Source organism: Cysteiniphilum marinum (assembly GCF_014857925.1).
GTDB lineage: Bacteria > Pseudomonadota > Gammaproteobacteria > Francisellales > Francisellaceae > Caedibacter > Caedibacter marinus.
This window is the reverse complement of sequence record NZ_JACYVZ010000005.1, coordinates 57672-114736: the sequence shown is the minus strand read 5'-3', so window position 1 is coordinate 114736 and position 57065 is coordinate 57672. Positions and strand designations below refer to the sequence as shown.

General features: G+C 38.3%; 64 protein-coding genes and 5 tRNA genes (2 of these 69 cut by a window edge). 20 read left to right on the top strand and 49 right to left on the bottom strand.

What is annotated here, in order from left to right; genetic code table 11:
• Positions 1-913: the 5' portion of a type VI secretion system contractile sheath large subunit gene (tssC, locus tag IE867_RS04690; RefSeq protein ID WP_192483616.1), read on the bottom strand. Its footprint begins 635 nt before the window's first position; only the first 913 of its 1548 coding nucleotides appear in the window; the start codon lies at positions 911-913; the stop codon falls past the left edge of the window.
• Positions 914-1092: 179 nt separating this feature from the next.
• On the opposite strand from tssC, the gene tssK reads away from it, so the two are divergent.
• From tssK to IE867_RS04675, 3 genes are read left to right on the top strand one after another with little or no spacing between them, the layout of a single operon-like run.
• Entirely contained in the window at positions 1093-2361 is a 1269-nt protein-coding gene (gene tssK / locus IE867_RS04685; RefSeq protein ID WP_192483615.1) for a type VI secretion system baseplate subunit TssK, read from the top strand.
• A gap of 9 nt (positions 2362-2370) precedes the next feature.
• A complete protein-coding gene (iglH, locus tag IE867_RS04680; protein ID WP_192483614.1) occupies positions 2371-3774 on the top strand; it encodes a type VI secretion system baseplate subunit TssF/IglH in 1404 nt (467 codons plus the stop codon).
• Positions 3771-4553 carry a hypothetical protein gene (locus IE867_RS04675; protein WP_192483613.1) on the top strand — a complete coding sequence of 261 codons (783 nt, stop codon included), beginning with the start codon at positions 3771-3773 and terminating at the stop codon, positions 4551-4553. Before iglH ends, IE867_RS04675 begins: the two co-directional genes overlap by 4 nt.
• On the opposite strand, the gene IE867_RS04670 is transcribed toward IE867_RS04675, so the two are convergent.
• Entirely contained in the window at positions 4525-5265 is a 741-nt protein-coding gene (locus IE867_RS04670; RefSeq protein WP_192483612.1) for a helix-turn-helix transcriptional regulator, read from the bottom strand. The genes IE867_RS04675 and IE867_RS04670 overlap by 29 nt on opposite strands.
• A gap of 280 nt (positions 5266-5545) precedes the next feature.
• Here IE867_RS04670 and glpX point away from each other — a divergent pair, with 280 nt between their 5' ends.
• The 4 genes from glpX (at position 5546) to IE867_RS04650 (ending at position 10130) form a co-directional block, all read left to right on the top strand.
• Positions 5546-6511 (top strand): class II fructose-bisphosphatase, encoded by a 966-nt coding sequence (gene glpX / locus IE867_RS04665; RefSeq protein WP_192483611.1) that lies wholly within the window; start codon positions 5546-5548, stop codon positions 6509-6511.
• A 13-nt stretch (positions 6512-6524) separates the two neighbouring features.
• Positions 6525-7397, top strand: coding sequence for a LysR substrate-binding domain-containing protein (locus tag IE867_RS04660; protein ID WP_192483610.1), 873 nt, complete (start codon positions 6525-6527; stop codon positions 7395-7397).
• Positions 7398-7487: 90 nt separating this feature from the next.
• Positions 7488-8471: a TDT family transporter gene (locus IE867_RS04655; protein ID WP_192483609.1), complete on the top strand. Its 984-nt coding sequence runs from the start codon at positions 7488-7490 to the stop codon at positions 8469-8471.
• A gap of 255 nt (positions 8472-8726) precedes the next feature.
• On the top strand, positions 8727-10130 hold the full coding sequence (locus IE867_RS04650) for an MFS transporter (protein WP_192483608.1): 1404 nt from the start codon (positions 8727-8729) through the stop codon (positions 10128-10130).
• A gap of 200 nt (positions 10131-10330) precedes the next feature.
• Here IE867_RS04650 and IE867_RS04645 read toward each other — a convergent pair whose 3' ends face one another.
• The 13 genes from IE867_RS04645 to IE867_RS04585 all read right to left on the bottom strand — a co-directional run bounded on the left by IE867_RS04645 (position 10331) and on the right by IE867_RS04585 (position 20616).
• A complete protein-coding gene (locus tag IE867_RS04645) occupies positions 10331-10783 on the bottom strand; it encodes a F0F1 ATP synthase subunit epsilon (protein ID WP_192483607.1) in 453 nt (150 codons plus the stop codon).
• A 12-nt stretch (positions 10784-10795) separates the two neighbouring features.
• Entirely contained in the window at positions 10796-12172 is a 1377-nt protein-coding gene (gene atpD, locus IE867_RS04640; RefSeq protein WP_192483606.1) for a F0F1 ATP synthase subunit beta, read from the bottom strand.
• 18 nt (positions 12173-12190) lie between these two features.
• Positions 12191-13069, bottom strand: a complete 879-nt coding sequence (gene atpG, locus IE867_RS04635) for a F0F1 ATP synthase subunit gamma (RefSeq protein ID WP_192483605.1) — start codon at positions 13067-13069, stop codon at positions 12191-12193.
• A 12-nt stretch (positions 13070-13081) separates the two neighbouring features.
• Positions 13082-14623 carry a F0F1 ATP synthase subunit alpha gene (atpA, locus tag IE867_RS04630; RefSeq protein WP_192483604.1) on the bottom strand — a complete coding sequence of 514 codons (1542 nt, stop codon included), beginning with the start codon at positions 14621-14623 and terminating at the stop codon, positions 13082-13084.
• 24 nt (positions 14624-14647) lie between these two features.
• Positions 14648-15184 (bottom strand): F0F1 ATP synthase subunit delta, encoded by a 537-nt coding sequence (locus IE867_RS04625; RefSeq protein WP_192483603.1) that lies wholly within the window; start codon positions 15182-15184, stop codon positions 14648-14650.
• A gap of 11 nt (positions 15185-15195) precedes the next feature.
• Entirely contained in the window at positions 15196-15666 is a 471-nt protein-coding gene (locus tag IE867_RS04620) for a F0F1 ATP synthase subunit B (protein ID WP_192483602.1), read from the bottom strand.
• A 38-nt stretch (positions 15667-15704) separates the two neighbouring features.
• Positions 15705-16010 carry a F0F1 ATP synthase subunit B gene (locus IE867_RS04615; protein WP_117002281.1) on the bottom strand — a complete coding sequence of 102 codons (306 nt, stop codon included), beginning with the start codon at positions 16008-16010 and terminating at the stop codon, positions 15705-15707.
• A gap of 91 nt (positions 16011-16101) precedes the next feature.
• On the bottom strand, positions 16102-16887 hold the full coding sequence (gene atpB / locus IE867_RS04610) for a F0F1 ATP synthase subunit A (protein ID WP_192483601.1): 786 nt from the start codon (positions 16885-16887) through the stop codon (positions 16102-16104).
• 27 nt (positions 16888-16914) lie between these two features.
• Positions 16915-17292: an ATP synthase subunit I gene (locus IE867_RS04605; protein WP_192483600.1), complete on the bottom strand. Its 378-nt coding sequence runs from the start codon at positions 17290-17292 to the stop codon at positions 16915-16917.
• A 116-nt stretch (positions 17293-17408) separates the two neighbouring features.
• The gene (locus IE867_RS04600) at positions 17409-17618 is read right to left on the bottom strand and encodes a hypothetical protein (RefSeq protein ID WP_192483599.1); all 210 of its coding nucleotides are present in this window, start codon (positions 17616-17618) and stop codon (positions 17409-17411) included.
• A 78-nt stretch (positions 17619-17696) separates the two neighbouring features.
• Positions 17697-19112: a glutamate--tRNA ligase gene (gltX, locus tag IE867_RS04595; protein WP_192483598.1), complete on the bottom strand. Its 1416-nt coding sequence runs from the start codon at positions 19110-19112 to the stop codon at positions 17697-17699.
• 92 nt (positions 19113-19204) lie between these two features.
• Positions 19205-19645, bottom strand: coding sequence for an NfeD family protein (locus IE867_RS04590; RefSeq protein ID WP_192483597.1), 441 nt, complete (start codon positions 19643-19645; stop codon positions 19205-19207).
• A gap of 20 nt (positions 19646-19665) precedes the next feature.
• Positions 19666-20616, bottom strand: coding sequence for an SPFH domain-containing protein (locus IE867_RS04585; RefSeq protein WP_192483596.1), 951 nt, complete (start codon positions 20614-20616; stop codon positions 19666-19668).
• Positions 20617-20752: 136 nt separating this feature from the next.
• Here IE867_RS04585 and IE867_RS04580 point away from each other — a divergent pair, with 136 nt between their 5' ends.
• The 3 genes from IE867_RS04580 to IE867_RS04570 are packed head-to-tail and all read left to right on the top strand — an operon-like array spanning position 20753 to position 23835.
• Positions 20753-21466, top strand: a complete 714-nt coding sequence (locus IE867_RS04580) for a response regulator transcription factor (protein ID WP_192483595.1) — start codon at positions 20753-20755, stop codon at positions 21464-21466.
• Between the two features lie 4 nt (positions 21467-21470).
• Positions 21471-22724 (top strand): HAMP domain-containing sensor histidine kinase, encoded by a 1254-nt coding sequence (locus IE867_RS04575; protein ID WP_192483594.1) that lies wholly within the window; start codon positions 21471-21473, stop codon positions 22722-22724.
• Positions 22705-23835 carry a hypothetical protein gene (locus IE867_RS04570; protein WP_192483593.1) on the top strand — a complete coding sequence of 377 codons (1131 nt, stop codon included), beginning with the start codon at positions 22705-22707 and terminating at the stop codon, positions 23833-23835. The genes IE867_RS04575 and IE867_RS04570 overlap by 20 nt, the downstream gene beginning before the upstream one ends.
• Before the next feature lie 26 nt (positions 23836-23861).
• On the opposite strand, the gene ybgF is transcribed toward IE867_RS04570, so the two are convergent.
• The 15 genes from ybgF to IE867_RS04495 all read right to left on the bottom strand — a co-directional run bounded on the left by ybgF (position 23862) and on the right by IE867_RS04495 (position 36842).
• Positions 23862-24581, bottom strand: a complete 720-nt coding sequence (ybgF, locus tag IE867_RS04565; RefSeq protein WP_192483592.1) for a tol-pal system protein YbgF — start codon at positions 24579-24581, stop codon at positions 23862-23864.
• A gap of 5 nt (positions 24582-24586) precedes the next feature.
• Positions 24587-25243, bottom strand: a complete 657-nt coding sequence (locus IE867_RS04560; protein WP_192483591.1) for an OmpA family protein — start codon at positions 25241-25243, stop codon at positions 24587-24589.
• Positions 25244-25303: 60 nt separating this feature from the next.
• Positions 25304-26626: a Tol-Pal system beta propeller repeat protein TolB gene (gene tolB, locus IE867_RS04555; protein WP_192483590.1), complete on the bottom strand. Its 1323-nt coding sequence runs from the start codon at positions 26624-26626 to the stop codon at positions 25304-25306.
• Between the two features lie 5 nt (positions 26627-26631).
• Positions 26632-27696: a cell envelope integrity protein TolA gene (gene tolA / locus IE867_RS04550; RefSeq protein WP_192483589.1), complete on the bottom strand. Its 1065-nt coding sequence runs from the start codon at positions 27694-27696 to the stop codon at positions 26632-26634.
• An 11-nt stretch (positions 27697-27707) separates the two neighbouring features.
• Positions 27708-28139 (bottom strand): protein TolR, encoded by a 432-nt coding sequence (gene tolR / locus IE867_RS04545; RefSeq protein WP_192483588.1) that lies wholly within the window; start codon positions 28137-28139, stop codon positions 27708-27710.
• Positions 28139-28834 (bottom strand): protein TolQ, encoded by a 696-nt coding sequence (tolQ, locus tag IE867_RS04540; protein ID WP_192483587.1) that lies wholly within the window; start codon positions 28832-28834, stop codon positions 28139-28141. The genes tolR and tolQ overlap by 1 nt, the downstream gene beginning before the upstream one ends.
• A 144-nt stretch (positions 28835-28978) precedes the next feature.
• Entirely contained in the window at positions 28979-29767 is a 789-nt protein-coding gene (mazG, locus tag IE867_RS04535; RefSeq protein WP_192483586.1) for a nucleoside triphosphate pyrophosphohydrolase, read from the bottom strand.
• Complete coding sequence (gene gloB, locus IE867_RS04530) at positions 29757-30533, bottom strand: hydroxyacylglutathione hydrolase (protein WP_192483585.1); 777 nt, start codon at positions 30531-30533, stop codon at positions 29757-29759. Before gloB ends, mazG begins: the two co-directional genes overlap by 11 nt.
• A complete protein-coding gene (locus IE867_RS04525) occupies positions 30530-31702 on the bottom strand; it encodes a hypothetical protein (protein ID WP_192483584.1) in 1173 nt (390 codons plus the stop codon). The genes gloB and IE867_RS04525 overlap by 4 nt, the downstream gene beginning before the upstream one ends.
• Positions 31699-32949: a hypothetical protein gene (locus IE867_RS04520; protein ID WP_192483583.1), complete on the bottom strand. Its 1251-nt coding sequence runs from the start codon at positions 32947-32949 to the stop codon at positions 31699-31701. Before IE867_RS04520 ends, IE867_RS04525 begins: the two co-directional genes overlap by 4 nt.
• A 14-nt stretch (positions 32950-32963) precedes the next feature.
• Entirely contained in the window at positions 32964-33704 is a 741-nt protein-coding gene (locus tag IE867_RS04515; RefSeq protein ID WP_192483582.1) for a uroporphyrinogen-III synthase, read from the bottom strand.
• On the bottom strand, positions 33685-34113 hold the full coding sequence (locus IE867_RS04510; RefSeq protein ID WP_192483581.1) for a SufE family protein: 429 nt from the start codon (positions 34111-34113) through the stop codon (positions 33685-33687). The genes IE867_RS04515 and IE867_RS04510 overlap by 20 nt, the downstream gene beginning before the upstream one ends.
• 55 nt (positions 34114-34168) lie before the next feature.
• Positions 34169-34702 carry a TIGR00645 family protein gene (locus tag IE867_RS04505; protein WP_192483580.1) on the bottom strand — a complete coding sequence of 178 codons (534 nt, stop codon included), beginning with the start codon at positions 34700-34702 and terminating at the stop codon, positions 34169-34171.
• Positions 34703-34725: 23 nt separating this feature from the next.
• Positions 34726-36135, bottom strand: coding sequence for a TolC family outer membrane protein (locus IE867_RS04500; RefSeq protein ID WP_192483579.1), 1410 nt, complete (start codon positions 36133-36135; stop codon positions 34726-34728).
• A 29-nt stretch (positions 36136-36164) separates the two neighbouring features.
• A complete protein-coding gene (locus IE867_RS04495) occupies positions 36165-36842 on the bottom strand; it encodes a protein-L-isoaspartate O-methyltransferase family protein (RefSeq protein WP_192483578.1) in 678 nt (225 codons plus the stop codon).
• A gap of 270 nt (positions 36843-37112) precedes the next feature.
• Between IE867_RS04495 and trpR the strand changes: the two genes are divergently transcribed.
• Both trpR and IE867_RS04485 read left to right on the top strand, forming a co-directional pair.
• Positions 37113-37403, top strand: coding sequence for a trp operon repressor (gene trpR, locus IE867_RS04490; protein ID WP_192483577.1), 291 nt, complete (start codon positions 37113-37115; stop codon positions 37401-37403).
• Between the two features lie 10 nt (positions 37404-37413).
• Positions 37414-37914 (top strand): GNAT family N-acetyltransferase, encoded by a 501-nt coding sequence (locus IE867_RS04485; RefSeq protein ID WP_192483576.1) that lies wholly within the window; start codon positions 37414-37416, stop codon positions 37912-37914.
• A 78-nt stretch (positions 37915-37992) separates the two neighbouring features.
• Here the strand turns inward: IE867_RS04485 and murG are convergent, their stop codons facing one another.
• Positions 37993-39096, bottom strand: a complete 1104-nt coding sequence (murG, locus tag IE867_RS04480) for an undecaprenyldiphospho-muramoylpentapeptide beta-N-acetylglucosaminyltransferase (protein ID WP_192483575.1) — start codon at positions 39094-39096, stop codon at positions 37993-37995.
• Between the two features lie 183 nt (positions 39097-39279).
• Here murG and purD point away from each other — a divergent pair, with 183 nt between their 5' ends.
• The 7 genes from purD to IE867_RS04445 all read left to right on the top strand — a co-directional run bounded on the left by purD (position 39280) and on the right by IE867_RS04445 (position 45399).
• Positions 39280-40557 (top strand): phosphoribosylamine--glycine ligase, encoded by a 1278-nt coding sequence (purD, locus tag IE867_RS04475; RefSeq protein ID WP_192483574.1) that lies wholly within the window; start codon positions 39280-39282, stop codon positions 40555-40557.
• 965 nt (positions 40558-41522) lie between these two features.
• Positions 41523-41834 carry a type II toxin-antitoxin system HigB family toxin gene (locus IE867_RS14960; RefSeq protein ID WP_192483573.1) on the top strand — a complete coding sequence of 104 codons (312 nt, stop codon included), beginning with the start codon at positions 41523-41525 and terminating at the stop codon, positions 41832-41834.
• 2 nt (positions 41835-41836) lie between these two features.
• Entirely contained in the window at positions 41837-42280 is a 444-nt protein-coding gene (locus IE867_RS04465) for a helix-turn-helix domain-containing protein (RefSeq protein ID WP_192483572.1), read from the top strand.
• A 117-nt stretch (positions 42281-42397) separates the two neighbouring features.
• A complete protein-coding gene (locus IE867_RS04460; protein WP_192483571.1) occupies positions 42398-43147 on the top strand; it encodes a hypothetical protein in 750 nt (249 codons plus the stop codon).
• A gap of 181 nt (positions 43148-43328) precedes the next feature.
• A complete protein-coding gene (locus tag IE867_RS04455; RefSeq protein ID WP_192483570.1) occupies positions 43329-44204 on the top strand; it encodes a hypothetical protein in 876 nt (291 codons plus the stop codon).
• Positions 44205-44216: 12 nt separating this feature from the next.
• On the top strand, positions 44217-44582 hold the full coding sequence (locus IE867_RS04450) for a hypothetical protein (protein ID WP_192483569.1): 366 nt from the start codon (positions 44217-44219) through the stop codon (positions 44580-44582).
• 103 nt (positions 44583-44685) lie between these two features.
• Positions 44686-45399 (top strand): hypothetical protein, encoded by a 714-nt coding sequence (locus tag IE867_RS04445; RefSeq protein ID WP_192483568.1) that lies wholly within the window; start codon positions 44686-44688, stop codon positions 45397-45399.
• 344 nt (positions 45400-45743) lie between these two features.
• On the opposite strand, the gene IE867_RS04440 is transcribed toward IE867_RS04445, so the two are convergent.
• The 15 genes from IE867_RS04440 to IE867_RS04370 form a co-directional block, all read right to left on the bottom strand.
• On the bottom strand, positions 45744-46106 hold the full coding sequence (locus IE867_RS04440; protein WP_192483567.1) for a hypothetical protein: 363 nt from the start codon (positions 46104-46106) through the stop codon (positions 45744-45746).
• A gap of 52 nt (positions 46107-46158) precedes the next feature.
• On the bottom strand, positions 46159-46458 hold the full coding sequence (locus IE867_RS04435; RefSeq protein WP_192483566.1) for a hypothetical protein: 300 nt from the start codon (positions 46456-46458) through the stop codon (positions 46159-46161).
• 334 nt (positions 46459-46792) lie between these two features.
• Positions 46793-47731, bottom strand: a complete 939-nt coding sequence (locus IE867_RS04430; RefSeq protein ID WP_192483565.1) for an AAA family ATPase — start codon at positions 47729-47731, stop codon at positions 46793-46795.
• A gap of 14 nt (positions 47732-47745) precedes the next feature.
• The gene (locus IE867_RS04425) at positions 47746-48642 is read right to left on the bottom strand and encodes a toprim domain-containing protein (protein ID WP_192483564.1); all 897 of its coding nucleotides are present in this window, start codon (positions 48640-48642) and stop codon (positions 47746-47748) included.
• On the bottom strand, positions 48629-49186 hold the full coding sequence (locus tag IE867_RS04420; protein WP_192483563.1) for a hypothetical protein: 558 nt from the start codon (positions 49184-49186) through the stop codon (positions 48629-48631). Before IE867_RS04420 ends, IE867_RS04425 begins: the two co-directional genes overlap by 14 nt.
• Positions 49183-49473 (bottom strand): hypothetical protein, encoded by a 291-nt coding sequence (locus IE867_RS04415; protein ID WP_192483562.1) that lies wholly within the window; start codon positions 49471-49473, stop codon positions 49183-49185. Before IE867_RS04415 ends, IE867_RS04420 begins: the two co-directional genes overlap by 4 nt.
• A gap of 4 nt (positions 49474-49477) precedes the next feature.
• Positions 49478-49990 carry an antA/AntB antirepressor family protein gene (locus tag IE867_RS04410; protein ID WP_192483561.1) on the bottom strand — a complete coding sequence of 171 codons (513 nt, stop codon included), beginning with the start codon at positions 49988-49990 and terminating at the stop codon, positions 49478-49480.
• Complete coding sequence (locus tag IE867_RS04405) at positions 49987-50199, bottom strand: helix-turn-helix transcriptional regulator (protein WP_192483560.1); 213 nt, start codon at positions 50197-50199, stop codon at positions 49987-49989. The genes IE867_RS04410 and IE867_RS04405 overlap by 4 nt, the downstream gene beginning before the upstream one ends.
• Before the next feature lie 202 nt (positions 50200-50401).
• Positions 50402-51394 (bottom strand): hypothetical protein, encoded by a 993-nt coding sequence (locus IE867_RS04400; protein WP_192483559.1) that lies wholly within the window; start codon positions 51392-51394, stop codon positions 50402-50404.
• A 268-nt stretch (positions 51395-51662) separates the two neighbouring features.
• Positions 51663-52922 carry a tyrosine-type recombinase/integrase gene (locus IE867_RS04395; protein ID WP_192483558.1) on the bottom strand — a complete coding sequence of 420 codons (1260 nt, stop codon included), beginning with the start codon at positions 52920-52922 and terminating at the stop codon, positions 51663-51665.
• A 198-nt stretch (positions 52923-53120) separates the two neighbouring features.
• A tRNA-Leu gene (locus IE867_RS04390) sits at positions 53121-53203 on the bottom strand.
• Between the two features lie 6 nt (positions 53204-53209).
• Positions 53210-53285, bottom strand: a tRNA-His gene (locus IE867_RS04385).
• Between the two features lie 178 nt (positions 53286-53463).
• Positions 53464-53540 (bottom strand) — tRNA-Arg (locus IE867_RS04380).
• 30 nt (positions 53541-53570) lie between these two features.
• Positions 53571-53647: transfer RNA gene (locus IE867_RS04375), tRNA-Pro, on the bottom strand.
• Between the two features lie 12 nt (positions 53648-53659).
• Positions 53660-53735 (bottom strand) — tRNA-Phe (locus IE867_RS04370).
• A 200-nt stretch (positions 53736-53935) separates the two neighbouring features.
• Between IE867_RS04370 and IE867_RS04365 the strand changes: the two genes are divergently transcribed.
• Positions 53936-54424, top strand: coding sequence for a dihydrofolate reductase (locus IE867_RS04365; protein WP_192483557.1), 489 nt, complete (start codon positions 53936-53938; stop codon positions 54422-54424).
• 24 nt (positions 54425-54448) lie between these two features.
• Here the strand turns inward: IE867_RS04365 and lolD are convergent, their stop codons facing one another.
• The 3 genes from lolD to IE867_RS04350 form a co-directional block, all read right to left on the bottom strand.
• Positions 54449-55126: a lipoprotein-releasing ABC transporter ATP-binding protein LolD gene (gene lolD / locus IE867_RS04360; RefSeq protein WP_192483643.1), complete on the bottom strand. Its 678-nt coding sequence runs from the start codon at positions 55124-55126 to the stop codon at positions 54449-54451.
• Positions 55127-55133: 7 nt separating this feature from the next.
• A complete protein-coding gene (locus IE867_RS04355; protein WP_192483556.1) occupies positions 55134-56384 on the bottom strand; it encodes a lipoprotein-releasing ABC transporter permease subunit in 1251 nt (416 codons plus the stop codon).
• Positions 56385-56605: 221 nt separating this feature from the next.
• Positions 56606-57065, bottom strand: partial view of an ABC-F family ATP-binding cassette domain-containing protein gene (locus IE867_RS04350; RefSeq protein WP_192483555.1) — the end only. It continues 1496 nt past the right edge of the window; only the last 460 of its 1956 coding nucleotides appear in the window; the start codon falls outside the window, past its right edge — the gene reads right to left on this strand; the stop codon is at positions 56606-56608.

Below are 57065 nucleotides of genomic sequence, written 5' to 3'. Positions count from 1 at the left end.
TGAATGAAGTAATAATATTTCGTGCCAACAACCCAGATGAAAAACCCCATACATAAGACTTTTGATCAAATGGGTTATTAAGCTTTTCACGGAAAAAGCTAACCGAATATTGATTCCTTGATCCATATAGCTCAGTTGAGCTATCATCATAAGGACGTCTAATTAAATATCGTGGAAAAGTCATGCCGACATAGGCAGATTCTTCTGTTTTTCTAAATTGATTCCACATTTTAAATTTAGAACCTTCTAATAATCCTTCTAAATCCTTAACCTCATCAAACTCTTCAAAACTACTATAACCAAAAAACTCAGGTCCAATATTGCTAATAAAAGGCGTATGTGCAGATCCTGCAATCTTGCCTAAATTAGATAGCACAAAGAAGTCATCATACGTATTTTGAATATCAAACATGCCAACACTAAGCGCATAAGGCTCTCCACCATATTGATCATATTCATCCCGATAAATACGTTTGAATAAATTTGAACCAGTAAAATCAGCACTGTTTAACTCAAAATCATCTAGCAACTCTTCTTTGGTTAATTCCAAAAGGCAAATTTCAATATCTTTTTCATCAGCTGCTTCATGGAATATGTCACGTAATGATAACCAAATAGACTCAAGATATTTGAAGTCTTTATTTTGAATAATCTCATTAATTTGCGCATCCACTAACTCATCAATTTTTAGCTTAATCCGAGACGTAACATCCTTGGAGAAAAAACTGCTTTTATCATCTGACATTACTAAGGTTAAAGCCGTTAGAAATTCTTGTAGCTCAGACTCTTCTGTGACATTTTTCTTATCAACGGGAACAACATCATTAAATTTTGTCGACGAAATTAGTTCAGAAATGTCACCAGTTACATTTAAATTAGCTGACTCTACTAATTGGATAATTTGATCACTCATATATTACTCCTATCATTGGACTTGAGTGCATTATGTTTGTTTTTCATTCCCATCGTTACCGCATAAATACGGGCATATTTTGATTTATAGCTAATCACATGCCCTACCGTACTCAAACGGTAAATAATCTTTAAGTAGTTGACTATTATTTATCTTATTAAACACTACAGGGCGACATTATGAATATTCACTGGCATAACGGAATGGTGCTTTCAGCACAAGCATTTACGATTGATGATCAGATCAAAACAGCAAATAGTAATTGCAATACTTTATTGGCAACTGATTTGATCGAAAAAGATATCTTTATCTCTTTGGAGTATGATGAAAGCGCACTTACTTATAATCGTTTTGTTCTTAATAACTTAACGCTTTTATCTAAAACCGGTGAGGTGATTACTCACGAGAATTTGAAACGATGTAATCCAGTTGATTGTTTTAGCTATAACTTAAGTTTACTCGGTACCAAAGAAGAAAATATTAGTTTATATTTACATCTAACAAAACAACAAAGTCTATTGCATGATACTGAACAGTTAGAAATCAACGGCTATCAGCTACTGCTTGATATAAAACCGACACATAATGAATGTCTGGGTATCAAACTAGCTCATTTCAGGTACAACCCCAATAGTTTAAAATGGGAAATTCAACAAAATTATATTCCTCCCGTTTTTTATTTAGATAATCTATTCATGAGCCCAACACGTTACGCCATGCAAAAGCTTTTAGAGAGTGTTCAAAACTTTATTAGCAAAGAGTTATCTGCTCTTGCAATCACTGAAAGCACGACAATTACAATGCTTAACTTTATTAAGCAGACCTGTTTTTATTTAAGTTATGAGCTCCAAAAATTACAGTTGGGACAAATGAGAATACGTATCTGTGATATTTACGAGCAGTTTTATCGTCTCTATGTACAAATTTCTTTTATTAAAGGCATCGAGAAACCCAAAAAACTGTATTTAGATTTTAATGACTATTATATGAGCTTCCAAAATCTATTTGATGCCATTGCTGAAATTTTCTCACTCAAGCTAAATCATAAATCATTTATCAACAGTGAATTAACAAATTTAGCTAACACATATCAATTCGCACTTGATGAACGTGCTCAGCTTGCACGTGATGTCTTTTTAATTATCAAACGAAAAGATCTATCAAAAACGCTCGTACAAGATGACCTTTATCTTGCAAGCAAATCTCGACTTATTCACATGAAAAACCTTGCTGTTTCGGGCATTACACTAACTCATTACAAGGGTTCACTTAATGAACAACAAATTGATTTGAGTGTCTGTCAGGTATTCAAACTTGAACTTGATCATAATGAATGGCAACACTCCATTAATGAGAAAAGCTTATGGGTCGAAATCAACCCAACATTTGATGATTGTATTTTGTACCTTTATCTTGATCTGGCTCAAGCTTATGTAGAGATATCTTAGGAGACACCGATGAAGCATAGCGAAAAAGGCATTGATAAACTTGATTCTAGGGATCAAGCAAAACATTTAGTCGAATCTTTACAAGATCTTTTAGCCAGTCATTTTAAGACCTTATCTCAAAATTTTGAACAACAGGTTGCTCTGGAGCGAAATGCTTACTATATCAAACAATACCCTTGGTTTTTTCGCCATACGCCTTTTATATACCTTTGTAAAATTAAAGCTAATAGCTCTAACTTTCCTAAACATATCGATTTTTCTCAACGTTTTCATTTTAGTGATGGGTTAGAAAATTGTGAGATGAGATCCTTAAACAATCAAGAACTGCATAGTTTTGAGCTTTCTCAATGCCAAATCAAAGACCATAACCTCTTTCTTGACTTTCAAGCTTCCCATACATGTGACCTACCTCAAACACTATGTTTAAATCTAATTAACTCGAATATCAACCCGTCATATATCATTTGGCTATATCAACTTCTGAGTGCAAAAGACTTCTGCTATGTGAGCACAAACAATCATAATGCCATTAAAGTCAAGCATGAAAAAAGTGCTTTAGCATCTCTTAACTCATTTGAAAATTTAAGACTACGTTTAAATCACCCTGAAAAAATGCAAGAGTTGAATATTCCTATACCATTCAAGCAAATACAAACTAATCAATTTACTATTTGCTTTGAGCTTGAACCTAATGAGGCAAAACTCATAGATGTAGAGATTGTTCAAACACTTATTCATACCAATATTTTCAAACTTGGCGCCCTTAGTCCCAATAACTCAACTTCACTATCAATTGGTATTGATAAAAGTAAATACCCTATCCATTTTGAGGATAATCGAGTTCAATTGCAGTCATTACTTGAAATCTATGACGAAGACTATAATGCAATTAATGATCGTTATTACTCACTTCACACCAGTGACTATAAAAGCTTTTCACTTTCTCTTGCTCATGGTTATATTGAAGATGTTTTGGACAACATTATTGAGCCTCAGCAACGCTGGATATTATCAACACTTTGCTGCTATAGCTATCAATTCAAAAAACAGCGTCTTTCTCATATGCAAGTCAATTTACAACACTATCATATTTCAACAATGAAGATTGAGTACATTTCTCACATACCTTTTGAATTTGCTGATCTTAATAAAGTTGAATTACTTGATACTTTACGCAAAAACCATCAGCAGTTAAATTATGGTGATATCAAAAATATTTGTCGAACACTTAAACTTACCAATTGTCATGACTACTTTATTAATTATATTTCGCAACTTGATCAACTCAATCCAAAAAATACTTGGCAAGCTTTTAAAACTTATGATACCAAAGATATACAGCAATCATTAAATCAATATTTCTCACGCCACCTTCAACGTTTTATTAAACTTAATCAGGTGATAAAAATATGATTAAAAACAAGTCGCAAATGCAAAAAATTGCTAGAATCCAACAATTAATACCCTCGATGTCTCCTGAGCTACTAATCGCTGCACTTTATTTAATTGGTATCAAAAAAGAAACTATTGTCTTTCGTCGCGAGTCACGTACTTTATCTATTCATCCGGGCTTTACCAAAATAGAATGGATAAACGATAAAGTCTATATTTATGCGAACTTAGCAACAATTGATAGACGTTTATATGACTCTTGTACCCAACTCACCCATCTAGCACCCACCCAAACACAACGTATCGATCAATTGATTGATGATTTTCTTCGTGCTCATTTTCTTGGTGTATTCCCCTGCTTGAATCCTTCAGTTAATACAACAATTGAACAGCTTTTCTTAAATAGGCTATCACAATCACCTTCAAAAATACTTATCGAAACACATGTCAAACGTGTTATAGACTTTCCATCTAAAGTAAACGTAAGTTATGGTATTCAGCCTCAGTCAACAACACCAAATCATTTACTTGGTAGAATAACAGCAAACGCCAAGAACTTTCATGTTATACCTGTGGTATATATTGCGATTTCAATCAATACAGGATCTTCTATAGCAAAAGCACAGCAACAATATCAAAGGCTTCACAATAAATTAAAACAAATATTAAAGTCATATCAGCTTAAGCTTGAGATCTCTCATCCACAAGAAATCACCTACTTAAGAAACAAAAAGTTAGGTCAAGATAGTTTAATAGAATCTAAATACTCAATTATGCAGACAGAAGGTATCTCCGATTAAAGGTCTTAATCTTATAATATAGTTCATACTTGTTATTGCATGAAAACTTCACTTTAAGACGCTCAATATAATCATCAACCGTTCTTTTTGAAATTTCAAGCTGCTGAGCAATATCACTAGAACGTATGATATTGTCATAAATCATCTGAAAGCACTTTCTTTCCAAAGAAGTTAAAGGAACTATCTCAGCTGACTCCTTTGTATCTCTTTGCTGTACTTTGTCTGCGTAAAATAATGTGCCACTTTCTAGTTTGTTAAACTGACTATGAAATAGACTCAATTTGGGCTTAATATTATTTTTATTTATGTCGCCAATAGAGTTGACGATAGTACTTTGCAGGTAAACCTTATTATTTAATAAATGATATCCAAACCATTTACTATCAACCCCAACACATAGAATAACAATATTATCAACATCCATGTGAGTTATGATAAAAAGCATATCTAAATTATTTTCAATCGAATTTTCTCGTGCAAAGTGACAGTCTGAATAAAAGAACTGATCTGGCAGATTGGTGACTTGATCATAATTTAAAAACAGTGAGGTTAACTCTTTGTATTCTGTTTGAGCGGCTAGTTTTATATTTAACTCTTTAATGCAATGAAAGGTTGTTTTTGTTTTAGTGACATGTATCAATGCCATGCCCATTGTATGATGGTTTTTTGCTATATTTGTTAGCTCTGGTGAAAGCAAACTTTTAATATCCATAATATACCCTTAAAAAATATTCCCGAACACATTATGTATAATATCCACTCTAAGCACTTCTGCGCATGGGGGAGGTATACCCAAAGATAATTAATTATATATCGCTCGTAAGTCATTAACACAGCAGGTTTGATGGTGAAAATATTGTAAAATGGTTCGTGAGCGATAAAAACCCATACCCTTTTAACCACACAATTGTTACAATACTGGCGATTTTCAACACGCACTGGATTCTTTGTAATCATTTTGGCAGTGCATATACAAACTAAGGGATAGAATAATGGATCGTAATTTAGCATTAGAAACAGTTCGTGTTACCGAGGCGGCTGCTTTATCTGCTTGGCGTCAAATGGGTCGAGGAGATGAGAAGGCTGCTGATCAAGTTGCTGTTGATGCTATGCGTCGCGCTTTAAATGGTCTGGATATCGATGGCACTGTTGTCATTGGTGAAGGTGAACGAGATGAGGCGCCAATGCTTTATATTGGTGAGAAAGTCGGCAAAGGCGGACCTAAGGTTGACATCGCACTTGATCCACTAGAGGGTACAACCATTACTGCCAAAGGTGGGCCTAATGCCTTAGCAGTGATTGCAATGGCAGAAGATGGTGGTTTTCTAAACGCCCCTGATGTTTATATGGAAAAGATTGCAGTAGGTGGGCATGGTATGCCGGCAGATATTATCGATATCAATGCAACACCTGCTGAGAATTTGAAAAACTTGGCGCAATTTAAAAAAGTCCCTATTGAAGCGCTAGTTGTCTGTATATTAGATCGCCCACGTCATGAAGAGATTATCCGTCAAGTCAGAGAAGCAGGCGCACGCATTGCGCTTATTGGAGATGGTGATGTTTCTGCAGTCATTGCGACAGCACAAGAAGATACCGGCATTGATATGTACATGGGCACAGGAGGGGCACCCGAAGGTGTTCTTGCCGCGGCAGCCCTTCGTTGTTTAGGTGGACAAATGCAAGGTCGCCTGATCTTTAGAAATGATGATGAAAAAGCACGCGCCAAGAAATGGGGCATTAATGATTTAAATAAAATCTATCATCTGAATGATCTAGCCTCTGGCAATGTATTGTTTGCTGCAACAGGTGTTACCGATGGACAGATGCTCAAAGGTGTCAAACGCAAAGGCCAATTTGCACAAACGCATAGCCTTGTTATGCGCTCACTATCAGGTACAATTAGACATATTGAAGCTGAGCATAACTTCAACTTCAAGAAAGGTTTTGAGCATTTATAACTTTAGGTAAAACATGCTTTCACACAAACAACTACTCATCTTTGCAGCCATTGCTAAACATGGCAGCATTACCAAAGCATCGGAGAGCTTAAGTCTCACGCAACCAGCATTAAGCACGGCGCTATCATCACTTGAGACACAGCTTGGTGTTAAGCTTTTTGATCGCATTGATCGCAAAATCATACTCAATCATCATGGGCAACAGCTTTACCCCAAAGCAATGGCACTTTTAGAAGCTACTGATAAGATTGAGCATTTTTTCAAGCACACGCAAGCACTGATTGGCAGCTTGCATATTGCCGCAAGTAACACGATTGGTAATTATATCTTACCGACACTTATCTCTTCCTTTAAACAACAGCACCCTGAGGTAGAATTATCTCTTAGCATAAGTAATAGTGAACAGGTTATTGAATCAGTGATTTCACATCAAGCAGATTTAGGATTCATTGAAAGTACCAGTTTAAGCAATCAGACCAATTGTTTTGCCTTTGCTAAAGATGAATTAAAACTCTTTGTGCATAAAGATCATCCTTTAGCCAAAGAAAAAACGGTTGATATTAAAACACTTAAAAATCACCCATTTATTCTCAGAGAAAAAGGCTCAGGCAGCCGCACAATTATTGAGCAAAACATGTTGCCATTATTTGATTATCAATTGAATTTATTCTTGGAGCTTGGCAGTAGTGAAGCCATTATTCTTGCGGTATTAAATAGCAACGCCATTGGTTGTATTTCACTATCTGCTTTACACAATCAATCAAACATTCACATCCTTGAATGCCCTGAAATGAAACTTGAAAGAGACCTGCTTATTGTGCAAAATAAACGCGCGCACATCTCAGAGCTTACCGAAGAGTGGCTTGACTGGGTTACTAATAAATAATTTCAATTCAACACATAAGTTTTAAAAAATTTTATTTATATAAGAGTCCACATAAACTAACACCATAACAATATTTAACAGGTGTTTATCATGACTCAGAGATTACATGGTTTTCTAGAAAAAATCCCAACACCAATGGCTGGTTTAGCCCTTGGTATTTCAGGTTTAGGTTGGTGTGCTGAAAATGCATTGCCAGCTAATCATAGCTTACAAATCGCTTCAGCAATTATTGCTAGCATTTTATTATTATTTGTTGCTGCTAAGTTTATTGTTTGGCCACAAAAATTGCGTCAAGACCTTGCCCACCCTGTTGTTGGCAGTGTTGTACCTACTTTTGCCATGGCTTTAATGATTATCTCCAACAGCATTAATTACGTAAGTCATCTTGCTGCTGAACTTGTATGGGTTTTTGCCGTGACTATTCATTTGCTCTTTTTAGCGGCATTTATTTATCATCGCATGCGTGAATTTAAACTACACCACATGGTACCATCATGGTTTGTGCCTCCTGTTGGCATTATCGTTGCCGATGTTGCTTTCCCTGGTGGTGTGCTACAACCATTGGCAAGTGCGTTATTATATTTCGGCTTAATCAGCTATGCCATCTTATTGCCGTTAATGCTATATCGCGTGATGTTTACGCATGAGATTCCTGATGCAGCTAAACCAACCATTGCGATTTTTGCAGCCCCTGCCAGCTTATCATTAGCTGGCTATTTAACGGTTACTCAAGACCCATCCCCTGTTATTGTCATGCTATTGTTTGGCATCGCGATATTAATGACTGCAATGATCTATTTAAGCTTTGTTAAATTAATGAGCTTAAGCTTCTCCCCTGGGTTTGCGGCATTTACTTTCCCAATGGCTATTGGCTCAACTGCCTTATTTAAAACCGCTTACTGGGCAGAGCATATTTTAAATTTAGCACCGCAATATGTTAGCCAAATCTATTACTTGGCAGTATTTGAACTCATTATTGCTGCACTCGTTATTGGTTATGTTGCTTGGAAATACTTCTATCACCTTGTCATTGAGAACCTATTTGTTGCTCAAACTGTTTCTTCTACTAACTAGCATCCAATTAATGGCAACGACAACATTCCAACCCGCTTTGATTGTATAAGCGCCGGCTGAGCGTAAGTCGAAGTCTCTATGAAGTGTGAATTTTCTATACTTACCCACTTCGACTGATACTCAGTGCATTGCTTCGATTTATGCTCTAGGCACAATGAATAATTTAGTATTATCCCAATTAAATTATCTCTAAAAAGCATCAAAAACCGTGATCTTCGACTATATTAAAAGCACAGCATAAAACGGAGTTTAAGCGTGCACATCAAAAACAATAGTCGCCTTACCACCAAATTATTGCTCGCTGCATTTATTATTTTTATTGGTATGGATTTAATTGATACAACGATCATCAACAATATCCTACCTAAAATTGCTAAGTCATTTGATATTGAACCAGTCTATCTTAAGTTTGGTATCAGTGTTTATATTCTGGTACTTGGCGTATTTTTGCTGATGAGCGCATGGCTTGCGCAAAAAATCGGTTTTAAACGCACACTGATCTTATCAGGCACAGGCTTTGCCCTTTTCTCCTTTCTTTGCGGAATTGCACAAACTGATATTCAGTTTTTCATATTTCGTGGCTTTCAGGGATTATTTGCTGCTTTTTCCGCACCTGTAGCATCCCTTGCCTACCTTGAGTATTCTAGCAACAACCAGCATGCTGCTATTTCACTCTCAAGCTATTCCGTGCTCTTAGCCATTTTGGGTCAGGTCTTAGGTGGTGTATTTGCTTACATCTCTGCAGATTCATGGCGCCTTGCCTTTTATATCAACGTCCCACTATCAATGCTCGCTATTGCTATTGTTTGTATTTATTTTCCCAAAGAGGCTGGCATTAAATCGAATAATCCCTTTGATTACAAAGGATTTATCCTCATTGGAATAACCGTAACCGCACTGTTTGCTTTCAGTGAAGTAGCAACTTTCCGTGCGGTACCGATATCCCTTAAAATACTCATCGCATGTATTGCTATTGTTTCTTGTCTTTTATATATCTATTTATATAAGAAAATTGAGACACCATTGATCAACTTTAACGTTTTTAACAATCGCCCTTTCTTAACAGTGTTTTTAATTATTTTTATCAGTCGCTTAACCACTTATTGGGTATTCTTTGCTTGGCCTGTCATACTGTACTATCTAAGCACATTAAATATGATTTATATTGCGACAATGTCCGTTTATCTAATGATTGGCTCCGTCATTGGCAATATGATCACCAAGCGGATAAGTACTACCCCGAACCTTAAAAAGACAGTTACTTTAAGCCTTATGTTAATGGCGATTATGCTTGCAGTCTCACCTGTCTTTATTTTGCATTTTAGCTATCCGTATTTCTGTGGTATGGCATTTTGCTATGGATTTGCACTTGGCTTATTTCAAGGTTCATCTAATGCCGCATTATTTGCCACCAATGATAGTGACAAGCGCGCACATATTAATACATTGAAACTCTCAGCAGGGCTTATCTCTAATTCTTTTTCATTGGTACTATTTACCGTGCTTTATAATATTATTCGCACAGTCAGTATTGATCTGCATTGGCTTGCTTTTTTCGTTGATATTGTTGTGAAGATCTCAATCATCACAGCAGCTATTCAACTAATGCTTGCGGCAGTTATGTGGTATACCCATCGTAAATCACTTTCAAGTAGATGATAAGAGTTGTAGGCGATGATAATATTCCAGTCCGCTTTGATTGTATAAGCGCTGGCTGAGCGTAAGTCGAAGCCTTTATTGATGTATGATTTTCCCAAGTGTACCCTTCGACTTATGCTCAGGGTACGATGAGCCGTTTTTGGCTAAATATTTAGTCTTAGCCGAATTGTAGAGATAGTGTAGACTACAAATAGAGATAATTACTTATCTGAATCGTTATAGTAGGCGTTAACACCTTTAAGAATTTTAAGCGCTTTTAAGCGCGCTTCCGCTTCAGCTAGAATCTGACGCGCTTGTTCGACTTCTACTTTGTCGCTATCGCGCGCTTTCTTTAATGCTTCTTCGGCTTGTTGACGCGCCTTCTCAGCAGCAGCTTCATTAAGATCCTTAGCACGTTCCATCACATCAGAGAGAATAATCACTTGATGTGGCTGAACTTCTAAGATGCCACCAGAGATATAAAGCGTATCTTTTTCATTATTTTCACGTTCAATGCGGACGACACCAGGTGGCAAGGTTGATAAAAGCTGTGTATGACCAAAGGCAATACCCATCTCCCCTTCCGTGCCTCTGAGGCTTACCATTTTGGCACGCGCCTCATAGACTGAACCTTCTTGACTCACCACATTGACTGTAAGTAGTTTATCAGACATCACTGATACCTCTTAGATTGACTTTGCTTTTTCAATCGCTTCTTCGATGGTTCCAACCATATAGAAAGCCTGTTCAGGCAAGTGATCATACTCACCCGCAACAATCGCTTTAAAGCTTGCAATCGTATCTTTCAATGGCACGTATTTACCAGGGTTTCCGGTAAAGACTTCCGCCACATGGAATGGCTGTGATAAGAAACGTTGGATCTTACGTGCACGTGATACGGTTAATTTATCTTCTTCAGATAGTTCATCCATACCTAAAATTGCAATAATATCTTTTAGCTCTTTATAGCGTTGAAGCGTTTGCTGAACACTGCGTGCCACTTCATAATGCTCTTGACCAACCACTAATGGATCTAACTGACGAGATGTTGAGTCTAATGGATCAACCGCAGGATAGATACCTAACTCAGCGATTTGACGTGACAATACGATTGTTGCATCCAAATGCGAGAAAGTCGTTGCAGGTGATGGATCTGTTAAGTCATCCGCAGGGACATATACGGCCTGAACAGAAGTAATTGAACCTGTTTTTGTTGAGGTAATACGCTCCTGCAATACACCCATTTCATAGGCAAGTGTTGGCTGATAACCAACGGCAGATGGCATACGTCCTAAAAGTGCTGATACTTCTGTACCTGCTAATGTGTAACGGTAGATGTTATCGATAAACATCAATACATCACGGTTCTCATCACGGAAGCTTTCAGCAATCGTCAAACCTGTTAATGCCACACGTAAACGGTTTCCTGGTGGCTCATTCATTTGCCCGTAAACCAATGATACTTTATCTAATACATTAGAATCTTTCATCTCATGATAAAAGTCATTACCTTCACGTGTACGCTCACCAACACCCGCAAACACAGAGAAACCACTATGCTCTTTAGCGATGTTATTAATAAGCTCCATCATAGTAACGGTTTTACCAACACCAGCTCCACCAAACAAGCCAACCTTACCACCTTTAGCAAATGGACAAATAAGGTCGATTACTTTAATTCCTGTTTCAAGAATCTCAGCACTTAACGCTTGATCTTCAAATGCAGGCGCTTTTTTATGGATTGGCTGTTTTTCATCAGACTTGATTGGTCCACACTCATCGATTGGGTTACCCAATACATCCATGATGCGTCCCAAAGTACCATGCCCTATAGGCACTGAAATTGGCGCATTAGTGTTTTTGACTTCCAAACCACGCTTTAAACCATCAGATGAACCCATCGCGATACAACGCACGACACCGTCACCGATTTCTTGTTGTACTTCTAATGTTAATCCTGTTTCGTTAACAATTAGCGCATCATAAACTTTTGGCACATTATCGCGCGGGAAAGTTACGTCAATCACCGCGCCGATAATTTGGCTAATTTTACCCATACTCATTTTTATGTCCTCTTAAATTTAAACTGCCGCAGCACCGGAGACAATCTCCGCGAGCTCCTGCGTAATCATTGCTTGACGTGCTTTGTTATATTGCAACTTCAGTGAATTAATAATATCACCAGCGTTATCAGTTGCATTTTTCATCGCTAGCATTCTGGCTGCCTGTTCACACGCGAGATTCTCAACCACGCCACAGTAAACTTGTGACTCAATATAACGCACTAACAACACATCTAATACGCGCTTAGCGCCTGGCTCATACAAGTAATCCCAATGCCCTGTAATCGATTTATCTTCTTTTACAGCGCCTTCTTTCGGTTTAAGGATCGGTAATAACTGCTCTTTAGTCGGCTGCTGTTTGATGGTGTTGACAAACTTATTGCTAAACAGCATTAAGTTATCAAGCTTATTTTCATCAAATGCTTTAACCATTACCGATACGGCACCAGTAATTGAGCTTATCGTGTCACCATCGTGAAAGTTGGCAACAGAGACGATATTGACCTTACGTAAACGCTTAAAAAAGCTTTCCGCTTTAGAACCAATCAAGCATAAATCAACTTCAACTTTCTGCTCTTGGTAATGCCTAATCGACTTTAATACCTCTTTAAACAAATTAATATTCAAGCCACCGCATAAACCACGATCTGTTGAGATAATTACCATACCAACACGTTTAACTTCACGTTCTTGGAAGTATGGATGTGTATACTCCATGCTTGCACGCACAACGTGATGAATAATATCAAGCGCATAATGAGCGTAAGGTCTTGCTTCTTCCATACGATCACGCGCCTTGCGCATCTTACTGGCTGCAACCAACTCCATCGCACGCGTAATTTTCTGGGTATTCTTAACGCTGTTAATTTTAGTACGTATTTCACGACTACCAGACATGATACCCTCCTATTACCAAGATTGCGTTTCTTTGCACTCTTTGATCACTTTTTCAAGTTGAGCGGCAATCTCATCGTTATAGTTGCATGTTTTATTGATCTCATCCATCAATGCTTTATGCTGACTTTCAGCAAAAGCATGCAATGTGGACTCAAATGATCCAACTTTGCTTAGCTCAATCTCATCTAAATGGCCTTTATCAACAGCATATAACGACAATGCCATTTTAGCGATGCTCAGTGGTGAGAATTGCTTTTGCTTCATCAATTCCATTACACGCTCACCACGCTTTAATTGCGCGCGTGTTGCATCATCTAAATCTGAGGCAAATTGTGAAAACGCTTCAAGCTCACGATATTGTGCAAGAGCCAAACGTACACCACCACCTAGCTTTTTAATGATCTTAGTTTGCGCTGATCCACCCACACGCGATACTGAGTTACCTGCGTTAATCGCCGGACGAATACCTGCGTTAAATAAATCTGTCTCTAAGAAGATCTGACCATCGGTAATTGAAATCACGTTAGTTGGAACGAATGCTGAAATGTCCCCTGCTTGTGTTTCAATAATTGGTAATGCAGTTAATGAACCTGTTTTACCTTTGACTTCACCGTTTGTTGCTTTTTCAACGTACTCAGCATTAACACGTGCTGCACGCTCTAACAATCTTGAATGAAGATAGAAAACATCCCCAGGATACGCTTCACGCCCTGGCGGACGACGCAACAATAATGAAATCTGACGATATGCCCATGCTTGTTTTGTTAAATCATCATAAATGATCAAAGCATCTTCACCGCGATCACGGAAATACTCACCCATCGCACAGCCAGCGTAAGGTGCTAAGTATTGAAGTGCTGCTGAATCAGCTGCATTAGCTGCAACAATGATCGTATGCGCTAAAGCGTCGTGTTCTTCTAATTTACGAACAACTTCAGCTACTGATGACGCTTTTTGACCAACAGCAACATAAATACACTTCACACCAGTATCTTTTTGGTTGATGATCGCATCGATTGCTACTGCTGTTTTACCCGTTTGTCTGTCACCGATAATCAACTCACGTTGACCTCGCCCTATTGGTACCATCGCATCAATTGCTTTAATACCTGTTTGCACTGGTTGGTCAACTGATTGACGCCAAATCACGCCAGGAGCTACTTTTTCAACAGGTGAAGTGACGTCTGTCTTGATGTCACCTTTGCCATCGATTGGATTACCCAACGCATCAACAACACGACCTAATAAGGCTTCACCTACTGGCACTTCTAAAATACGTCCTGTGCAATACGCTTTTTGGCCTTCTTGAATATGCTCATAATCACCTAAAACCACGGCACCAACTGAGTCTTGCTCAAGGTTAAGGGCTAGGCCATAAACACCACCAGGCAACTCAATCATCTCACCTGCGGCAACTTCATTTAGACCATGTATTCGGATAATACCATCGGAAACAGAAACGATAGTACCTTCTGTTTTTGTTTGTGGCGCATTGTCAAATTTGGCAATACGCTCTTTTATTAATTCACTAATTTCTGCTGGAGTAAGCTGCATAGTCTTTATTCCTATTAATCTTGTTTAAGCTTGTAGCTCGTGCTGTAATTTTTGAAGCTTGCCTTTGATTGAGCCATCGATAACATGGTCCCCAATCTCAATTGTTGCTCCACCAATTAAACTCGCATCAACTGCCACGTCAATTTCAATTGCGCACTGATATTTTTGCTCAAGTTTTGTTTTTAATTTTTGAATTTCTGCATCAGAAGTTTCAAATGCTGTCGTGATCTTGGCTTTTTTTGCTTTCTCATCTTCAGCTTTATGCAATAAAAACAACTTATAAATCGTTGGTATCACTGTCAAACGATTATGCTCTGCAGCCAGTTTGACAAAGTTTTTACCATGCTCATCAAGCACGTCTTTTAAGACATCAAATATCAATACGGATACATCTGACTGAGAATAGGCAGGATTATCAAGCAACAATGCAACCTGATTATCTGTCACACATTCTGACAGATTAAGTAGCATATTATTCCAGTTTGCAACGGCATTATGTGCTTTAGCATACTCGTAAGCAGCTTGCGCATAAGGTCTTGCAATCGGCGTTAAGTCTGCCATGATCTTACCTCTTAAAGTTCAGCTGCCATTTCTTCCAATAAATGATTATTGGTCGTCATATCAATGTTTTTACCAATAAGCTTTTCAGCACCAGCAACTGCAATACCTACGACTTCTTTGCGTAGCTTTTGCTTCATTGCAATCATATGTGCTTCAGCTTCATCATTAGCCGCTTTACGAATACGATCTGCATCAACACGTGCTGCTTCTTTGGCTTCTTCATCGATTTGCATCGCACGCATATTCGCTTGCTCAATAATTTTAGTCGCTTGCGCTTTTGCTTCATGAATTAGCTCTTGTGCTTTTCTTTTAGCAACTTCTAGCTCTTTTTCCGCGCGATCAGCGGAAGCCAAGCCATCAGCGATCTTTGCACGACGCTCATCCATCGCCTTTTTCAACGGTGGCCAAACGAACTTCATGGTAAAACCGACAAAGATGATAAAAGTGATCATCTGGCCGATTAGGGTAATATTAATATCCATGATTTCTCCTTGTGGATATGTTCAGGATTTATCGTTAATTATGCACCTAGTGCTTTTGTTGCAGCTTCTGCTAAACCGTTAATTGCTAATGGGTTTGCATATAAAACCAAGAAACCAATTGCGATTGAGATTGCCGCGAACGCATCAACGAAAGCCGCTACGATAAACATGCGCCCCAGTAACATACCGCTTAATTCAGGTTGACGTGCCACACCCTCTAGGTATTTACCACCTAACACACCAAAGCCGATCGCAGTTCCTAATGCAGGTAAAGCAATCAATAACGCAACGGCAATTGCTGTTAGACCGTTTAATTGACCTAGTACTTGTAATGACATTTCCATTTTTTTCTCCTTAGTTGGTTTTGTTTTAATTCTTAATTCTTAATTCTTAATTCTTAATTCTTAATTCTTAATTCTTAATTCTTAATTCTTATTAATGGTCATCTTGTGCAAGATTTAAATAAACCACTGTTAGCATCATAAATACAAACGCTTGAATTACGATAACTAAGATGTGGAAAATCGCCCATAATCCGCCCAATGTCCATTGAATCCACCACGGCAATAAAGCAATCAAGATAAAGATCAACTCCCCTGCAAATAAGTTACCGTACAAACGCAATGATAATGACAACGGTTTAACGACTTCATCAATAATTCTAAAGGCGATATTTAGTGGGAAAGCCCAGATACCAAATGGTGCACTTAAGATTTCTTTTAGCAAACCAAAGCCGCCTTTAGCCTTAAGGTTATAACCAATAATCAAAATAAAGACGCTCAATGATAACGCAAAGGTTAAATTAGGATCAGCCGTTGGCACGATTTTGAAATACGCATCAGGGGAGCCGCCAAACCATACGATTAAACGCCCTGCCAAATCTACCGGAATCAAATCCATAAAGTTCATCAATAATACCCATACGAAAATCGTAATCGCAAGCGGGGTAACAAAGTCACGCTTATGATGATAGGTGTCAGCTACTGCGCCATCGATCCATTCACATATCAGCTCAACCCCATTTTGGAACTTACCTGGGGTATCTGAACTTGCTTTTCTTGCTGCTAAATACATTAAGCTTAAGAAAAACACGCCCAATACAATACTGACTATAAGGGTGTCTAAGTTTAGCGTCCAGAATGAAGAATCGCCCAAGCTCACCTGCCAATGGTGAAGATGGTGTCTTACATATTCTGAAGAAGTTAAGCTTTCTCCTGCCATATCACTCTTCTCTTATTCGTTTAGGGTTTATTTTAAATGGGTTAACTTCATAAAAAGCGGCATAAACCACATTGCCAGTTGCAATACCAAAAGCCCCGCAATATACGGCAGAAACTTCGGTTGTACATAAATTGCAATTAACACAGTGCCCACAGCAACCATGACTAATTTTGCAAACTCACAGGCATATAAAATGCACACTTCTTTGAAAGGATGATATTGCGCTTTGCGCAAAAAAAGACGTAATAAAAAAACAACATTGGCTACAAACATCAAACACGAGCCTAGCAGGAAACCAACGGCATAGCTTTTACCCCATAAAAGACATAGCAAGCTCCCTAGGATCACAAGGATCATTTGGAAAGCAAAAAAGTGCCTTTTATATAGTTTTCGGTTTGCTAGCATCGTTAGATTTTATCCCTTAATTTTACGCCAAGCAGTATATAGAGCGTAAGCTATCGGCGCAAGCGAAAAGTGTTGTTTTTATGTAAAGGCTATTAACACAAGCACACGACTCTTTTCTAATGCTTTGAGTTCTGAAAAAGTGACAATAATAAGCAGATGATAAACACAATCCAAGGAATAACTATCGTGACTTCACCCAGTAAAATCGCAAGTTGTGATTTCTTCAACATCGGAAAGTAATAAGCCAAGGTCATTGCACAAACAATGGCAACTATTCCAATAAAAAGCGCATAAATAGTGATTTTATCCAGTCTTTTTACCAACATACTGTACATCTCCACCAACCCTGTTTGAGCGTTAAGTATGCCGAGCATTATTGGTTATGTCCAGTGTGTTATATCTTATTAATCAATGAAATCGATCGCTTTTTGTAAGCGTGAAATAACACGCTCTTTACCAAGCCATTTCAATGTTAATCCAATATCAGGCGAATGCCCAGAGCCGGTTACCGCAACACGCACTGGCATGCCAACTTTCCCCATACCCAGACTTAACTCGCTCGCAGCATCCTTTAATAAATGATGGAGTAGCGTCTCATCTTGCCAGCTGTTATCATCTAGCTCACTTGCTTTGTCTTTAACATATTGAAGCACACTTGCAGCAGCTTTAACCAAATGCTTAGTAGCAGCCTTTTCATCAAACTCATCAAAGTCCCGATAAAAGTACGCAGATTGCTCAGCCAACTCTTTTAACGTTTTTACTTTTTCCGCCATCACTGGAATAAGCACATCAAACGCAGGGCCATTATTAATATCTAAGCCTTGAGTTTGAAAGTGATAAGTAAGTTCTGTTGCAACTTCTTGTGTTGGCAAATGACGCATATAGTGCTGATTAAGCCAGTTTAATTTTTCTGTATTAAACGCTGAGGCCGAAGCATTAATATCATCTAGCTCAAAATATTTCAAAATTTCATCCATGCTAAAGACTTCCTGATCACCATGCGACCACCCTAAACGAATAAGATAATTAATCAGCGCTTGTGGTAAATAACCCTCTTCTTTGTATTGCATCACACTCACCGCACCATGGCGTTTAGAAAGCTTTTTGCCATCATCACCTAAAATCATTGGTACATGTGCAAATACAGGCACTTCAGCATTTAAGGCGTGATATAAATTAATCTGACGTGGTGTATTATTAACATGATCATCACCTCGCACCACATGGGTAATTTGCATATCGCTATCATCGACAACCACACAAAAATTGTATGTCGGTGCGCCATCTGAGCGCTTAATAATTAAATCATCTAGTTCACTATTGGCAATCGTGATTTCGCCTTTCACCGCATCAACCCAGCTCACCACACCTTCTTCAGGATTCTTAAAACGAATGACATGAGGCTTTGAAATATCTTGCTCACTAACATCAAGGTGGCGACAATGCCCATCATAGCGAGGCTTTTGTTTATTTGCCATTTGTGTTTCTCTTAACTGATCCAAACGCTCGCGCGAGCAATAGCAGCGATATGCTTTGCCTTCTGCTAAAAGCTCATCAATAACCTCTTGGTAACGATCAAAATGCTCAGTTTGATAGTATGGCGCACTATCGGCATGTAACCCTAACCAATCCATACCATCTAAAATTGCCTGTACAGCTTCCGGTGTTGAGCGTTCAAGATCAGTATCCTCAACACGCAGTACAAATTCGCCGTTATTTTTACGCGCATAAACCCACGAAAAAAGTGCGGTTCTTGCCCCACCAACATGCAAATACCCCGTAGGACTCGGGGCAAAACGCGTTTTTACTCTTTTAGTCACGTACTTACCTATTTACCTTAATTTATTTTATCTTTAATCAAAAAAAACGCTGACTAGTGTACTGGAAAACACCGTCTGAATAAACCATGATGTTATTGCTCTACTGAGATCTTTCTAGCAATAAAACTGGTTGATTTAACCTCTAAAATTTCAACTTCATCACCGACCTTGGCATCCTCGACCAAGACACGCCATTCAGTATCACCAATTTTTGCCTTGGCGACACCTGAGTAACTTCTTTGCGTGATCACAACAATCCTGCCGATATAACGCCCTAAACGATCATTAACATCAAGCTCGATATTGCTTTTTTGCTTGCGCTTCTTTAAAGCATAATAACCCAACAACATCGAACTTAATGCAAAAATACCAGCAAATAACAATTGCCAATTGATTGGCAGTTCAGGATAAAACCACATAATCACCCCCAGCAAAAGGGCTGATATCGCAAAAAACAAGAAAAACATCGTTAAAGTAAAAATCTCAATAATCAGCAGAACCCCCATTAAAATCCACCAATGCCAATATAACATGTTCTCTCCACCTTAATTTGTTATGCTTTAACCTGCATTGACTTTAACAACTCACTGATCCCACCAACAGAACCGATGATATTGGATGCCTCTAATGGCATCATAATCGTTTTACTATTATCCGATGACGCAATGGCACCAACGGCTTCAATATACTTTAATGCAACAAAATATTGAACTGCTTGAATATCCCCCTTAGCAATCGCATTAGAAACCGTCTCAGTGGCAACTGCTTCAGCTTGCGCTGTCCGCTCACGTGCTTCAGCTTCACGAAATTGCGCTTCTTTATAACCTTCAGCTTCTAACGCTTGTTTCATTTTTTGTGCTTCCGCGGCAAGAATCTCGGATTGTTTCTCACCTTCAGCCTTTAATATGGCAGCTTGGCGCACCCCTTCAGCTCGTAAGATTTCAGCGCGCTTTTCACGCTCTGCTTTCATCTGCTGCGCCATTGCATCTAACAAGTCACGTGGTGGTGTAATATCCTTAATCTCAACACGGACGATTTTAACACCCCATGGATCCGTTGCCTCATCTAGGACTGACAATAGCTTGGCATTCATAAAGTCACGATTCGATAACATCTCATCCAAATCAATCCCACCTAAAACCGTACGGATGTTTGTCATGATTAGGTTCTCCAATGCTAAAGGTAAGTCATTGATCACATAGGTGACCTTTTTAGCATCAAGCACCTGAAAGAACGCAACACCATCAACTTGGACACTGGCATTATCACGACTGATCACCTCCTGCTGTCTGACATTGAGCACTGTCTCTTTTAAGCTCACGCGACTACGCACGCGATCGATCAATGGGAAAATGATATTTAATCCCGGATGCAAGGTTTTATAGTAGCGTCCAAAGCGCTCCACTACAAACTCCGATGCCTGCGGTACTACTTTAACTGAGGCAAAAACAAATACAATCGCTAAAACAATAATCACGATAGGAATCAATGAGTGAAGTGCCATTTTTAATACTCCTGTAAATCGATATTTCACTTAAGAGAGTGTAGTCATTTTCACTTGATTTTCCAAGCATTTGTAAGTAAATCACCTTGATTTGTTTTACAACCATAAAAAACCATCTACACTAAAGATCATAATCATGTACGATATATGTTTGTTTATGGATACTATTGCAATTATTGATGATGAACGCGACATTCGCGAAGGTCTTGCCAGCTACCTTCAGCAGCACCACTTTGATACTGCAGTGTTTGAAGATGGCCTAACCTTTTTAGATGATTTTCAAAAACGTGATTTCTCCTTGGTGATACTTGATGTGATGATGCCTAAAATCGATGGTCTTGAGGTCTGCCGTGAGCTAAGAAAAAAATCTGGCATACCTGTGATCTTCTTATCGGCAGCTGGAGAAGCATTTGATCGCATTTTAGGACTTGAAGTTGGCGCGGATGATTATATTAGCAAACCCTTTAATCCACGTGAGGTGCTTGTGCGTGTCAAAACAGTCTTGCGCCGTCGTGGCAATACGAGTAATAGTACACATGGTGCGATTGAAACAAATGATTGGGTGATTTCCCCCAATAAGCCCACATTGACCTACCCTAATGGTGAAGAGATCAAGTTTACACCGGCTGTTTATGAGCTCTTTGAGTATTTATATCAGCATAAGGGTGAAGCTGTTTCGCGTGAGCAAACCTTTGAAGCACTCTTAAAACGTCCCTTTGAAGAGTTCGATCGCACGATTGATATTCGCATTAGTCGCCTACGCAAAATGCTTGATAATAACCCTCAAGATGGTACAAGCTATATACAGACGATTAAAGGCTCTGGCTACTTATTTGATTTAAAAGACTAAAGATATGAATATTAACCTTCGTAAAGTCATCCGTAGTCAAAAGAAGGCTTTTCATATCGGCATAAGCTGTGCATTTTTTTTGATTTTATTACAATTTATCACTTCAAGTTATTATGTTTATTCTGGGATCAACTTTCAGCGTTCAGCCGAGATTAAAAACTATGACCCAGCAAAACAAAACGACATATCAACCTTAAATTTATTCGACCTTGCCAATATTGATGGTAATGAAGATAACTATATCCATGATCGCTTTGCTTTTTATTCTACTTTTCCTTCATGTACCTCGCTAGGAATCAGTCAACTTTTAACCAAAGTTGAAAAGCCAATTCATAAATGTGAAAGTTTCTTAAATAGCAACGGTACTTGGCTTAATGTGGTTTATTATTCAAAATTCCAACTTAACACGCCTGTAAGTATCGTCTTTGGCGTCGTTGTTGCTGTATTGTTTTTATTTATCTTGTTGTTCCTTATTCAGATCAAATGGAGCATTCCTTTTTTTGAGTTTCAGCGTTTTGCGCAAGACATGGGACTACGGCTTGAAGCCACCCCTATCCAGATGAAACACGGCATTTTCGCCAAAGAAACGGCTGACACTTTTAACTTTATGCAAGACCGCATTAACCACGTATTAACTTATCAAAATAAGCTACTTGCAATGACCTGCCATGATATTAGAACGCCATTGGCACGTATTCAAGGACGCCGCTTACAAGATCAAAGTGAGCTTTCTCTTAAGGATCAGCGTGATATTCATGAAATCAATCATATGCTTGATGATCTTGTGCTTTTCTCTAAAGAAAACTGGCTAAGTGGCATTCAATTTGAACAAACTAATATTTGTGATTTTTTTGATGATTTGATTGCCGAGTACATCGAGAACAATAAAAGCGTACGTCTTATCAATCAAATGGATGATGATTTAGAACTTGATCTTAAGCGACCTGCATTTAAGCGCGCGATTAATAACATTATAAACAATGGACTAAAGCATGGCTCCGAGGTAATCATCCGCTTACAAACTCATTTACAAGAATCTGCCAAACCAAAATTAGCCATTAATATTCTTGATAATGGTCCTGGTATTCCAGAAAACGAAATAAATAATATATTTACCCCTTTTTACACCGGATCTTCTACAAAAAAAGGAAATGGTTTGGGACTGTCCATTACCAAAGAAATTATTGATATTCATCAAGGAAAATTAGAGGTTAGCAATGCTAAAGATGGAGGACTTAATGTTCAGATTATCATCTAGAGTTTGGCAGATTAATGTATTGTTGCTGCTTTGTTGTTTTATCTCTTCAGGTGTTGCTTTTACCTTATACTCTGCTTTTATCATTCAAAAAGTTGCCTTAAATGATGTGTATTACAACAGTCGACTGTACACATCTACCTATCATTTTTTGCTCGTAAGCTTATTTTCAATCGGCTTTTTTTTGCTGCCCTTTCTCAATATCTTTTCAAGAAGATTTGATCACAAACGCCTATTAGTTATTTGCCTTGTATTACAATTTATTTCGATACTGATACTTTATCATCACTTGAATTTTATGAGTCTTTTGTTTTCTGCTGTATCCATGTCATTGGCCAATATTATCTTTGTTGTTATTATTTTAAATTTATGGGCAGCAGCCCCTACGCAATATCGTTTTTTTATCATCTCAATCACTTATGCGATTAAAACGGTAATCCTCACTCTCTTCTTCAATGCCACCTACAGCTATAACCACGCCATTGATAGTCCTTATTTTCTATTGTTTTGCGCCATGTTAATTACTCTTAGCGCTGTTAGCTTACTGTTTTGCAACTTAAATATTCGATATAAGACGACATATCACAGTTATACGGATCATTTATTTATTAATATCTTTTATCTTATGCGCCATTCTCGCGTCTTTTTCAAAACAGCAGCAATTGCCATTGTTATCACCGTAGTATTTATTTACCTAGATAAAATGAAGTTCCAAGCACTTGCAAACTACAGTGACCACTTAACACCTGATCTATTTCTACAAACTGCTCCCATCAACCTCTTACTGGCAACGATTATTTGCTATATCGCTAGCGTCAAGAAGCTTAAAACTCAGCTTGCTATTTTGCTTATTGTGATCTTTTGTGTGAGTTCCATTATACTGTTAACGATGCTGCATTTAAGCAGTGATACGAGCATTAATTTATTCTTTAGCTCTCTGTTTATTACTGACCAAACCATAGCCTTTCTTGCTTATGCTTTTATTATTGGCATTTGTATCGATAAATTACTCAATGAGTTCAAACGCAGCCAACTATTTGCCTTTAGCGTCTTTTATGTATTAACCGGGGTTATGGTATGGACTGTACTTCAGGTCTTAAATACAGTATTTTAATACGAATGACTATATAATGTATATGCTTACTTTAATTTACCAAGCTGTGCTTTTGCTTTGTCTGCCACATCCGCATGTGGATATTTGTCAACAACGCGTTGTAAATAGGTTTTGGCAGTCTTCATGTTACCTTTGCTTAATTCCAATAATGCCAAGGCATAAGTCGCATCAGCAATTTTAATGCTTTTTGGATAACGAGTCACAATTGTTTTGAACTGTGTATAAGCATCATTAATATCACCATTAATAAGATATATTTGACCAAGTAGATACAACGACTCTGAGTAGTGCTCCCCATTATAATATGCTTTGAGATACTTTTTAAACAAACCTTCTGCATCTTTATAGTTCTTGGCTAATAGCGCCTTGTTTGCCTTATCAAAGGCTGCATTATCTTGTTGCAACTTAAGCTCTTTGGGCGATGGTTTATTCACTTCAGCCTTTAAGCTTTCAAGCTCTTTTTCAAACGCTGCAAGCTTCGTTGATACCACATCATTTAGTTGGCTTATTTTATAACTATTCACCTCAATCTTGCCGCGCAAATCATCTAATGTCTGACTAAAGTTTTGATTCTTTGCATTAGCTTGTTGATTTATCAAATATTGCACCTGATTATTCAACTTAGTTGTTTGCAATTGCAATGCTTGGATATCTGATTCAACACTTGCAAAGTTGACACTAGGCAGGAGAGTAATTGCCAATATGCTCATACCAAGAGTTTTGGTTTTCTTAAATCTAAGAAACATATGCATTAACCACAAGTTTGTCCAAAGTCAAGCTCAGCACGTCGATCCAAATAATAGGCATGCTGCTGTGCTTTGGCTTTTGTCATCTCACCATAGAACTGTGAAGGCGCTGCCACAGGTTGCGATTTGCCATAGCTTACCGTACATAACTGATTGCCATTAACCCCTTGTTGCAACAAATATTGACGCACGCTATCCGCACGACGTTGACCAAGATTTAGGTTATATTTCTCGCTTCCTCTTGGGTCAGTATGCCCTGCCAAGCGCAGTGGCTGGTTATATTCCAACAAATAACTCGCCACTTGATTTAGACATGTTTTGGCATCATTAGTTAATGCCGTGCTATCAAAGGCAAAGTAAACTATCTTGCATGAGCTCATACTATTTAACGCAGCAATCATTGCTTGTTGTTGTGTTGGCGTATATTGTCCAATATTGGCAATTTGGCTTTGTAAATCTGCAATACTCTGACTATCTAAACTACCTGCTTGTCCTAAAGCATTCATCTCTACACCACTGCCATGCGCTGACATGCCCGCACTGCCCTCAGGACCAATACCTTCAATCGGTGCTTGGCGTTGTGAAGCACATCCTGCGATCAATAATACTGACAAAACGCCTGCTGCTGCCAGTGAAGTCGACTTTTTAATTCTTAATTTCATTGTATTTCCTTAAGCTTTTCATTATTTCTTTATTCGATTTGTCTTTTATAAATCACACCATTAAACAGCCGGTGACCATGCCGGTGATTGAATGGCGCCTTGTGTGTTAGATGGTAAGCTAATTTGAACCTTGCCGTCAATCGACACCATCGCCAGATTCGCACCTCCTGAAGGTTGACCTTGTGCATATATAACCATATTGCCATCTGGTGATACACTCGGTGATGAATCCATTGAGCCATGCGTTAACACCGTAAGTTTCTTATCTCTTAAATCGACCTTGGCAATCTGCGTACCTGAACCACTGTCTTTTTGATACATAAACACAATACTTTGACCATTTGGCGTATATTGCGGATCAAACGCCTGTTTTGCACCATACGTTAAGCGCTCTGAGGATGGATATTTGCTATTAATAGCTGTTGTATAAATCTGTGGATTACCACCACGATTTGAGACAAAAGCAATCTCTTTGCCTGTTGGCGAGAAAGCTGGCGCGGTATTAATACCGTTTAAAGTCAATTTCTTATACAACTTATCATTATTTAAATTCATTAAGTAAATATTGGTATTCTCAGAGTAACCTTGAGATAGCGCCATTGCCAAAGTTGTGCCATTCGGTGAAAATGCGGGCGAGCTATTGATCCCTTGATAATTCGCAACTTTCTTACGCTCACCGCTATACACACCAATCGTATAAATTGCCATGCCACCCTTGTGATAGCTCACATAGGCAAGATATTTACCATCTTTCGACCATGTCGGTGACATAATTGGTTCTTTGGTTTGACGTAACAACACATGCGGATTAAAGCCATCATAGTCAGACACCACAAGCTGATAAACGGCCCTTTTTGCATTATAAGGATTCTCAACGTCAACATAAGCTAATTTTGAGGTAAAATAACCTTTGCTGCCGGTAATCGCCTCATAAATATAATTACTAATGGTATGGGCTAATAGTCGCAATTGACTTTCTTGAAGGTTAGTAAACTTACGCGCACTTAATACCTTACCACTGAGCTTACTGGCTAACTCATAGGTGATATTATAATGCCCATTGTTTTTATCAATCTGCCCTATAAATACATAATCTGCCGACCATTTTGACCAGTTGATCTGCTGTACATTATCAATCTGTTGTGGGAAGCCCGATGTTTGTGATTCAATACGCCCAGAATTGCGAAGATCATCAGCAATAACCGCTGCAATGCCATCTGGCAGCTGACTATTTTTAATCGTTTGCCCATTAAATGGCATCACTGCCACAGGAATTTGCGAAGACACTCCCTGAGTAATATTAATGGTCAAACGCGCCTGCGCTGAGCAGGTCACTATCAATGTTAAAAAAAGCAGCCAATATATTCGTATCATGTTGCGCATATTTATTACCCTTGTTGTCCAAATTTAAAATCAATACCTTGTGCAATAAGCTCTCTTGCGCGCGCATCTTGCGGCAAGCTTGGCGCTTGTGCATTCTTAAATGCCAAGAGTAATGAGCGATCACACTGCGTACTACCGCTAGAAACTGAAATCGTGGGATTACTCCCTGGAGTAACCATCACTGTTGGTAAATGATCTGCACTTATTTTGCGACAGTCATCCATTATCCACACCGCTTCAATTCGCGCCTTATAAGCACTAGCGTAGTCTTGCAGTGCTTTCTCTGTTGCATTTTGCGCATGAGCCTCCGCACTTTGCGCATTTAAATCATTTAAAGCAGATTGCCTTAAGGCATCTAACGCGGCTTTACGCGCTGCAGCTGCCTTTGCTTCTCTTGCTGCTTTTTCTGCTTTTTCCTTTTCCTCAGCTTGTGCTTTCAATGCAGCTTCTTTTGCCTCTTTTTCTGCTTGAGCTTTCTTGGCTTGGGCTAATTTTTGAGCCTCTTGTTGCGCTTTTAACTCTTTTTCCTGTTTTTCCTGTTTTTCTTTTTCTACTAAAGCTTTTTGCTTTTGCACTTCTTTAGCACGCGCCTCTGCCTCTGCTTTTAACTTAGCTTCTGCTAATGCTTTTTGTCTGGCAGCTTCTGCCGCTTTCAATTGCTCTTGACGCTTGATCTCAGCAGCATGTGCTTTTGCAATCTTCTCTTCAATCGCTCTGATCTTTTGCTGACGTTGTTGTTCTTTAGCAAGCTTTTCTTGTTTTAGTTGTTGCTGCCTTTGATCAAATCGAGCCACTTGCTGATCGACACTTTCACTGGAAATCGCCGTTGCCTGAACAATCTCTTTACTATTCAAAGTCACAACAGTACGACCTCCTGCAAAATTAAGCGTGTTCTTTTTTGTCTGCAAAACACTGGCTATGATAATTAAGCCAATCACTAATGCCACATGCAGCAAAATAGAATAGCAAAAGCTCAAACGCTCAGGCGTTGCCGTTGCAGCCACATAAAGCCGCTTAATACATGCCTTTAGCTGATTAAACTTGTTTGATTGCTTCGACTTATTGGTCATAAATACGTCGCTTACTCTTTAGGATCATCAGTAACCAATCCGACACTCGCCACACCTGCTTTTTGTAGCAACACCATCGCTTCAACCACTTGGCCATAGCTTGCATTTTTATCACCACGCACATAGATCTGCTTGTTTTTATCTTGCGCTAAAGTCGTGCCCACTAACTCACTTAACTGACTTGCCGTTAATGCATTTCGCTCTTCATTGCGATTTATAAAATATTGCCCTTGTTGATTAACTGTCACAATCAATGGTTTTTGATCAGAAGGTGGGATTTTCTTGGCTTGTGCTTGTGGTAAATCAACCTTGACACCTTGGGTTAACATCGGTGCCGTAATCATAAAAATGATTAACAACACTAACATGACATCGATATACGGAACGACATTAATCTCAACCATGGCCTTACGTTTGGTGCGACGCGAGTTTCTTCGACGCATTATGCTTCCTCGCTTATCTCAGATTTATACGCTTCACGATAAAGCAAAGTACATAACTCATCTTGAAAGTTTTCATACTCAAGCAAAACCCCATCGACCAAGCGTGAATAACGGTTATAACCAACCACTGCAGGAATTGCTACAAATAGCCCCAAAGCCGTGGCAATAAGTGCTTCAGCAATATGTGGCGCCACCATCGATAAAGTCGCTTGTTCAACGCCGCCCAAGGCGGTAAACGATGCCATAATACCCCACACAGTTCCTAACAGACCAACATAAGGTGCAATTGAGCCAATCGTGCCTAACAATGAAATCTGATGCTCAAGCTTCTCACTTTCTTGCATCATTGCTACACGCATCGAGCGTTCAACACCTTCTAAGACAACATCACCATGCAATGCTCCTTGTTTACGTAAACGCATAAACTCACGAAAACCGCAGCTAAAAAGATACGATAATCCTTGGTTTTTGTGTTTATTATGTTGTAACTCTTGATAGACTTTATTGATATTGCCACTTGACCAAAAGCGCTTAGCAAAAGCTCTTGCTTCGGTTTTGGCAGACTTTAACACCTGATAACGCTGAATCATAATCGCCCACGACCAGATAGAGCCTACAATTAAGATTAAGATAATTAACTGCACAACGATGTCAGCATTTAACACCAAATGCCAAAAAGACAAATTATTGGACACACAAGATCCTTTCAAACTTAAGTAAAATAGGTGCTTTATTGTATTATGATTACATAAATTACCAAAGGAAATTACGGCGAATTTCTTTTAACGAATGGAACCAAGCTTAAATTCCCGAAAATGACGATTAAATTGAAATATTCTTCACTCAGCTTGTTTCTGCAACTCCCACAACCTGTTTAGCTCATCAGCATCTGTATCAAGCATACTACGATCTTGCGCTTTGAGTACAGCTTCCACGCCACGAAAACGTCTGGCAAATTTCTGGTTTGCTTGACGCATTAACGCTTCAGGATCTGCTTTTAAGTGTCTTGCCAGATTAACACAACTAAAAAGAAGATCACCAAGCTCCTCTTGTGCTTTGTGTTGATCATGCAATAGCACCTCTTTAAGCTCATCTACCTCACTTTCAAGCTTGGCAAAGACATCCTCTATTTTCTGCCAATCAAAACCAATACCTGATGCTCTGGTTTGCATTTTTTTGGCAATGGTTAATGCTGGAAGATTCAAGGCGATACCATCAAGCTCGCTGTTTAATTTGCCACGTTCACGCCGCTTTATATCTAGCCATTGCCGCTCTAAGGCTTCAACATCTTTGATATTCCCTTTGGCAAAAACATCCGGATGACGAACAATCAACTTTTGCGTTAATGCATCAACAATATCTTCAAGATCAAATAGTGATTGTTCTTTAGCAATTTGCGCATAAAAAATCACTTGGTTTAACAAATCAGCCAACTCATATTTCACTGCATCTGTTGCGTGATTTTCTATTGCATCGACTAACTCATAGGCTTCTTCAATCGTATACTCTGTTAAGCTTTGCCAGGTTTGCTCTAGACTCCACGCACATCCCTTATCTCTATCACGCAGCGCTGACATGACCTCCAAAAGATCAGTTAATTGATATTTATCCAAAGTTTTAGAAGACATCTTTACGCGCTCTTAACTCACAAAAGGCTGTTTGTGCATCGATGATATTGGCATTGGTTTGGCGCAGTATTGCTTGAAGTTCATCTTCATTGACTCTAAAGAAAATATTCATTTGATTCTCATCAGCAAGTGTTGTAATCGGTTTATCCTCAGGTGCTATATTTGTCACTTTGTCAAACCATTGACGATAATAATCATCTTGCGGTTGAATGGATTGCGCAAAAGACAAATTATTTTCAAAATAATCATGCGCCGGATACAGCTTTGTTGTTTCAGGCAGTGATCGAAGTTTCTCAATGCTGTGATATAAACGCACTACATCTGCCGTACTATCTTTGACATTACCAACACCTGCGGTAAATATCGTATCCCCACAAAAAAGAAGCTCTTGTTCTGGAAAATAGAAACTAACATGAGAAGCAATATGCCCAGGACACGTAATCACCTGACAATTTGCCGTATTAAAACTCAATTGCTCACCATCTTTGACATAATGATCAACTGGATGCCCACGGTAATGCTCAAAATGCGCATACACAGGGATATTGTACTTTGCTTTTAGTGCTGCTACTGCTGCGATATGATCACCATGATCATGCGTAAGTAAAATCGCTTCTGCCTCGATATTTTGTTCATTTAAAAACTGCTCATAATGCGCCGCCATTGTCGGGTCAATAATCAAAGCTTTATGATTAGCGTCATTAACAAGAAGATAGTTATAATTTCTAAGTGGGTTATTTAAATACCAACGTTTAACATATATCATAAATGCTCCAGTAATAGTTGATCACGCAGCGCACGGTATTTTTGCGCTTGATTTGGCATCGATTGCTTATAGGCTAATCGCTCTTTTGCTAATAGATATTTCAACTGCTCAGGGACCGTTAAAGCACTTTCATGCACTTTGGATAAGTTTGCAGCAATAAAATCATCATCTTGATAAATCAAGGCAAAACTGATGATTAAGATATTCAAGCTTTGATCATCTTGCTTTATCTGTTTAAGCCAGCATGACCGCACAAACTCATAGGCAGCATTATCCTTTGCAAGCTCTAAATATAAGCTAATCAATGGTTTATCAAATGACGCAAGTAAGCGCTTTTGCATGCGCTCTTTAAATTCGGTCTTCGGCACCAAGCTATATAAACGATTGAAGTATGCATACTCTGCATCAAGCGTCAGCTTATGTATCCGTGGCACACTCTGCCAGATTTCATTTAAATCACGTAAGGAAATAGCATGACTAAATAACTGCTGAAATGCATTATCAATCGTTAATGATGACAAAACGCGCTGATGCTTTAACAGTGTGTTTTTCGCATCAATAATTCTTTTTTCAGCCAACTGGCTATTGATTAACACCTCAATAATTTCAATGCTATTTGGTGAGTCTTTGATTAATGCAAGCAACAAGGGCATCGCTTCATCAAATGCCTCGACTTTATAAAAAACCATTGCTTGATAATAACGCCAAACAAATGTCTTTTTATTGGCTTTACTTGACGCATGCAAAATACTTTCCAGCTCCCCATATTTACCTTGTGCTAACAAACCTTGCCAATACAACATCACCAAGCCATCGCCCACTACAGGCATCTTGAGCTTTGCTAACGTGTATTTTTTTTCCAATAGATGATGGTCTCTTAATAAATATGCTCGTTGCATTTCAACCAACTTATAAGTCAATCTATCACGCCTACGTACACGCAAACCTTGCCACCACGCTTTGGGGCTCAACAACACAAGCCTTAAGAGATGGTACAACAGTCCAAGCACACAAAAGAGTGCGACGATCAATACCACAAAAAGCCATAATGGTAATTTGATTAACGTATCTTTGACAAAAAATGCAACAACACCAGGGTTAGCAACCACCCATAAGCTAATCAATACGGCTAATGCACAAATCAGTACCAACCAGATAATTTTTTTCATGGCTGATTACCTTTGGTTTGAGTTGTAGGAATATCTTTACCTGAAAGACTGTCCCCTTTTAATATTGCATGAGTCAATGCATCAATATCGCTGTTAATCGCATCGGTATTAACCGCCTTGATTGCTGCTAAAACAGTCATCATTTTCTTGCTTGAATCATCCGCTTTAAAATACTGCTCTAGTGTTTGTTTAAACTGTGCTTTCACTTCAGAAAGCATCTGTGCGTTATTATTAACCACCGCAAGTTTTAACTGCCAAATCAGTTGGTATAGCTCTGCTAAAACTTTCATTTGTGCATGTTGACTTAATAATAATTGATCTTGTGGTTTGATTTTCTCAACTTGGATAAGTGATTTCATTTGTTGCCACGAATGTGATAACGCACTCTGCCAATTATTCTCCTGATTCATGTCATTGACATCATTATTGTCTGAGTGATTATTTTTAACCAAAGTCAATGGTGACCGAATGTGTAAGCTTAATAGTAATTGTTGTAACTTATTAATTTTAGCTAAGCTTTCATCAATGCTTGGTTCATTATTAATTTGCGTCATCAATGTATCCAAAGCAGGCATCCATTTCGCCGCACCATCAACATTCATCAATAAAGTTTTTGCTTGATTTAAGAAAAATAAACTTTGCGCTTTACTGCCTAAAACTTGCCAAGCTTGTTTGGCAAACTGCAGATTGATAACAACAGCTTGTTTATGCATTTGTTGGATCTGTTGGCTTAATTCTGAACTAGGAAGCAAATAGCTTTGTTTTAGTTGTGCGACATTTTGTGATAGTTGTACTTGATTAAGCTGATTGGCTTTTAGCGCTTCAGTCACGGTGCTTTGCTGACTTGCTTGCTTTGCTTTAAGATCATCGATCATCTTGGCTTGATTATCAAGTTTTACCGTCTGCGCATCTAATTTACTTTGTAGAAGCTTCGCTGCTGTATTATCTGTCTTAACGGGTTTTGTCACCACTGATTCAAGTTTTTGCAACGTTTGGTTATAGCTTTGCTGCTTATATAGTGCGAACATGCTCGCAGCCAAACCTAAAACCGCAAACACAAATACCACAATAACAATAGCAACATAGCCTCGCCAACAACTTATCTTACTTTCCTTCTGGGCTTTCTTGAGCGCTTCACCCTCGCTTTTAGATTTGTCAGCGATCAAGCTTCCATTATCTTTCTTTGCATGAACTGTCGCTTCGGCTAAATCAGCGTCGTGATCCTCGTGGCTTCTTTTTTCTGACATGCTGTCACATCCTCTTATCTCAGCTTAATGATCTGTGCTACAAGCTGATCATGGGTTAAATTCTCTAACAGATATAATTTAACAAAACCTTGGCGTTTAGCCCAGTCCAACATTCGCCTATTTGTCACAGTAACCGTACATTTTTGCTGCCAATCACTGAAGACCTCAAAAATGGGCATTGAAGCTTTGAGTGCATCAAAGCTTGTATAAAGTAAAGCTCTAGGATATCTGTTATACCAATCAATCTGCTGCAGTTTCCTTAGCAATTCCCTTTTATCACAAGCTTTTCGCTCATAGCAATCGATCAGTGAAAAACTTGCCGCTTGTTGTTGTAGGACACTGGTTAATAATTCACGCCCACCTAAACCTTTAATCAACAGGAAATGGCGATCACTTATCGACTGATTAGTATCTGACAAGATTGCTAACAGATACTCTGAATCGGCTTTATCAGGATAGTGCGCTTTGACACCACGCTTATGTAAGGCTAACGCTGTAGCGCTTCCAATTGCCCAAATAGTCGCATGAGCAATTATTGCCTGATCAGGATCAGCACTGAAAAATGACTCTACTGCATAGGTACTGGTAAAAATAATATCCGTATATATATCAGTTGGTATTTCAAAAGGAATATATTCAATTGTGAATGGCTCAACTGCCAACGCGTAAATTTCGTGAAAACAAAGTGTATCAACCAGCAAAGAAGCTTTTGGTTCAGGTCTAAAAACAATAACCTCAGGCGCTAACATCGACATATTTCTGTGCCGTATCGTAGATATAGTTAATCATTGCATGCAGTCCATTGTTGCGCGTGGGACTGAGATGCTTTGCCAGACCAATCTCGCTCATAAAATCAGTATCTGATGATATAATTTCTTTTGGCGTTGATCCGCTATAGACTTTTAATAACAGTCCAATTAAGCCTGAAACAATTGCTGCATCACTAACTGCATAAAACGTAAGCCTGCCATCATCCAAAATGGCATCAAACCACACTTGCGACTGACAGCCTTTAACCATGTGCGCTTCATCTTTTTTATCCTCTGGGAATGGCTCAAGATTTTTGCCTAAACCGATAAGATAGGCGTATTTATCATTCCAGTCATCAAAGAAGTCAAAATCATCAACGATTGCCTGTTGGCGGTTTTTAATTGTTGTCATCATCTATCCAGTAATGTTTAATGGCAAGCCTTGTACTCAAGCGCTTAACCACACATGTCTATTCTTTAATTTTCTTCTCAAGCACCCCAACCATCACCAAAATAAGTGCCGAGATTAAAAACGTCAAATGCAGTACAACGTACCACAGTAACTCACGATTCGTTAATTGTGGAATATCTAGAAATTGTTTTAACAATGAAATCGATGAAATCGCTACAATTGAACCTGCGATTTTAAGCTTAACTCCGGTATGTGATAGACGCTTGATCCAAATTGGCTCACCAGATTTATGCTCAACATCAATTCTTGAGACAAAATTCTCATAACCACTGATAATGACAATAACAATCAGGTTTGCGACCAAAACAGTATCACAAAGTGTCAATCCTAGTACAATTAACTCATGTGGCTTAAGCGCATTGATACTCGTAAATAAGTGGAAGACTTCATTCGCCATTTGATAGACAAATGCCAAAAGAACTAACACTAAAATAAGATAAATCGGCGCTTGAATCCAACGACTGGCAAAAACAATACGCTCCAAAAGAACTTCGATGTAGCTCAGCCTGCCATCTCTTTTATTATTTGACATTTAGAATATGCCTTCTGTTAACATCATATTTTACTGCTGCTTTTAGTCGAAACTTTATCGGCCGTTAACCACTTATTAATCGCATCGATATCTTTATAGCTAATTACACCCGCTGTATTCTTAAGTGTTAGTAAGTCATTTATATAAGCGTATTTCGCCTGAGCATATTGCTGCTGCGCTTGGAAAAGCTGCTGTTGCTGTTGCAATAGATCAACAATTGTATGCGTTCCAACTTCATAACCTGCTTTCATTGCTTTCACAGACGCTTCTGCCGCAATAACTGCCTGCTTATAAGCTTCCACTTGTGCAATATCAGATAACACCGTCAAATAAGCTGTTTTTAGTTGGCTCTCAGTCTCTCGCTCGGCTTCTAATAAAGTATACTTTGATGCTTCTTTGGTATATTGCTGCTGTTTTAATGACGCATAATCACTACCACCGTTTAACACATTCCAAGACACACCTACACCAACAGATGCATTATTACTTGCTGAGGTGTAATTAGTATTTTGATAATTCAACGCTCGTGATGCTTTGGCCGTCAATGTTGCTGCAGGCAAGAAACTACCCCACAAACCACTAACGCCGGCCTTAGCAGCTTCTAAAAGGAACTGATTCTGAACGATGTTATAGTTTTGTTTTAAGGCAATATCTAGCCATTTGTCCATATTATCCGGATCGGGTTTATCAAATGGAAACTTAGTACTTAAGTTTTCAACTGAGGTAACTTGTTGACCGATAATTTGGCTTAATGCGGCATAAGATGTTGCCAGATCATTCTTTGCCTGAACTGTCGCCGCTACAGCCTGTTCATATTGTGCTTTAATTGCCTGAACATCCGTAATGGCAGATAACCCAACCTTATATTTCTCTTGTGTTTGGCTTAAAAGCTCTTTGTTCCATGATTGGTTTGCTTGTGCATACGCTAGATTGTCTTGTGCTTGCAATACTGCAAAGTAAGCACTGGCAACATTGGTAATTAAACTTGCTTGCGCCATGACAAAGGTAATGGCATCAGCTTTTGCCTGATAACTTGCGTAATTATAACCACCCCAAGCGCCCCAGTTAAAAAGTGCTTGCGTTGCCGTTAAGCTTGGTGATTGTGTAAAGTATTTTGACTTAGCTCCTGTAGATGCATCAGCAGTTGAGCTGTAATTGCCTTGCGCGTTATAGCCTAGCGTAATATTGGGCAAAAGGGCGCCTAATGCCGCAGGCACTGCCTCTTGAGTAGACTTAAATGTCGCCTCAGCCGCCAAGTATTGCGCATTTTGCTTTTGCGCTAACTGATAAATACCTGATAGGTTTTGCGCTTGTGTTTGTGACACATCCGCTGCAGTAGTAGTTGTTTGTGTTTTTGCCACAGAATCTACAGGCTCTGCTGATGCATATCCCAAAAAAAGCAATCCACTCATCATTATGGTGATTTTTTTCATCTATTTACCTAACCTTTTATCATTATTACCTAAAATTGAAATGTCTCATCCTGCAATTTTTGCCTTATTTGCCCTACTGACTTATAAACATCAAAGGTTGACATTTGCTGGTAAGATCCATCTGCATTCTTTTGTACCAAAACAGCCTTAGCATAGCTATCTTTTTCAAGAAAGTACAACATTCTACCATTGGCAGCGAGATATTTTAGATAATCCGTAGGCTCTGACTTTTGCATCTCTTTAACAATCACTAAGTCAAACACATTATGCTCTTGCAGCAACTGGTTTAAACCATCTACATTATTTTCTTTGTTCACATGATACTTAGCATTGTAAACGCCTATCGTTTTTAATGCATTTTTGACATGGTTTAACATATCTTCATGTGGATCGACCACATCAACCAACTTGGTAAGCTTTGCCAAAAGTGCAGTTAAATAACCACTACCACAGCCAAGCTCAAGTACTCTTTCATGCTTTTTAGGTTGCAGCAATTGTAGCATTTTAGTCACTGTTTGTGGTGTCAATTCATATTGATGGTGATTAAGCAGAATCTCAACCTCTGAATAGGCTACCTCTTTATAATTACTAGGAACAAAAACCTCACGCGGGGTGTCAATAATCACACTGAGCAAATCACCATACGGCACACCTAAGGTACGTATCTGCTGTTTGATCATATTCTCTTTTGCAAGCTCTATATTCATGCACAAAACCTTTTTATTTTCTTTTTCTTCTAAGTCTTAATCAATTTGATCATGAATAGCTTAGTTACTTTCACTCTCAAGTGAAGCGCACTATACCACAATTTAGTGCTGGTTATTCTAAATGCATTAGTTAAGATATTCAAATACTGTTAGCGCTTATTATACGAATCCGCGATACTAGATTAATTTCTAAATTTCACTAATTTTATCTGGACAGATCACAACCACACATGTATCGTTACACTAATACAAAAATTTGGTCGCATGATCATGGAATCCAACTGGAAAAACTTAGTTAAATTATTACAACAGACAAATGATGAAACTGAAATGACAAAATTATTGGATTTTTTGTTCACACTCGAGGAAAAAAATCAAATATCTAATCGCTATGCTTTAGCAGAGCTTATGATATTAGGTGAAAAGCCTCAGCGTGAAATTGCTAAGAATCTCGGGGTCAGCATTAGCACCGTAACGCGTTGTTCTAACGCATTAAAAGTGCTACCTGACGAAATAAAACAAAAATTCATACAACCACAAAGCAAAAAAGCTAATACTTAAGGAGCGCTTTATGACGATTCAAGCACTAACAAAAGCACATCAATCACAAGTTCAACAACTTTTTGCTGATGTAAACTTTTTTAATGCTGAATGGTTTTTTAGCCCAAGACAGCTCTTTTTTGGCTTTTTTACCAAGAGCAACGAACTGGCCGGCGTTGCTCACATTGAAATCTATCACAATGCTATGATTGTCAAAGCATTAACAACACACAAAGCACATCGTAATCAAAAAATTGCAGCGAAATTACTCGCTCACATTGAAGCGCTTACTGATAAGTTTAATTGTGATGTGTTATATGCATTTACACAGTTTGGTGCCAACTATCTTGAGTGCAGTGGTTTTGAGCAAACAGTTCAGACTAAATTACCACTACAAATACGTGATTATATGTCTAATCACAACTTAAGCGATACAATCATTATGAAAAAGGCTTTACCCAATGTAAAAAAGCATCTAATGCGGCAAGAATCGCTAACAGCTCAAGTTCAATTGAGTCATCTTGTCGCATAAATTAATTTCTTGATTTAAACTGGCTTACTTACTTCCACTCATTGAAGTCACGTACTTTTTCTAAATACCTAACGCCAATCAAACAGCAAGATATTTTTTCACCTCTGTTACAACTTTTTCAACCGCATCTAACTTTGCAACCCCCTTTGCATGATTTGACATTTTCTCAAGCTCGGCACGGTTCATGTCCATTGCACGCACAAAAGCCATTAACTTTTGTGCATTAAAATTCTGCTCACGGATACAAATTGCTGCCTCCGCCTGAACTAGAAATTGCGCATTATGATACTGATGATCATCTACCGCTTGAGCAAAAGGTATAAAGAAAGCAGGCACACCGGCACAAGCCACCTCGGAAACAGTTAGAGCGCCCGCACGACAAACAACAATATCTGCCCACTGATAAGCTGCAGCCATATCACTAATAAAAGGCTCAACTTTAAGCTCACATTTATAATCAAAAGCTAACGAATTATAGACCTCCTTGGTCTCTTCATAGGTTTTCTCACCTGTTTGATGCCATAGATTAACGCAAGCATCCTTTGGTAAGTCACGCACAAATTCTGGCATTGCATCATTTAATATCTTAGCCCCTTGACTCCCCCCTAATACCAAAACATTTAATACATGCTTATAAAAATCATGCTTTTGCTCATGCAACACCTTAATTTCATCACGAATCGGATTACCAATCACCTCAATATTTGACTTTGTTTTAAAGGCACTGGTTGGAAAAGCGCACAAAACTTTACGCGCAAATTTAGCGAGTGTCTTATTGGTCATCCCTGGACGCGCATTTTGCTCATGAATGATTAAAGGCACACGCATAAGGCGCGCTGCTAGACCACCAGGTCCTGCGGCATAACCGCCAAAACCAATAACCACTTTAATTTTTTGTTTGCGAATAACACGCATCGCCTGCAAAACTGCATAACTTAAGCTAAAGGGTAAACTCAGTTTTTTTAACATGCCTTTTTTACGCACACCACGAACTGATAGATAAAACAGTGGATAACGCTCACCGACCAGTCTAGTCTCTAGACCATATTCAGTACCAAGCCAAGAGACTTCGATATTTTGACGCTTAAGCTCATCTGCTACCGCTAACGCTGGAAATATATGTCCACCAGTTCCTCCTGCCATGATAAGTACGCTATGTTTTGAATTATGATTATGCTTCACATCATCCCTTATCTATTTCATCTCACAAATTTTGCTCAATTGTACAGCACATCTTAATTGCAGCAAATGATTATGCGCTACTTTACAGTCAAAAGGTAAGACAAGAAGCATTGTAATATGGTTTATGGCAGGTATACTAACAAGCACTTAAAGTCTGTAAGTGAAATGCCGAAGGAATCCTGCATGAAAATATTAGTTATTGGTAATGGTGGTCGTGAACACGCGCTAGCGTGGAGACTTGCTCAATCTGAGCATGCCACACATATCTACGTCGCCCCTGGTAATGCTGGCACTGAATATGAAGCCAAGGTTAGCAATATTGACATTGCGGTGACTGATATTCCACATTTAGTAAACTTTGCCAAAGATAATGAAATTGAACTAACTATTGTCGGTCCTGAATTACCTCTTAGCCTTGGCATTGTCGATGAATTTGAAGCGCATGGTTTAAATTGCTTAGGCCCCAAAAAGCAATGTGCACAACTGGAATCCTCTAAAGCCTTTAGCAAGGATTTTATGACCAAGTACAACATCCCAACAGCGCGCTATCAAAACTTCACCGAAGTTGACAAAGCCAAGATGTATCTTAAAGAAATGAGTTTACCTGTTGTTATCAAAGCTAGTGGCTTAGCTGCAGGCAAGGGAGTTGTTATTGCCCAAAGCATGGATGAAGCCGAAAGCACGATCGAAGACATGCTTGAAGGAAATCGCTTTGGCGATGCCGGTTGCGAGATTGTTATCGAAGAGTTCCTAAATGGTGAGGAGGCAAGCTTTATTGTGTTGTGTGATGGCACACATGCATTAGCTATGGCAAGTTCACAAGATCATAAAGCACGTGATGATGGTGATAAAGGTCCGAATACTGGTGGTATGGGTGCTTACTCGCCAGCGCCTATCGTCACTGATAAAATTCACCAACAAGTCATGCAACAAATTATTCAGCCTGTCCTTGATGGCATGAAGAATGAAGGAGAAGCCTACAAGGGCTTCTTGTATGCCGGACTCATGATTATGCCAAATGGCGAAATTAAAACACTGGAGTTTAATTGCCGCTTTGGCGACCCTGAAACACAACCTATTATGATGCGCTTAGAGTCTGATTTAGTTGAACTTGCATTTGCCGCATTAAATGAAGAGCTTGACGAATATGAAGCCCACTGGAATCCAGGCACAGCCCTAGGCGTGGTCATGGCAGCTGATGGCTACCCTAATCACTATAATACAGGTGACATCATTATTGGACTTGATCAAATTCATGACACCAATAGCAAAGTCTTTCACGCTGGGACCAAACGTGATGAGGCAAGTATTGTCACCAACGGTGGTCGCGTACTTTGCGCTACTGCGTTAGGTCGCAATATCGAAGAAGCTTATAATCATGCCTATAAATTAGTAGATAGCATTACTTGGCAGAATGAATATCACCGCAAAGATATCGGTAAAAAAGCATTCGCCAAATGATCAACACTAAATACTGTAAAATAAGTAACTGCTCAGCAGATTGTTCATTAAACTATGGGATTTTGCCATTAAAGACATCAAAATCTCATGGTATTTAAGACCATCCACCACAATCTGATCATAAATTTTTGCTGATTAAGATCTATTTATCAGTCAATAGCACTGATTGATTAGATATACTCACTAAGTGACGGCTAAATCAGAGACACTATAAGTAAACACTTGAACGCAAGTCCTTACGAGATACCATAAAACGTTATGAACACGTAAAGCCTTATAAAGCAAGGCATTAAAGATGATAATGAGATAATTTGAGGCGTTATAATATGATTATTTGGTGCGACGGGGAGACTCTAAGAAAACCTTGCAACCATTGAAGTTAAAGTATTTAAAAATTAAATCATTCCGCATGGGTACATTACAGGGGACACTTATCGCAATATGCCCCCTTGCATGAAATTTCATTGACCACCTCAAGTTAAGTAAGTCTCACAACTAAAACCAACATTAGGTGAGCTCAAAATTGAGCCTACCAAAGTTAAGCGTTTTACCGTCTTACCTGACTGGTTTTTAACCTACTCCAATGGCGGAACTTGAATCACGCCTTTTTTAGCGCATATTTAATTATGCTTTCCTCGATAGGTATTTCGCTTTTTGATAGGTTATATTCATCATATTTTCTATTATTGGATTCATATTGACCAAGGTACAAATCTGTACCTTGCTTTAATTGCTTAAATTATGCTTTCCTCGGTAGGTATTTCGCTTTTTGAATACTTTCCCCATTTACATAGGTATACAGAACGAAACGAAATCAATTTTTACAGGCAATGAGAAAATGCTTTTTGCGCATGTCAAACCTGCCAGCATTGAACTGCTTAAAAGTACCTTTAAAATAATATGATTGATTTATATGTCATAATGACATATTCTTATGTAAGAACCTACCAACCAGTATTTAAAACATGCACCTAATCAGTAGAGCAATGCTCATCGCATACTGTGAGCACAATACTCAAGCAACAGAACCTCTGCTTGAATGGGCGTGCAAGATAAAATTATCTACTGCAAAAAGTCTGCATGAGCTAAGAGAGTCATTTGCTAATAGCGTTGACTCAGTGGGGAGGTATACAGTTTTTAATATTGGTGGTAATGCCTATAGATTAATTACTACCATTCACTACAACAGGCAAAAAGTATACACCAGAGCAATTTGGACTCATGCAGAATATAGTAAGCGTGCAAATCAAATGAAGTTATTAAATGGAGGCATATAACGATGTTAGAAACAAAAAAAACACAGCAAGCACTGAGTGTGGTTGCGCCATGGTTTAAGCCACCAACAAATAATATCGAACTAAATCAGCTAATAAATTTATCCCTAGAGCTGGCTGACTTTATAGGTGATAACACTCAGCACGAATATTTACCGATTTTGGAGATAATAGAACGGCACATTGCTGATTATGAAAACATGTATTTGCCCGAGCTTTCGGAGCTAACCACGCCCAACAGATTGGTTCAATTTCTTATGGCAGAGTATAACCTTAAGCAAAAAGACCTTGTAGACATCTTTGGCAATCAAGGAAATGTTTCTAAATTTTTAAATGGACATCGCCAGCTAACCTTAGAGCAAATAGCCAAACTAAGTAAGCGCTTTAATTTAAGTGCTGATGCTTTTATCTCTTGGGATAATATGAATAAGAGTGATTCAGTTCACTAGGTTTAATGGTCTAAATTCTTTGTTAACTGAAATACAAAGAATTTCAACTACTGGCACAACTAAATAATGTAGTCTAAAATTTCGCATAACAACGTGATATGTATTGGAGTATACATAATGAAAAGCATATTGATTTGCATTTTACCCTTTATTCTTTGCTCATGTGCTATTTTTACTGATAAATACACATACAAAAACCCAAACCCTAAAGCACTTACTGAGAATATTAAATGTTTAAAAGAAGGTGTATCTTTTTCCCCTCCGCCAACTAAGGATATTTTAGTCTCCAATATAGGTGATAGTATGTTTGTCTCTTCTAGATATATAATTATGCAACAAAGAAAAATAAATACTCAAAACTTAAGAAATGGTTTTGGCTCTCCTAATCCATCAGATTGGAGTGACACCTACATATACGATGATGGTGATATAAAATCTTTAGTGTTCACAAGCCCTAGCTTTTATGCTGGGATTATTGGAGTTATTGCTAATACAGAAGGCAAATTTATGACAAAAGAGCCATTTGTAGCTGTTAAAGGTAGTAAAAAAGGATGGCGATGGGAAAAACCTAGTAATTCAAGTGATCATTTTTTCTCGATAATAGAAAATACAATTACTGTACAGCAATGGAGAGTCCGCTATTCAGGTTTGAAAAATAATAATCTGCATATCCAAATCATACCACTCATAGGGAAAACCTCTGAAAAAGATGTAATACATGACATATATATTACTAAACAACAGTTCATGCAGGGTTTTTCATTGAAAGAAATATTTATTAAAGGAATCTCAATAAATAAAGACGCATCCATAACCTATACCGTTAAAAATATTAAGAACTATTTTCCTTGCAATAGAGACCCTTAAAGTTTGAGCTTTTTAACAAATAGTCAAAATGGCAAATGGCTTTAAATATGTCAATTAGCAGTGTAATAATACCATGCTATTTGCACTCAAACCCACACTGGCACTGATTAATAATTTTACTATACTCATATCTGAACTGAAAAGTTAGTTAATATTTACGGCTCATACACAAGGATAGGACATGTCAAACAATAGCGATAATACTCATAACTCTATTAAAATCATTCAAGATATTGCCGTCAAGAATGGCTATCTACTTGAATTCGAAGTGTGCCAATCAATTGATAAATTAATCAATAAGCAAGAACGATCAGAAATTAGAATGGGGGAACTCATTGGCAGGGATAACATTGAAGTTGATATCATTGCTGCGTTTTTTGAGAAAAATTATATGATTGAATGCAAAGGAGCTCAAGAAGGAACAAATTTAATCCTTGTCAAAGCACCTAAAAGTATTTGTGATAAAGACAATGACACTACTAAGAGCTATTCCAGTGATGTTGTCTGTCAGCTAGTTACTAAAAAACATAAGCTAGCTTCAGGCAGAGATATCAACTATAGAGTTATTAATTTTAATATTAAAGATGGTCAGTCAGCACCATATACAATTAATGGCAACTTTCATCAAATGAACTCAAATAAATGCTTTGATTCAGCAGACTCCAGAAATAATTTTTATAAAGCACAGCAACAGATATGCCAAACCATGGAAAACTTCTCACCGACCCCATTGATTGAAGGTGATAATAAACCATACCCTTCAATAGTAATCCCTATAATCGCAACTAATGCAGATATATGGGTTATTGACTATGAGACTAACAGTGGAAGCGATATCAATCCAGTGATTAAACAGTATGATTGGGCTATCCATAGAGTAGTAAATAGGAGTCAAAATATAAAAATTATTACAAACTCTGAGCTTCAACACACTTCACCAATTATGCAAGTACTCATAGTTAATAAGCATAAAATTGAAAGCTTAATTAAATTTTTGAACACAAATATTAAGATTCATAATAACAGTGGGCAAAAACTTACAGTACCGACTAGATAAAAGGAACAACCTATGGACTCAGAAAGTATTGGACAAGAGCTAATTGATTATATTAAAAATCACGCTTGTTTACCTGAAGATGCTAAGTATCGCCATCAATATAATGGTCATGGCAGCGATTATAAATGCTATATTGATTGGTCTCTGAAGCATGATGGGTCGCCAAGTACATATTCAAAAATTATAGAGATTATAATATCTAAAGAAACACTCGACGACTACCCTTACTATAAAGATAAGACAAAAGCTAAAAATAAATTAGTCTTAATAATCGATGATTTTATATCTCACTTTAATCCAATAACTTCCCCCTCTCCTTATGTACTCAGACCAATAATACCAATCCCCATTAAAAGCGAAGACATCTGCAATTATTGATAATACTTAAAACTAATACACACAAAATATCACTCACAATCTGAAATTTTTACTATACTTGCGAATACTGTTTCTCTCTCACACAGTCAATAAGGACATCGTTATGTGGATTGCTCTTTTTAGTGCCCTTTTTGGTGCCCTTTTTGGTGGTATCATTGCGCTTATAACCAATATAATACTTTATAAAAAGCAACAGAAAAATTGTGAGCATGTTTCAATTAGCAATAATATCGCTATGATAAATGCTATCTTAACCAGAGTCTTTGAGCTCAAAAAGTATTTGATTAAACTTAAGAATGATCTAAATAATGAACACCAGCGGTCAGACCCTACCAGAAATGTAATCCAATTTGAGACATTAATTCCACCCATTAGCATAGTAGAATTAAAGCTTATGACTTTAAAATACCCAAATATTATTTTGTTATTAAACAGGCTAAACTCATCTATAACAAAATTTAATATAAGCTTAAATGAATACAATAACGCCATTAAAGGGGCGAATAAACTTGAAAATAATGTATGGCATTATAAATGGGTTATGTTTTATCAATGCCTATTAGATTCCACAAATAATGTTATATATTTTTCCATACTAGCGCAAAAGCAATTGGCTATATATGGGGCTCGCACATATGGCAAAAAATTTATTTTAAAAGAAAACAAATACACTGACCAAGGCGATTTGATTCCTCCGCCTAAACCTTGCTGGGAGGAAATAGTTTATTTTCCTAAATCAGACGCTTGCATAAGAGCATTTCAATTTCAATACGGAGCTTATAAAGTCGAGTGTGCTATATCAAAAGAATCTATATAACCCAATTTTTAAGGTACTTCCTAGCCCTTGTAGCAACGCAGGTTTGATACGCGCAGAAAACACTTTCTGCGTGGGTTTTCGGATTACTGGGTGTAGGACTAGGTTACCACCTCTTAAAGGCATATAACAAAAGGGATTAAGGCAATTTCAAACATATAGTGCAATAGTCGATTTAGGCAATATAACCACTTTAAACGCTCTTGCAAATTCAAGAGCTTAAACTTGGGAATATTTTAACCTCTTCATTTCAGAGGTTAAACTTTAATCATTCCAACCCTCACTGGGAGGGTGGGAGAAAAATTAGTTAATGGGTTAGTTGAAAAAGTTGAGATACACAGTAAGTACTACAATGCCAGCACAGCCTTCTTAATGGTTTTTTTATGAAACCCACATATATCAACAATCTCAGCTTCGCTATAACCTTTGTTAACCATGTATTGAATAATGCTTCGTTTTGCAAAAGCCCTTTTATCACGGTGATATTCTCTTTTGCTCACATATAAACGCTGTCCTCCAAACTCATTTACCAATTGAACGAGTACCTCTCTGGGTAAAACCTTCTTAAGCTTTAAAGCTGTTTGTATATATATGGGGATATAAATCATTCCGCGAGCATTACCTTGTGCAAGGTCGCACACTATATCCGCATAGTGCTCACCGATGATATGTTGTATAAGTTTATAACCAATTGATTTTTGAACGTTCATTTTAAGTCACTCCTGTTAAGCTTTAATACTGTGATATGAATTATTTACTGCGTTATTTGCTTAAATATTGGCGTATCCAATTATTCGCTTTTCGTCTGGCTAAGTTAGTGCGTTTTATTGGGCAATCCGCAGTGTAATATTCTTCAATCCATACTTGGCAATACTGTTCGATGATTGCATACCGTGAAAACCAGCGCGTATGGATAAGCTGACTCCTGACATAGGCAGCATCTAATGGTGTTATTCCATATGGTACTAAATCAACCAGTGTTTTTGGTGTTGATTTTTCAGGTTCACCAAAGGGAATCTCACCCCCAAAATTGATGTTTTTTTGCCTTATAACTTCGCTCATTTTTTGTCACCTTTAGCATGGCAAAATGTGTAGATTTTGCGATCATATTATTAAAAATTACGTGCAACAAAAATAGCCGATTTTGTTGCAGCTCAAATAGCATCCAGTTGCAGTTTGTTGCAGAAAAAGTTGCAGTTGCAACAACTATATAAAATAAGGGTTTGAAGCATATTTTTCACCTGTTACTGTTGCAGCATTTGTTGCAGCGTTTTTCGATTTGTTGCAATGTTGCAGCCCCTAAGGGAGTGCAACATTGCAACATTTACAAAAATTACTTTTATTTTTTCACGAAAAGCATGGCAAATTCTGGCTCGTAATTTAATCAAAAACCTCATCATACACCCCTTATAATTCCATCGCATTTTTGACGCTTTTGGATGATTCTAGACACTTGATATCTTTCAAGTTCAAGTTCCTTGGCTATATCTATCTGCTTCATTCCTTCTTGAAGCATTGCCATCACTTTATCATCGATACCATCGTCAAAATCCTCACACACCCAACCGTCACTGGTTAAAGCTGCTTTAAAGGGCTTGGCATCTTCGCCATAAAACAAACGTGCTTTAGTATAACTGACCTTAAAAGCCGCACCATCCTCCGCGCTATAGCCTTCTTCATGCTCAAGTTTTATTACTGTGCTGAGTACGTCTTCTTTCTTACTGGTTCCACGTTGGTCACCGTTCTTATTAGAATGATGGATAAATAAAACCGCTTTCCCTTTAGCTCGTAACTTAAGCGCCCATTCCTGCACTGGTATCCAACTATCTGCTTCATTATCTCTGCCATTACGGCATAAGGTACTGATATTATCCACGATAATTAATTCAGCATCGTTAACTGCATCCTCAATCAAACTGGTGTCCCTTATTGTTGATAAATCTGGAGATATTTTATCCTCTAGCAAATCAGGGGTTATAATGCTTAATGTATCGTCTGCAAGCTTCCTGCCGTTATCAATACTTTTTAAACGCTCTTGTAATGTATAAGCAGGCATTTCCCCATCAATAAATAAAACCTTAGCCTTGCGCGGGGCGCTCCATTTTAAAAAGTTAATACCTGCTGCTACTGCATATGCAATATTTAAGCTTACGTGCGTCTTTCCTACGCCACGCATGGCATATATCATTGCCAAGCCTTGCTCCTCTATTATGGGATACAATAAAAAATCAGCAGGCTTAAGCCGTATATTCAAAAACTCACCCAGCTTTACAGGTGAAATCATTTTCTTTTGCGCCTGAAGTTCTGCCGTTATTTGGTCTGTATCTTTAGTCATTTGGTTAACACTACTCATCCTCGCCCCCTCATATTCAGCATCCCCCTAGCACTGAGCCAATCATTCCAATCTGTGCCTTTTTCACCTTCTTCAAATCGTGGCACGATATAATCACAATCAGCGGCTTCGGCTGCTTCTCTGGCTGCTAACACGCCTGTGTTTTTTGCACCCATACGGTCATTGTCTGCGCATATAACGATTTTATTGAATGGGTAACGCTTACGTAGTGACACGGCAACTTGTTTTAAATTACCCGCATCAAACACACAGTAAACACCATCATTTGGTTGAATCATTGCCCAGCTTGCTGCTGTGGCATAACCCTCTGCAATTAATATCTTAGCGTCCTTATCTTCTCTTACCTGTAAGGGGTAAAAGCCTGCCGCCTTCTTGCCACCCTTGAAAAAGCGTTTATCCCCTTTTGGTGAAATAATTTGTAGCGATTGCAATGACATATCGTCATTAAAGCCATAAATAGGGACGATTAGCGCATTATCTATCCCTTGAAGATGAGGCGCCCAACGCAATCCAAAAGATACAACGCTTTTTTTAACTAAATAATCATGACTATCAAGTGCTTTTTTTGAATTATCTAGAATATACTGACATCTTTTTGCTGCATCTTCTTGCTGCTGCGCAAGTTCTTTTTTTAGTGATTCAGCACGCTCAATAGCTTCATTGTATGTTGTCACTCTCTCTGTATGCGTCATATTATCCATATTGGCATGCCACACATGCTTTTCATGGCTAATCCAATCACTAAACACAGCACATTCCTCGTTAAACATAATTAACCAAGCGGCTTTATTGTCTTGGCCTTTATTTGGTGCGGGGAAACGTATAATCCTGCCTAGCTCAATGCCTTCTGGGGGCGTATGACCGCAACTAACCATAAACTCACGCAAATCCATAACGCACCCCCATGTGATTACAAATAATACGTATTGATAAAGTGACCCGCGACTGTGATGAACAATAATACTTAACTGCCATTTTTTTAGCTCCTGTTAGGTTTTCCTTGAAAGTCGGGTGGTTCAAAACTGCCCTAACAGAAACAGCATGCGCTATTCCCCTAAAAAGGGTATTGTATTTGCGCATCCACCCGACCATACAAAACCATGAGCTAATGAATAGCCATAAATTAAATATAATCGTATTGTGATTATCAAGTTTTACGGACTGATAAGCTCCGCTGTTAGTTTCATGGGTTTTGAAGCCCGACAATTTGCGCTGGCTTTTGACGACCAACACGGCAGAGCTTAGCAAAATCTTAGCACAAAGCCAAGGTGGAATTATTGATACATTTATAAGCGCATAACTGCTTCGCTTTGATTGAATTGTTTGAGCCAACGAAAATAACTGCTGCACTTGTCGAGGGGGCGGAGTAAACAGGGGACTATTAAGCGGGTTCCCTTTTACTTCTACATTAAACTTCTTATTATTTGCCACCATCATTTTTTACCATCCTTGCCATTTCCAGATGCAACTATCTGACGTGCTACATCTTTCTGGCTATCATCAAGATGATAAAAACCTGTGTAAACCTTTACACCGTATTGGTCAATACGTGGTTTTTTTACCATATGGATAACACACCCCTTATTACGCAACTGCCTTATCGTTTCAGGCGTATTCAACCCTGCATAACGGTTTAACTCAAATCTTGATATTTCACCTCTTAAAGTGAGTTCTTCAAGTGTTCTTAATTGACGTTTACTTAATTGAATTTCAGTACTTAACATAGCCTTACCCCTCTTTACTTACTAAGTCATCATGAAAACCTAAATCCAGCGAATACTGCGCTTCATTAACGAGCCTTTTAAACTCTTTTCTAGCTTCCTTTTTGGTTCTTTTTAAGCTCGCACCCACTTTCCCCCAGGCACTACCCATTTGCTTAATTTCATCAATCTGTTTTGATACGGCATTAATTGACTCTGTGAACGTATAGGTATTAACAACACTGTGTAGCTTTTTCTCACACTCAATAAAATACTTGCGTGCCTGCTCACCCTTGTCAGTTTTTGCCATCATTGCAAGACGTTTGGCAAAGTCTATAGTTAATGCAAAATCTTGTGTTTCATTACCGCTCGTCTTAATGACGAACCCCATATAATCTTCATTAACTAAAGCATATTCATTGTTAACGATATTTTTCTTGCACCATCTCGACCAGTTACTAAAATCAAAACCTAATAACTCGTATAGCTCCCTTGCGGACACTGCTTGTTTAAATGCTTTATATTCTTTAATACTAATCATACCTTCACCCCCTTGTTTACTTTGCTATCGCGCGCTTTTATGCGGTTATCTATCCATTGGTTAATGTCTGACTCCAACCAGCCGCTAGAGCGCTCGCTTAACTTAATAGGTGCGGGAAATTTTCCCTCTTTGGCTAATCGATATATTGATGCAGTAGAAAGGCTTGTTTTCTCTACCACGCAAGGCAACTTAATAATATTTGAGTTCATTGTCTAACCCTCCCTTAAATACATGTTTATAAAACTATTACTTAACAAGACATGGCGCCGCGTCTTGTGGTGTATTATGGGAAATAAAAAAGACAAATAAAAAGGGGGTGAATATGGGGTAATTAACCAATCACCCCACATTTAAACCCTTATTAAATAAAGGGTTCAGGTATATTGAAAAAAAATGAAAGTCACTCTACATTTAGTGTTTTTTTGCAGTATCTTCCATGCTTCTTCGTCCAGAATTTAGGGTAAATAACTGCTGCTTCTTAAAAAAGTCATTAAAAGTTGTTTTTGCTAAAGCAAATAAATCTGGTGATGCCTGTGTCAGTATTTCATGAACCTCTGCCTTTGTATGGTTTTTCTTTATCACACCGAGATTTATAGCAACTTTCAAGACTAACTCCCTCTCCGTTTGTTTTTGTACGCTCTTTAAAGCATCATTACCTCTTGACTCATCATTACTACTCTTATTACTTAAACTTTCCTCAAATTCCGCAATATCTGCATATGCAAAGTATAGCTGTGACTCATCAAATATAGGCGCCTCAATATTCATTGAATAAAGGCTTTTTTGCTCGACTTTATATGTGGTAATAATATAAGAATCATTCACCATATTGCCAATACGCAAGCGCAATCGCCCCTCATGCTCAGAATACAACAAATTTTGCACCTGTATTGGGCTATTAGGTAATTCCTCATAGCCAACATAATTTATTAGAGCTGAATATATCTCTTTAGATGTTTGAGCATCTAAAAAAACAGAGCCTACACTCCCTTCATCAATCATAACTTGAACATCATTGATACACTCATGTAGCTTTCTCATAAGCCAAGTATGCAAAAATTCGTCATCTGTCACGGTAACGCCGCTTTCCTCTATATATTCTATGCACTCTGACCTAGCAAATAATAATGCTTGAATTGAACGCAGCCCGATTTTTATATCTCGCCTAAGGTTGCTAATACCACATATCTGAGCATCAATTAAACTGTTACTCAAATCTAATCTAATTGGCTGATATTTTTTTAGCCCGCGGGGGCTTTTCACCAAGCCCTTTAGATTGTGATTATTAATTAAATCAGCAATATATTTGACTGTCGAGTTATTGTCTGGCAGCCCCCACCTTTCAATTAGTTCATGATAAGTTAACTCCAATGGGGGCGGTAAAAATTCTTTTTTAAACTCCATTTGCTTTCCCAAGCATCCACTAGGTAAAACAGTGCCACACTGGTGGATAATCAGCTATTCGGTAGCGAGCCTAGACACTGTTTAAGATGTTGTGATAGTTTAAAATAAAATTGCTGCCTAGGGTAGTAAGTCAGCACTTAAAGATATGTAATACATATGCTCAAAACACCACCCCCATTGGGGGCTTGGGTATTGCAGCTCTTGTTTTAACTTCCTCAATTTGAGGATAGGGGTGATTGAGTAAATCCATTTGATACTAAAATATCAACTACCCCGTTTTAAAATCAGACATATTAACGACATTCTTACCATCTCTTAGGTTATCTAGGTAATCTGCCCATATTTGCATCATTCTAGTACGCTCTTTGATATATTGCGCATGGTTATAAGCCGCTTTTACTTTATTGGATTCGGCATGCGCTAGCTGCAGCTCTATCATATCACCATGAAAACCATATATGCTTGCCATTTCATAAAGTCGTGTACTTGCCATATGCCTAAAACCATGCGTGTCATGCTTTGGCTTATCTCCTTCTTGCATTGGTTCTGCGCTATCTGATGAATGTTTATAACCCATTGCTCGCAATGCTAATCTTAACGAGTTTATATTCACAGGATTATTAGGCTTTTTTGCGCTGGGGAAAACGTATTTTCCATTACTAGAATATAATTTCATTTGCTCAATAATAGCCCATGCTTGCTTTGACAATGGCACCATATGTGCTTTGCGCATTTTCATACGCTCTGGCTTAATATGTATTTGTCGCTCATCTTCGTGTATTTCCTCCCACTCAAGTGCCGCTAATTCACCAGGGCGCAACATCACATAAGGGGCAAGCTTTAATGTCATAACTGTAGTATAAAAACCATGGTAATTATCAATATCACGCAGAAGCTGACCTATATCCTCTGGCTTTGTTACTGCTGCATAGTTTTTGCCTTTTGCTACTTTTAAAACAGGGCTGATGCCCGCTACTGGATTATGGGAACATATACCACTAGCCACACCATAAGCAAAGATTTGATTCAAGTGACCTTTAACTTTATTTCGCTGTTCAAAATGCCCTTCGACTTCAAAACTTTTTAAAAACCTAACAACTTCTGGAGCCTCTATCTTATCAATACTCCTTTTCCCAAAAGTTGGCAAAATGAAGCGATTTAGCCTACTAACGGTTTGTTTGTAATGACTAGCAGAAAATTCATTCTTTTTGACATCTAACCAATAGGCAGCAATATGCTCAAGCGTCTTATCATTTTCTGCTTTCTGTTTGTCTTTATAAGTTTTTGGGTCAACTCCATTTGCAATTAAAGCTCTATATTCCTGTGCTAGCCCTCGTGCTTGCTTTAATGAAACATTGGGATATAAACCAAAGCCAAGCCAATTCGCCTTACCATTTAGTGTATAGCGAAACTCCCATGCTTTACTATTATTTGCTTTAATTGATATATATAACCCATTACCATCATTAACACGATATAGCTTATCCATTGCCTTCAAAGCCTTTATTTTAGTATCTGTCAGCTTCATAGTGTATATTCCAAAGTGTATAGTGAAATGAAGTTTAGCACAAAAATGCCTTATTGCCTTTTCCACTATACACTTTACTATACATTTAAATGCAAGTCCTTATGAGATGCTATAAAACGTTATGAACACGTGAAGCCTTATAAAACAAGGGATTAAAGATTATAATGAGATGATTTGAGGCGTTATAATATGATTGCTTGGTGCGGACGGGGAGACTCGAACTCCCACGGTTGCCCGCTGGAACCTAAATCCAGTGCGTCTACCAATTTCGCCACGTCCGCAAAGACTGGGGTGAACGATGGGACTTGAACCCACGACAACCGGAATCACAATCCGGGGCTCTACCAACTGAGCTACGCCCACCATAAATTGTAATATTGCAGCCTAAGTTGCTAGAGCTGCTTTTTCTAAGTTCGGCTCGTGCCTCACTAAGAAAACCGGTGCTGCGCTGTCCGTGCTCCGCCCGTTCGATCTAAAACTGTTTCACAGTTTCTTAACGATCTCACCCAACTGAGCTACGCCCACCATAAATTCTTTTTAATGGTACGCCCGGCAGGATTCGAACCTGCTACCCTCGGCTTAGAAGGCCGATGCTCTATCCAGATGAGCTACGGGCGCATTTTCTCTTCCGCCATTGACGGTAAAAAATGGTCGGAGCAGAGGGATTCGAACCCCCGACCCTCTGGTCCCAAACCAGATGCGCTACCAAACTGCGCTATGCTCCGAATATTCTATTATGGTGGCCAGAGGCAGAATCGAACTGCCGACACGAGGATTTTCAGTCCTCTGCTCTACCGACTGAGCTATCTGGCCAATGCCGCATATTAAAGCGGATTTACCCAACTCGGTCAAGCACTTTTTTGAATAATTTATTGCACCCGCCAAAAAGGCTACAAACTAGACAAATAAAGGTTTTAGTTGTTTGCATTAAATACAATTTCATGCCCAATCTTGCTGAATTTTGCGCTACAATGCCTTCCATTGATTTTAATGACTAAAAAGGGAAATCCATTATGTTATCAATTATCGTTGCATATGATCAAAAACAAGGCATTGGCATTAAAAATAGCTTACCTTGGAAACTATCTGATGATTTGAAAAACTTTAAAAAACTAACTGAAAACAATTATATCGTCATGGGTCGCAAGACCTTTGACTCGATTGGACGCGCGCTACCTAATCGCAAGAATATCATCCTGACACGTCAAAAAGATTACATACAAGACAAGTGTGCCATCATTCACGATGTTGAGCATATTCTTAATCTAGCCAAAGACAAACCACATTATGAGATATTTATCATCGGTGGCGCTGAGATCTATAGTGTGTTCTTACCCTTTGTCGATCGCTTATACATTACCAAAGTCCATGCATTAAAAGAGGCTGATGCTTTTTTCCCGCAATGGCAAGAAGAAACATTTAGACGCATCGGGCAACGCAGTTATCATAAAGATCAGAACAATGAATGTGATTTTGATTTTGAAGTATGGGAAAGACTTTGAATTAAGTACTAATATTCAAGTAAGCTATTCTATACGCCCATCCGTAAGTCGATATACCTTATCCATTTCGCGAGCGAAGCGCTCGTCATGTGTTACAACAACAAATGCAGTTTTAAATTCATTACTCAATTGATGCATTAATTGCAATACTTTCTCAGAATTCTCAGCATCAAGGTTGCCAGTTGGTTCATCTGCCAAAATACAACTAGGCTTAGTCACTAAAGCACGCGCGATAGCAACACGTTGGCGTTCACCTCCTGATAATGTACCAGGCTTGTGTTTAATGCGATGTGCGAGTCCCACCGCTTCAAGCATTTGCACAGCATCTTTTTGTGCTTTCGCTTTAGCGATATCTTTACGCATCATCAATGGCAACATCACATTATCTTGCGCACTAAACTCAGGCAATAAATGATGAAATTGATAAATGAAACCTAAATGCCTGTTTCTTAGCAAAGCACGTTTATTGGGTGACAATGCATCCATGCGCTTTCCCGCAAGATAAACTTGGCCCTTGCTTGGTGAATCGAGACCCGCGAGCATATTCAACAGTGTGGTTTTGCCAGAGCCAGATTGCCCTAAAATTGCGACCTTTTGTCCATACTCGACACGCAAATCAATGCCATGCAAAACACCAGTTTCAAGCTTACCTTCTTTATAAACTTTATCAACACCTTCACAAAAAATAGCATATTGATCCAATTGTAAATCACTCATAACGCAACGCCTCCGCCGGTTGAACTCTTGAAGCACTCCACGCTGGATAAAGTGTCGCTAAGAAGCTTAAAATAAGTGACGCAATGGCTACATGCACTAAGTCGCTCATAACAAGCTTTGATGGAATAAAATCAATTTGATACACACTTGGACTTAAGAACTGCACATGGAATACCACCTGAATCCAATTAACAATTTCTGTCGCATTAACCGATAATACGACACCTAAAATAATACCAATAATCGTACCAATCACACCAATTGCTAATCCTTGAATAATAAAGGTCATAATAATTTGCCGCGATGACATGCCTAAGGTACGCATAATTGCAATATCTGAACGTTTATCAGTAACAACCATCACCAGCGAGGATAATAAATTAAAAATTGCCACGGCAATAATCAGCATCAAGATAAAGAACATCATCGTTTTTTCCATCTGCAATGCTTGAAAGAAGCTCTTATTCTCATCCGTCCAATCGCGCGCCATATAGAAATCTGGCAATATTTTCGTGTTTAACGTCTCCTTTAAGAACGGTGCTTGATAAATATCTTTGACCCCAAGCTGCAAAGCGCTAACTGAGTTACCCATTTGGAATAGTTTAGCGGCATCATTGATATTAACCAATGCATAATAACTATCATATTGATAACTCACACTAAAAATGCCTGAGACTTTAAACTGCTTTAAGCGCGGAATCATGCCAGCAGGTGTTAGATTTGCTTGTGGCACAATAAGGGTAATTTTATCGCCAACTTTGACGCCTAGAGAGTCTGCTAAATACTTACCCAGAATGATATTAAATTTACCCGATTGCAATGATGACAAACGCCCTTGTTGCATATGCTCAGCAATTGGTACTACTGATCCTTCATACTTTGGATCAATTCCTTGAATTGCCGCAAAGGCATTGGTGGCATTAGCAGATAACATCCCTTGACCTTCAATAATAGGAGCCGCACCTGAAATACGACTATCTTTTTGCTTAAGTGTTTGCGCTAAACTCTCCCAGTTATATAGCTTACCACCTGCTTGGTAGACCTTAACTGGTGGCACCATCATCAAAATACGATCTTTGATTTGTTCATCAAAGCCATTCATCACTGACATTACTGTGATCAAAACAGCAACACCCAACGCAATTCCAATAAATGAAATCGCTGAAATAATCGAAATAAACTGATTTTTCTTTTTCGCGCGCAAATAACGCAAACCAATAAACAATGGTAATGGTCGATACATCTAGTTATCCGTCAAATTAAACGCATCGGCATCATAACATAGTTGCGCTTGATGACATATACCCATCGTAAATCATTTCTTAATGCTGGCTTACAAAGCAGCTTGTGAAGATTTTAACAAGTTAGATAACTGATAAATAGGTAGCAAAATTATCAAAATCAAATCCACTGAGTAATTACGAATTTGTTAATTGTGCAGGTCTTTCTAAGGCCTAGCATTATCTAACTTGAAAGTTCTAATTGCTCATTTAACTCAAGCCAAACAAGCTCTTTTTCTTCAAGCTCAACTTGCACATGCTGATGTGCTTTGAGTAACTCATTGAGTTGCGCCTTATCCTGATAAATCGCTTCATCCTGAAGCTTGAGATCCAACGCTTCTTTTTGCGCTTGCAGCTTAGCCATTTCCTTTTCAACTTTTTTAATTTTGTCGATAAGTGGCTTTAGTTTTGCCTGTAATTGCGCGCGTTGTTGGCGGGATTCTTTTTTATTTTTTGGCGTTTTTTGCGCTTCTTGCATCTCTTTTGTTTCTTGCCTCTCTGATATCCCTGCTATTTTTGGGTCTTTATTATCTACAGCATTGGAAATCACTTTTTGCTTATCTTTTTTCTTTTGCTCAAGCACATATTGATAATAATCTGTTAAGTCACCATCAAAAGTAGACACCTGCCCTTGATCAACTAAC

What these genes read in the sequence shown, in the direction of transcription:
- IE867_RS04580 (WP_192483595.1), top strand. Translation starts at nt 20,753, where the DNA reads ATGTACGATATATGTTTGTTTATGGATACTATTGCAATTATTGATGAT.
- glpX (WP_192483611.1), top strand. Translation starts at nt 5,546, where the DNA reads ATGGATCGTAATTTAGCATTAGAAACAGTTCGTGTTACCGAGGCGGCT.
- atpB (WP_192483601.1), bottom strand. Translation starts at nt 16,887, where the DNA reads ATGGCAGGAGAAAGCTTAACTTCTTCAGAATATGTAAGACACCATCTT.
- IE867_RS04365 (WP_192483557.1), top strand. Translation starts at nt 53,936, where the DNA reads ATGTTATCAATTATCGTTGCATATGATCAAAAACAAGGCATTGGCATT.
- IE867_RS04600 (WP_192483599.1), bottom strand. Translation starts at nt 17,618, where the DNA reads ATGTTGGTAAAAAGACTGGATAAAATCACTATTTATGCGCTTTTTATT.
- IE867_RS04605 (WP_192483600.1), bottom strand. Translation starts at nt 17,292, where the DNA reads ATGCTAGCAAACCGAAAACTATATAAAAGGCACTTTTTTGCTTTCCAA.
- IE867_RS04660 (WP_192483610.1), top strand. Translation starts at nt 6,525, where the DNA reads ATGCTTTCACACAAACAACTACTCATCTTTGCAGCCATTGCTAAACAT.
- IE867_RS04395 (WP_192483558.1), bottom strand. Translation starts at nt 52,922, where the DNA reads ATGAAGCTGACAGATACTAAAATAAAGGCTTTGAAGGCAATGGATAAG.
- IE867_RS04415 (WP_192483562.1), bottom strand. Translation starts at nt 49,473, where the DNA reads ATGTTAAGTACTGAAATTCAATTAAGTAAACGTCAATTAAGAACACTT.
- IE867_RS04495 (WP_192483578.1), bottom strand. Translation starts at nt 36,842, where the DNA reads ATGAATATAGAGCTTGCAAAAGAGAATATGATCAAACAGCAGATACGT.
- purD (WP_192483574.1), top strand. Translation starts at nt 39,280, where the DNA reads ATGAAAATATTAGTTATTGGTAATGGTGGTCGTGAACACGCGCTAGCG.
- IE867_RS04435 (WP_192483566.1), bottom strand. Translation starts at nt 46,458, where the DNA reads ATGAGCGAAGTTATAAGGCAAAAAAACATCAATTTTGGGGGTGAGATT.
- IE867_RS04400 (WP_192483559.1), bottom strand. Translation starts at nt 51,394, where the DNA reads ATGGAGTTTAAAAAAGAATTTTTACCGCCCCCATTGGAGTTAACTTAT.
- IE867_RS04570 (WP_192483593.1), top strand. Translation starts at nt 22,705, where the DNA reads ATGTTCAGATTATCATCTAGAGTTTGGCAGATTAATGTATTGTTGCTG.
- IE867_RS04425 (WP_192483564.1), bottom strand. Translation starts at nt 48,642, where the DNA reads ATGGATTTGCGTGAGTTTATGGTTAGTTGCGGTCATACGCCCCCAGAA.
- atpD (WP_192483606.1), bottom strand. Translation starts at nt 12,172, where the DNA reads ATGAGTATGGGTAAAATTAGCCAAATTATCGGCGCGGTGATTGACGTA.
- gloB (WP_192483585.1), bottom strand. Translation starts at nt 30,533, where the DNA reads ATGATATATGTTAAACGTTGGTATTTAAATAACCCACTTAGAAATTAT.
- IE867_RS04645 (WP_192483607.1), bottom strand. Translation starts at nt 10,783, where the DNA reads ATGTCTGATAAACTACTTACAGTCAATGTGGTGAGTCAAGAAGGTTCA.
- IE867_RS04500 (WP_192483579.1), bottom strand. Translation starts at nt 36,135, where the DNA reads ATGAAAAAAATCACCATAATGATGAGTGGATTGCTTTTTTTGGGATAT.
- IE867_RS04575 (WP_192483594.1), top strand. Translation starts at nt 21,471, where the DNA reads ATGAATATTAACCTTCGTAAAGTCATCCGTAGTCAAAAGAAGGCTTTT.
- IE867_RS04590 (WP_192483597.1), bottom strand. Translation starts at nt 19,645, where the DNA reads ATGTTATATTGGCATTGGTGGATTTTAATGGGGGTTCTGCTGATTATT.
- tssK (WP_192483615.1), top strand. Translation starts at nt 1,093, where the DNA reads ATGAATATTCACTGGCATAACGGAATGGTGCTTTCAGCACAAGCATTT.
- IE867_RS04445 (WP_192483568.1), top strand. Translation starts at nt 44,686, where the DNA reads ATGTGGATTGCTCTTTTTAGTGCCCTTTTTGGTGCCCTTTTTGGTGGT.
- IE867_RS04560 (WP_192483591.1), bottom strand. Translation starts at nt 25,243, where the DNA reads ATGAAATTAAGAATTAAAAAGTCGACTTCACTGGCAGCAGCAGGCGTT.
- IE867_RS04505 (WP_192483580.1), bottom strand. Translation starts at nt 34,702, where the DNA reads ATGTCAAATAATAAAAGAGATGGCAGGCTGAGCTACATCGAAGTTCTT.
- IE867_RS04455 (WP_192483570.1), top strand. Translation starts at nt 43,329, where the DNA reads ATGTCAAACAATAGCGATAATACTCATAACTCTATTAAAATCATTCAA.
- IE867_RS04670 (WP_192483612.1), bottom strand. Translation starts at nt 5,265, where the DNA reads ATGGATATTAAAAGTTTGCTTTCACCAGAGCTAACAAATATAGCAAAA.
- IE867_RS04620 (WP_192483602.1), bottom strand. Translation starts at nt 15,666, where the DNA reads ATGGATATTAATATTACCCTAATCGGCCAGATGATCACTTTTATCATC.
- IE867_RS04410 (WP_192483561.1), bottom strand. Translation starts at nt 49,990, where the DNA reads ATGATTAGTATTAAAGAATATAAAGCATTTAAACAAGCAGTGTCCGCA.
- atpA (WP_192483604.1), bottom strand. Translation starts at nt 14,623, where the DNA reads ATGCAGCTTACTCCAGCAGAAATTAGTGAATTAATAAAAGAGCGTATT.
- IE867_RS04440 (WP_192483567.1), bottom strand. Translation starts at nt 46,106, where the DNA reads ATGAACGTTCAAAAATCAATTGGTTATAAACTTATACAACATATCATC.
- IE867_RS04485 (WP_192483576.1), top strand. Translation starts at nt 37,414, where the DNA reads ATGACGATTCAAGCACTAACAAAAGCACATCAATCACAAGTTCAACAA.
- IE867_RS04625 (WP_192483603.1), bottom strand. Translation starts at nt 15,184, where the DNA reads ATGGCAGACTTAACGCCGATTGCAAGACCTTATGCGCAAGCTGCTTAC.
- IE867_RS04655 (WP_192483609.1), top strand. Translation starts at nt 7,488, where the DNA reads ATGACTCAGAGATTACATGGTTTTCTAGAAAAAATCCCAACACCAATG.
- tolA (WP_192483589.1), bottom strand. Translation starts at nt 27,696, where the DNA reads ATGACCAATAAGTCGAAGCAATCAAACAAGTTTAATCAGCTAAAGGCA.
- IE867_RS04405 (WP_192483560.1), bottom strand. Translation starts at nt 50,199, where the DNA reads ATGAACTCAAATATTATTAAGTTGCCTTGCGTGGTAGAGAAAACAAGC.
- IE867_RS04520 (WP_192483583.1), bottom strand. Translation starts at nt 32,949, where the DNA reads ATGTCAGAAAAAAGAAGCCACGAGGATCACGACGCTGATTTAGCCGAA.
- mazG (WP_192483586.1), bottom strand. Translation starts at nt 29,767, where the DNA reads ATGTCTTCTAAAACTTTGGATAAATATCAATTAACTGATCTTTTGGAG.
- atpG (WP_192483605.1), bottom strand. Translation starts at nt 13,069, where the DNA reads ATGTCTGGTAGTCGTGAAATACGTACTAAAATTAACAGCGTTAAGAAT.
- IE867_RS04515 (WP_192483582.1), bottom strand. Translation starts at nt 33,704, where the DNA reads ATGTCGATGTTAGCGCCTGAGGTTATTGTTTTTAGACCTGAACCAAAA.
- iglH (WP_192483614.1), top strand. Translation starts at nt 2,371, where the DNA reads ATGAAGCATAGCGAAAAAGGCATTGATAAACTTGATTCTAGGGATCAA.
- IE867_RS14960 (WP_192483573.1), top strand. Translation starts at nt 41,523, where the DNA reads ATGCACCTAATCAGTAGAGCAATGCTCATCGCATACTGTGAGCACAAT.
- IE867_RS04675 (WP_192483613.1), top strand. Translation starts at nt 3,771, where the DNA reads ATGATTAAAAACAAGTCGCAAATGCAAAAAATTGCTAGAATCCAACAA.
- IE867_RS04460 (WP_192483571.1), top strand. Translation starts at nt 42,398, where the DNA reads ATGAAAAGCATATTGATTTGCATTTTACCCTTTATTCTTTGCTCATGT.
- ybgF (WP_192483592.1), bottom strand. Translation starts at nt 24,581, where the DNA reads ATGTTTCTTAGATTTAAGAAAACCAAAACTCTTGGTATGAGCATATTG.
- IE867_RS04525 (WP_192483584.1), bottom strand. Translation starts at nt 31,702, where the DNA reads ATGAAAAAAATTATCTGGTTGGTACTGATTTGTGCATTAGCCGTATTG.
- IE867_RS04615 (WP_117002281.1), bottom strand. Translation starts at nt 16,010, where the DNA reads ATGGAAATGTCATTACAAGTACTAGGTCAATTAAACGGTCTAACAGCA.
- tolB (WP_192483590.1), bottom strand. Translation starts at nt 26,626, where the DNA reads ATGCGCAACATGATACGAATATATTGGCTGCTTTTTTTAACATTGATA.
- IE867_RS04450 (WP_192483569.1), top strand. Translation starts at nt 44,217, where the DNA reads ATGGACTCAGAAAGTATTGGACAAGAGCTAATTGATTATATTAAAAAT.
- tolR (WP_192483588.1), bottom strand. Translation starts at nt 28,139, where the DNA reads ATGCGTCGAAGAAACTCGCGTCGCACCAAACGTAAGGCCATGGTTGAG.
- IE867_RS04510 (WP_192483581.1), bottom strand. Translation starts at nt 34,113, where the DNA reads ATGATGACAACAATTAAAAACCGCCAACAGGCAATCGTTGATGATTTT.
- IE867_RS04355 (WP_192483556.1), bottom strand. Translation starts at nt 56,384, where the DNA reads ATGTATCGACCATTACCATTGTTTATTGGTTTGCGTTATTTGCGCGCG.
- IE867_RS04465 (WP_192483572.1), top strand. Translation starts at nt 41,837, where the DNA reads ATGTTAGAAACAAAAAAAACACAGCAAGCACTGAGTGTGGTTGCGCCA.
- trpR (WP_192483577.1), top strand. Translation starts at nt 37,113, where the DNA reads ATGGAATCCAACTGGAAAAACTTAGTTAAATTATTACAACAGACAAAT.
- IE867_RS04585 (WP_192483596.1), bottom strand. Translation starts at nt 20,616, where the DNA reads ATGGCACTTCACTCATTGATTCCTATCGTGATTATTGTTTTAGCGATT.
- IE867_RS04430 (WP_192483565.1), bottom strand. Translation starts at nt 47,731, where the DNA reads ATGACTAAAGATACAGACCAAATAACGGCAGAACTTCAGGCGCAAAAG.
- IE867_RS04420 (WP_192483563.1), bottom strand. Translation starts at nt 49,186, where the DNA reads ATGATGGTGGCAAATAATAAGAAGTTTAATGTAGAAGTAAAAGGGAAC.